Genomic DNA, 57,671 nt, shown 5'->3' on the forward strand with positions numbered 1-57,671 from the left:
TACTTTTGCGTTATAAGCTACGCCTGCAACGCCTTCGCCGTTATTGGTTACCGCAGCAACTGTGCCGGCTACGTGCGTGCCGTGCCAGCTAGAGTTTTGTGCACCGTTAGTACCACATTCATTCGCAGCAACTGCATCACCAGGATCACGTGCATCGCTATCGCGACCACCGCCATCGTTAGCTACCGATAGGTTAGAGATCATATCGTAACCCGGTAAAATGTTAGCATTTAAATCGGCATGTGGGCGGTAACCTGTATCTAGTACGGCTACAACTACACCGCTACCCGTTGCGGTATCCCATGCCGTCGGTAAGTTTAAACCACCGGCTTGCTCGTAGTAATGCCATTGGTCATCAAAGCGAGGGTCGTTAGGAGTTGAAAACGGCTTTAACATTTGATCCACTTCAATGTATTCCACATTGCCTGAATCAACCATTTCTTGCATAAATTCTTGCGCTTCTGCTGTACTTAATTTTTTATCAGCACGCATTACGTGATGGTTATTAAGTGCCATTGCACGAATGTATTTTGCTTTTACTTTGCCTTTTTTAGAAGCGAAGTTTTTAACAAAGCTTTGTGCGCGCTTTTTCATGCTAGACGGGCTTGCGTCTGCAGTTGAGAGGCTCGCCATTTCGTTATTATTTTTATATTTAATAATGAACTGAGTTTCGAAACTGCCTTGGCTTTGTAGTTTAGCAGATGTTTCAGCCATTGAACTTGAAACTGATTGAGCCATGCCAGATGTTGCTGCAAAAAGCGTACTAACTGTAATTGCAATTGCGCATCTTTTAAAAATTTTACTAGTTGTCATAATTATCCCTAGATTTTTATTTATTATTTCGTGATATAAGATCACGATGCGGGAACAAAAGTAAACGATCTGTTAACTAGGTTAAAATATCAATTTATTATGTACCTCTTTCATTTAGTTATAACCCAGGTTTTTAGCGGTTTACTCGTTGTTTAGTATTTGTAATATAAATTAAAAATAAGCATAAAGGATTGTTTTATTGTGAGGGTAATTATTCCCCACTTATTACTGATGCGTTTTTGTTGTGTTATTACTAATAATTCAAATGCTGCGTTGTTAGCTATTAAACTTTGCTATAATCGAGCAAATTTTTTAATGAGATAAATAAATGACCCAAGTAGATGTAATTGTAATAGGTGCGGGAGCAGCAGGATTAATGTGTGCAGCGCAAGCTGGATACCGTGGCCGAAGCGTTACAGTACTTGATATGGGAAAAAAACCAGGTCGTAAAATTTTAATAAGTGGTGGTGGGCGTTGCAATTTTACAAATGAAAATGCAACCCCGGATAACTACTTATGCACAAACTCTCATTTTGTTAAATCATGCTTAAGTCGTTATACACAGCATGACTTTATTGAGCTGGTGGACAGACATGGCTTGGCGTATCACCATAAAACACTAGGCCAGCTTTTTTGCGATAACAATGCACAAGACATTGTTGATATTTTACTAACCGAATGTGAGTGGGCCGGAGTAAATATAAAGCTACGCAGTGAAGTGATCAGCGTATCAAAAACCGAAACCGGCTATAGCGTTACCACAGAGCAAGAAACCTTAACCTGTGAGTCGTTAGTTATAGCATCAGGTGGCTTAACTATGCCAAAACTAGGGGCTACACCAATAGGCTATAAAATTGCAGAGCAGTTTGGCTTAAGCGTGTTACCAACCATGGCAGCACTTGTACCATTTACTTTGCACCAGCACGATAAAGAGCGTTTTGAAGGGCTTTCGGGAATTAGTATTCCATGTGAAGTTTCAAGCGAAGACGGCACCGTATTTAAAGAAAATATCCTCTTTACTCACCGAGGGTTATCGGGCCCTGCAATATTGCAAATAAGCTCATTTTGGCGAGCAGGGCAGGCTGTAACTATAAACCTATTACCTGAAATTGATTTAAGGCAGCAACTTGCTGATTGGCGTGAAACACAAGCCCAAAAGTCGTTAAAAAATAGCCTTGCGACTATTTTACCTAAACGCTTTATAGAAATACTGCACGAAAGCAAAGCGATACCAGATTGTAATATTAATCAGCTTACACATGCCCAAATAGATGAGTTAGTAAATTATATTCATGCGTGGCAAATAAAGCCTAATGGGACCGAGGGCTATCGTACTGCTGAGGTAACATTGGGCGGTGTAGATACCGACGAGTTGAGCTCAAAAACCTTTGAAGCTAAAAAAGCTAAAGGCCTATACTTTATAGGCGAAGTAACTGACGTAACGGGTTGGTTAGGGGGCTACAATTTCCAGTATGCTTGGAGCTGTGGATTTGCTTGTGGGCAGTACGCTTAAGTTTAGGCTATAGACCCATTTAAGTAAGTTGATTGAGCGATAACGGTTGAATCGTTATCGCTAACACATACTTTATTGCGTCCATTATTTTTAGCCTTATATAGCGCTGTATCAGCCCGCTCCAATAGTTTTAGCACTGTATCGTCTTTTTGTATCGTTGCTAACCCAACACTTATAGTAAATGCTATATTTGTAATGGTGTTTTCGGCAATATATTTTCTCAGGTCATCAGCTTTTTTAGCGCTATCATTTAAAGAGGTGTTCGATAAAATAATAGTGAATTCTTCTCCACCCCATCGCGCAATAAGTGCATCATTTCCCATACGCATTTTTAATATTTTAGAAAATTCAGTGAGTACGTTATCGCCAACTAAATGCCCGTAGGTATCGTTTATATTTTTGAAGTGGTCTATATCGCAAATAAGTAAGCAATGCGGGGTTTTAAAAACGTCGTTTTTAGCAATTAACTGTGATAATTCAAAATCAAATTTTTGCCTGTTATAAAGCCCCGTTAACTTATCGGTTTCTGCTAAGTGTTGAATTTCTAAGTTACGGATAGATAATCGAGTGTATGCCGAAAACCGTGTTTTTTCGTAAAATCTAAAAATTAAAATATGAGCAAGACTTACCTCTATGAGATTAAATAAAGAGCCTAAGCCAATTGTTACAGTTTGCTGTTGTTGTAAATACACAAGATACGCACAAATAGTAAAGGCGACTGCACTAAATAGGCTTCCCCAGTTTCTTCCAACTAAAAAAAAGCTAAAAGGCGGGATTAACGTTGCCCAAAATAAAGAATGCGCATGCCCACCTACAGAAACCACAAACATCATTATTAAGCTAACGACCATAAGGGTAACAGCCCACGCTGCTGCATTTACGTTGGCTGTTTTATTAAACCAAGTATAAATACCTAACGATATCGTAAGTCCTAAGGCATCAATTAAAGCAATGTCATAGCTTTCAAAATAAAAAAGATTGAGGAGTGTTAAAGCTAAAAAGTAACATGTAGTTATTAGTAAAGAGTGAGCTATTAAGCGAGTACGCCAAAAATCCTTATGGTCTTTTGGGTATTGTGGAAACTCTTTGTACCAAAAACCTAGCATAATGAACGACTCTTTAACCTCTGAATTTAGTGATTATTACTTATATTAGGCTTTTATTATAGTTTTTTACTTTGATTAAAACGCTTATATACGGTGGTGTTTATAAAAGTTTAAAGATCATTACAGCATTTTTCAAAGGTATGAAGGACTAGGTAGTGACTGATTACTTAAATGTAATATGCCTCGCCTTGATTTAATTGACGCAGAGCTCAACGTTATCGCTTACGTAGAGCTCTGAATAAATGTTATATCTATTCCTCTAGAAATGCCTCGCCTTGTGTCATCCACTTTGCAGCTGGTTTGCCTTTTAAGTAATGATCAAAGTACTGCATCATACGTACTGAAAAATCGACCTGATTAGGAAACTTTTTCAAGTGGTGTGGTTCACCTTCGTATTGTAAAAATGTAGCATCTTTTCCTGCACGGCGCAGAGCTAAGTAGTACTGCACGCTCTCATGCCAAGGTACTGCATCGTCTTTGTCGCCAGACATTATTAAGATAGGCGTATTAACTTTGTCTGCAAAAAATACTGGTGAGTTTTCTATATAAAGTTCTGGTGCTTCAAATAAGTTTTTGCCAATACGGCTTTGTCCTGTTTCGTATTGAAACTGACGAGCAAGACCCGATTTTAAACGTATGCCACTGTAAGCACTTGTCATGTTTGATACTGGCGCGCCAGATACAACCGCTTTAAACATATCTGTTTGGGTTATCATAAACGCACTTTGATAACCTGCCCAAGAGTGACCTTGTAAGCCTATTTTATCTGGGTCGGCTATGCCTAAATCTATTAATTTTTGGGTGGCGTTTATCATGGTTTGCGTTGACGATTTACCAGGGTGACCTATTTCAAAACGAATATCAGGTAAAAATACCGCATAGCCGTTTGAGGTAAACATAGGGAAATTAGGGCGATGGTTTAATTCCATTTTTGGAAAATCAAACATGCGTTGACTCATATAACGATAAAAATACACAACCACAGGTACTTTATCGCCTTTTTTATAGCCCGCTGGTTTTATTAGTACGCCTTGTAAATCTTCGCCATCAAAGCCTTTATAGCTTATTAGTTCTGGCTTTTCTCCCCATGCAAAATTACTAATTTGTGGGTTTAGGGTGGTCACTTGTTTTGGTGCGCTAAAGCTAAAATCTGTTTGGTAGTAATCAGGAAATTGGCTATAAGTTTGCGAGGTGAACAAGTACTTGTCAGCCTTTTTGGCTTTTTTAACTACATCAAAGCGTTTATTACCGCTAAGCACGTTAGTTATTGTGTTAGTGGTTAAGTTGAGCTTTGCCACTTCGCTTTGTTTAGTTTGTAAGTTAATAGCAGAGACAAGTAATGTATCGCCTTTTTTAAAGCCCACTTGGGTTTTATCAAGCTTAATAACACGGTACTGCGTATTGCTTTGCTTACCATTAGTTAGGCGTTTAGCTTGCTTAGTTTTTACATCAAACGCCCAAATATCGTATTTACTATAAGCAAGCACTTGGCTGCTATCGGTCATCCAACCAGCAAAACCATAACCAGGTTGAATAGATGGGTAGTCGTGTTTATCATCAGCAAAGGTTGCCTGAATCGCTTTTGTAAGCGGTGTTACTTTATTGTTTTTTAAATCTTTTAGCTGTATTTGGCTATCGCTAAAATAAGTCGCAAACTCACCATTAGGGGCAAGGCTCGGTCTAAACGGATAGTTACTAATAATTGGAGTTTGTTTACCGGTGTTTATATTTACTGCAAAGTAATCAGCAAAAAAACCGCCGTACATTATTTTTTCTAGGTAGGGGATGTTAGATGAACCAAGTAAAGACACATCTCGCTGAGGGTTTAGTGCAACCTCAGGCATATTAGTGGTACTTAGCTGTACCACTTTTTGCGAGTTAACGTGATACACCGCACTGTAATGGCGATTTTTATTAACTTCGTTCCATTGCTGCTCTTCACGCGGTTTTATTTGCGCATCGTTGTTGTGCCATACATCTAAACCTTTATGTTCACGTATGGTATCAAAGTCGTACAATGAGGCTTCATCAGTATATTCTTTAGCCTTAACTTTAGCAGCAAGCTTTGGATGGTTTTCAAAATATAAACGCTCGCCATTTTCTGACCATTCAAGGGTGGCTGTTTTCCCTAACGTCCATGCTTTATTCGGTGAATCTATAGTTGCAAGCTTCTCGTTTTTATATAGCTGTAAAGTGTAGCTACGACGGCGCGTGTCATCATTTACATAGTTACCCAATGTAAACGCTGCAATATTGTCAGTTGGGTGCCACGCTATTTTATTTGCGATTACGCCTGGTTCATCAATTAATACGCTGCTATTAAAGTCACTTAGCTCAATTAACGCTATTTGGTTGTTATTACCATCGCTGTAACTTTGACTCACTAATAGCTGGCTGTTGGCTGAGTTAATAGCATAGCTAAATACGTTTTCTATTGTATGGGTGCGTTTATCAGATAAATTTACGATAACAAGCGCATAGCTCTTATCTTTTTTATCGGGCGTGATAGCGTTGTCTTCTTCGTTTTTAGTGCTATCGGTTTTATCTTCTACTTTTGCGTCATCGTCTTTTTTATTCAAACGATAAACAAGCCACATACCGTCATCAGATAACGTGTAATCTTTTACATCAGCAAAGCTTTGTTGGGCACCTGATTGTGTGTTTACGAGTACCAGATTGTTTTTAAGGGTATCTTTTTTCTTGGTTGTTTCTTTTTCAAGTAAGGTAGGTACTTGTGTAAAAGCGACCCAGTTAGCGGCTTTATTAATATGAGGTTTAGTGCCGCGCTCTACTTCTGCGATGAGAGTATTGCTTTGTAGTGAGTAAACTTGGCCAGTTGCATTTCCACGATACGGCGTTGCACTAAAAGTGAGTACTTGACCATTGTCAGATAGTTGCGTGCTTTTAGCTGATTTAAAACTAAAAACGTCTTTAAATTGTAGCGATTCTTTGGCGTGTATGCCGGTGCTAGTTAAGCTGGCAACGAGTGCCGTGCTTAATAAGGTGAGTTTTGTTTTCATTATTGATTCTCGTATTATGACATTGTTTCATTGTAACGAGTTTGGTTCATAATTCGAGCGGATCAGTTAAATGGCAGCTACATACGACAAAACGACCCGTAGGTCGTTTTTTGGTATTTAATTTATTAATTTAGCAAACATTACAGCCAAATTTTTTGTAGCTCAAGCCATTGTTTTTCAAATTGAACACTTGGCTTTGCTTTAAAGTCGCTACGTACAAACTGATTCATTTTGCCTTCAACGTAGGCAAGTAAAAAGTTTGCAAGTGTAAGCTCATCACTTTGAAAGTTTTTACCTTCACGTAATTTACGCTCACGAAGTACTTGTTTAAACTGAGTTTCTAATTTTTCAAACAGACTTTGTACCCGCTCGCGTAAACGTTCCTGCTCACCTTGTAATGCGTCGCCAGTTAAAATACGCGTGATACCTGGGTTTTTTTCAGCAAAGGTTAGAAGTAATAATAGAATGTTATAAATGCGCGTTTGGCTTTCTTTTTCGTTTTCAATAATAATATTTATACGAGATAAAAGGGTATCTTCAATAAACTCAATTAAGCCCTCAAACATACGCGCTTTGCTCGGAAAATGACGATACAGCGCGGCTTCAGACACACCCACCTCAGCAGCTAGTTTTGCTGTGGTGATGCGTTGTCCTAAATTAGTTTCTAACATTTGTGCGAGTGCTTGCAGTATTTGCTCTTTGCGATTACTTCTTTTTGTCGCAGGCATGAACATTCCTTTTTATTAGTTATTCTTAGTGGCGCAGTTAAGAACCCTAGTCATTTTTTTGTTCAAATGATTGGCGTATGTTAATGTTTTATTCAGTTTGTTTCCAGCCTTTTTATAGATGTTTAGCCAGCTGTTCGATCACCTTGCGAGCTATTTCTATTTTACTTGTAGTTGGTAATTCTAGTTGTTCATTATGCCAGTACAGTGTTAAAGCATTATGATCGGAATTAAACCCTAAGCCACTTTTTGATACGTCATTAGCGCAAATCATATCTAGATTTTTATTCTTTAGTTTACCTTTAGCATAGCTTTCTACATTTTGAGTTTCGGCGGCAAATCCAACCGTATAGGGGCGGTTTTGTGTAAGGTTTGCAATAGCTGCAATTACGTCAGGGTTTTTAGTTAAAGTAAGGGTGAGTTCGTCGCCTTGTTTTTTCATTTTTTGAGTCGCAATGTTTGCAGCTCGATAATCCGCAACAGCAGCGCAACCTATAAAAGCATCTGATTGTGGTGCATAGGTAAGTGACTCAGTTAATAGCTCCTCAGCGCTTTCTATATTGATAAGGTTTACGCCAGTAGGGGCTTTTATAGTGACTGGACCCGAAATTAAATTAACCGTAGCACCGAGTTGCAAAGCGGCCTCTGCCAGTGCATAACCCATTTTTCCTGAACTGTGATTTGATATAAAACGTACCGGATCGAGAGGCTCACGCGTTGGGCCTGCTGTTATTGTAATTGTTTTTCCTGCAAGTAATTGCGGTTGCTCTTTTGCTATACATAGCGCAACTAGCTCATGTGGCTCTAACATGCGTCCAGCGCCTATATCGCCACAGGCTTGCTCACCTTTACCTGGGCCCCAAATAAGTACGTTACGTGCTTTTAATGTGGCTAAATTAGCTTGTGTTGCTGCGTGTGCATACATTTGCTGGTTCATGGCTGGCGCAACTGCGACTTTTGCAGGCGTTGCTAGTAGTAACGTTGTTAGTAGGTCGTCAGCAATGCCGGCTGCCATTTTAGCAATAATATTACACGTCGCTGGAGCAACTAAAATTAAGTCAGCCCATTTTGCAAATTCAATATGCCCCATTGAAGCTTCAGCAGAAGGGTCTAGTAATGAGTCAGAGACTGTTTCTCCACTAACGGCTTGCATGGTCAGTGGTGTAATAAAGTGTTTAGCTGATTCAGTCATAACTACTTTTACTTCACAACCAGAGTCTTTTAATCGCCTAACGAGTTCTGCACATTTATAAGCTGCAATACCGCCGGTAATACCTAGTACAATTTTTTTGTTTGTTAAGTTAGTCATGGATGTTCATCAGTTTTTATTAAATATTGGGCTTAAAATAACAAATCTTTACCCATACAGCGAAGTTTTTTAATTCGAAATAACAGGCTAAATTTCAAATTTGCATTACATTTATAAGACACTTTCGCCTCTCAAGGATGAATAATGCAACTTACTTCACTACCAAACTCACTTCGACCTCGTGAAAAGCTCATAGCAAAGGGGGCTAAGGCGCTGACTGACGCAGAGCTTCTTGCCATATTTTTACGAACAGGGTTACCGGGAATGAATGTAATTGAGTTGGCTCAGCATTTATTAAACGAGAATAAAACACTTCATAATTTGTTTAATGCTAGCATTGAGGAGTTTTGCTCTCAAAAGGGGTTAGGGACCGCTAAGTATGTTCAGCTACAAGCTGTGTTAGAGCTAAGCCAACGTTATATGCAGGAGCGTTGCCAACGAGACGCCGTGTTTAATTCGCCAAACTCAGTTTACGATTACCTGACCATTCAAATGCGGGGCTTACAACAAGAAGTATTTATGGTGTTATACCTAGATAGCCAAAATAGATTAGTAAAAGATGAAATACTTTTTTATGGCACAATTAATTCTGCCAGTGTTTATCCGCGTGAAGTGGTAAAGGCTGCGCTTAAAAATAATGCAGCCGCTGTTATTTTTGCGCATAATCATCCAAGTGGTATTGCAGAACCGAGCCAAGCAGACAAACTTATTACTAATAAATTGCAGCAAGCACTGCAATTGGTCGACATAAGTGTGCTCGATCACATCATTGTTGGTGGAGAAACGTGTGTTTCGTTTGCCGAGCGAGGCCTGATTTAGCTTTGTTAGATACAGAAGTGTGTTAAAAATGAGCTGTTTAACGTGTTTTGGCAAATTAGTTTAATTTAAATGCAGTTTTTACTTTCCCTAAGGGCATTCGATCTTTATAATTAGCCGCTATCAAATTTACATATATGAGCTGATTGGATAGATCAGTGTTTGATCTTTGCCTGTAAAAGCTGTATAAAGAGCGCCCTTCGATTTATCTCTAGGGCGGAAATACACGGCCTTAGATTAAATTAAGCTCGAGCGAAGTTATTGGAGATATATAGACATGTCTAAAGTATGTCAAGTTACAGGTAAGCGTCCTGCGGTTGGTAATCACCGTTCACACGCGAGAAACGCGACTAGACGTCGTTTCCTACCTAACCTACAAACACACCGTTTTTGGGTTGAAAGTGAAAAACGTTTTGTAACATTACGCACTACTACTAAAGGTATGCGTATTATCGATAAAAAAGGCATCGACACGGTTCTTACAGAAATCCGTGCTCGCGGCGTTAAAGTTTAAGGATCTGAATCATGCGCGATAAAATCCGTTTAGTTTCAACTGCCGGTACTGGTTTTTTCTACACTACTGACAAAAACAAACGTAACATGCCTGAGAAGATGGAAATCAAAAAGTTTGATCCAAAGATTCGTAAACATGTTCTTTTTAAAGAAGCTAAAATTAAGTAATTTTAGTTCTTTTAGAATTTAAAAACCCAGCCTAGGCTGGGTTTTTTGTTTTTAAAAATATGATTAGTGAATTGATATAAAAAACCTCGTTGGCATAACCAACAAGGCTTTTAAATCAAAAAACGTTATACCAATAGCATTAAATTAGTGAGCTATTTAATGCGATAAAATAATCATGTTTTTAATAAAATTGGTATCATTAGATTTTTGTGAATGCATCTTGTAGTGGTGGTACTACTTGCTTTTTACGGCTCAGTACACCATCTAACCATACTTTATCATTCTCTGGTTTTACACCGTAAGCCTGCTCAACTAAGTTTGCATCGTCAGATACAATTAGCATTTCTGAGCCTTCTTTCATTATATCGGTAAGTAGTAAAAATACAGAGTGGCGATTACCCTCAACTTTTAGCTTAGCAATATCGGCTGCAAGGTCTGCTTTAATATCGTCAAAAACAGCAAGGTCGATTACTTCTAGTTGGCCAATGCCTACTAGGTTACCGTTCATGTTGAAATCTTTAAAGTCGCGCATTACTAAATCACGTGCTGGTGTGTCTTCTACCGCAGATTTAACGCGAAACATATCCATACCCAATTCTTTAAAGTCTTCTACGCCTGCAATTTCAGCTAGCGCTTCAACACATTTAATATCGGCAGTGGTACATGTTGGTGATTTAAATATGACTGTGTCGCTTAAAATTGCACACATCATAATACCCGCGATGTCTTTAGGGATTTCTACGCTGTAGAAGTCGTACATCATTTTAATAATGGTGTTTGAACAACCAACAGGACGAATCCAACATTCAAGCGGAGTAGATGATGTTAAGTCACCTAATTTGTGGTGATCTACCACGCCAACAACGCGAGCTTGGTCGATATCATCGGGTGCTTGTGTTTTTTCTGTGTGATCTACAATATACACATCTTCACCCGCGTAGCTTAATTTAAGCTCTGGTGCTTCGAAGCCAAATTTATCAAGGATAAATTGAGTTTCAGGTGATATTTCACCAAGACGAGTTGGAATTGCTGGCTCATCGATTTGGTTTTTTAAATAAGCCAGTGCAATTGCACCACAAATAGAATCTGAATCTGGGATTTTATGGCCCACTACATACATAGACATTGACGGAACTCCTTTAAATTTGCCGATATTCTAACAAAGTCTGCGGCCTTTAACATATAGACAGCGCAATTAAGTTTTAGTTACACTTTAAAATCTTGAATTTACTAGGTGTATTAATATGCGACTGGGCCGTAAAGGTTGGAACAACGTTATAATATTTTCGATGTTGATTATGATCTTCTTCTTAAATGGCTGGCATAAGCAACTTTTGGGAGGGGAGGATAAACCAACATTACAAGCCGTACTCCCCCAGCAAAGTTTTGTACTGACACTGCAATTTGTTGATCAAAAAATTGAGCGAATAGGAACAAGCTGGCGTACAACCCCACTACAAAAAGACATACCGCTTGTGTGGCAAGCCTCTGAGCAGCAACTTAGTGATTTAATTAATCAGTGGCAAAGCGCGCAGTTAATGGGCGTTAACGAATCTGTTGTTTTTAATCCTAATGAGCCTTTATATGTTGCTGCATTTGAGTTGGCTGGCGAGAGTTTACCTTGGGTTTATTTGCTTTATAAAGGCGATGGGCAATATTACTTACTCGAAAAGAGTAGCCAACGAATACTCGCACTCGATTTAAAAACTGCACAGCAGTTATTTCCTAGTTTTGATTTTTCATAAAGTGAGTCTAATTAATGCCTGAATTACCAGAGGTAGAAGTGAGCCGAATGGGCATCACTCCCCACGTACAAAACCAAGTAGTTACTAAGGTAAATATTTACAATGCCAGTATGCGCTGGCCAGTGCCTGATGACGTGTATCAGCTTGAAGGGCTAATTGTTACTAGTATTGAACGACGAGCTAAATACTTACTTTTACACTGTGAGCTTGGGAGCACTATTTTACATTTGGGTATGTCAGGTAATTTACGTGTTGTAGATAAAAGTGAGCCGCTTAAAAAGCATGACCATGTAGAGTTTATTTTTGGCAACGGTAAAGCACTGCGCTTAAACGATCCTCGTCGCTTTGGTTGCTGCTTATGGCAAGAGCCAGGTGAAGTGCATAAGCTACTCTCTAAGCTTGGCCCTGAGCCGCTTACCGATGACTTTTTTGCTAAACGCGTGTACGAACAATCGCGCAATAAAAAAGTACCCGTAAAGCAGTTTATTATGGATAACGCAGTGGTTGTTGGAGTTGGTAATATTTACGCGAATGAATCGTTATTTAAAGCGGGTATACATCCAAAGCGAGAAGCGGGAAAAGTATCGCTCAAACGTTATCAAGCACTTATCCCTATTATAAAGGACACGCTTGCTGCGGCTATAATACAAGGTGGTACAACGCTTAAAGACTTTGCACAAAGTGATGGTAAGCCAGGGTATTTTGCTCAAGAGTTATTAGTATATGGGCGCAAAGGCAAGCCATGTATGACGTGTGAAAACGAATTAGAAGAAATTAGATTGGGGCAGCGCAGTACTATTTTTTGCTCAAATTGCCAAAAGTAGTTATCTAGTTATCTAGTTATTTGAATATTTAGTTATGTAAATTTTATCGATTCTAAATTTAATGAGATTTAAGGGCCAGCTTTAAAAGCGGGCCCTTAATTTTAAAGCTCAAACGGTGCTACACCGACCGCTTTCATTTTATATCCTACCTGCGCGATTTCGCCCGACCACGTTTGTGTACTTATTATTCCAGTTACAACAATTGCGTCGTATAGGCTATCTATTGGTACTCCACCTTTAATTGTTACATGGACTATTTGATTTGGCGGTGGTGGTGGTACGTGTATACAGGCGCCAAAATAAGGAACGAGTAAAAACTCGGTAATTACTTCGCTATCGCCCTCAAGTGGCACAACAAAACCAGGCAAACTCACCGATTGGCCATCAAGTGCCTTTACCACTGGAGCATCTAAATCGGGTTGCACCCAGTTTTGATCACTACCTTCGTGATTAGCTTGTGCTTGAGTGTCTATTTGCACGTGGTTTTTAGGGATTAAGTCTTCCCAAAAAATTTCTTTTGGTGGATTAGCATAACTCGCTACGCTTATAAATAATAAGCTAATAGCAGCAATGTATTGAAAAGCTGTTTTAAAAAATGTCATAAAATACCTAAAAATTATGCTTTTATACTCATGCCATCGCTGAGTGAATAAAAATAAGCGCGAGTAGCGGGTATTAAGCCAATAATAAAACCTGCGGCCATAATAACCCCGATTAAGCCCAGTTCATAGTAAGAGAGCATTGTGATATTTACGCTTATACCGGCATGGCTTTGTAAGTAACCGCCGGCTGAAAAAATAGCTAAATAGTAAAGCACACTACCTGCTAGGCAACCAAGTAAAGTGGTCAGTAGTGACTCAATACTTATAAGTGTAAATAAATGCCAAGGGCGAGCGCCTACCGAGCGCAATATAGCAAGTTCGCGACGTCGCTGACTCAGGTTTGCGAGCAATGTCGTTAACATGCCAAGTAGGCTTACTAACACGACAACAGCTGAGAATAGCAACAGTATTTTTTCTACTATGGCGAGCATTTCCCATAACTCTTTAAGTGTTACGGTTGGCATAATACCAAGCAGGGCTTCTGGCTTATATTGATTTATATTGCGCCTAATTTGTAATGTGTACAAAGGCGAGTTAAATCCCATTAAAAATGCTGTAATTTGCTTTGGGTGACCGACTAGGTTGTTATGTTCGTCATGCTCATGCTCATGCTCATGCTCAAGGCTCGCTTTACCGCCGTGAATTAAATCGATTGCAGCCAAAGGAATATGCAGCGTTTTATCAACTGGCGTGCCTGTTGGGTTTAAAATACCGACGACTTTAAATGGGTTATCGTCATGATGATGAAAACTGGTGTTCCCCATACCGTGCGATATAACAATAGAGTCGTTAAGTTTATAACCTAATTTATTTGCAACTTCACTACCTAGCACCACTTCGTTAATTGCAGCAAAAGGGTGGCCTTTGTTAAAGGTTAAGTTTTGTTTTTTTGCAAAGCGATAATGGCTAAAGTAATCAAGTGTTGTGCCTAGTACCGCTTGGCCTTTATGGCTGTCGCCTAGGCTTATAGGTATGCTCCATTTTACGCCTCGCTGACTTGTTATGTATTCATAACTTTTCCAGCTTACGCCGTTATTAGTATGGCCGATTCTAAATACTGACGAAAGCAGCAACTGTATGTCGCCGGTACGCGCACCAACAATTAAATCAGTGCCCGAAATAGTATTACTAAAACTACTTTTAGCATCAATTCGTACACGTTCAATACTTAAAAGTAGCATTACACTAATTGCGATAGTAAATAATGTAAGCAGTACACTTGCGCGGCGGTTTAATAAGCTTTTGTAAGCAAGTTTAGCGAGAATCATACTTGTTCCTGCAAGCTTATAAGGTCAATGGAGCGGTCAAATAAAGGCTTTAGTGTTTCATCGTGGCTCACAAATACCAGCGTACTATTAGATAACTTTGCTTGTTCAAACAGTAGCTTTATAAAGCTCTCACGGTTATTTGTATCGAGTGCAGATGTGGGCTCATCAGCAATTATTAATTCAGGGCTGCCTATAAATGCGCGAGCTGCAGCAACGCGCTGTTGCTGTCCAATACTCAATGTCGCTACATCTTTATGGTGATACTGCGCAGTAAGGCCTAAAGCATTTAATAACCGCATCGCTTCTTTTTGTAAGGCAGAGCTTTTATTTGATGATTGCTTTAATATTTTTTGTTTTCGGCTTTTTGAAAACTCACACCCAAGCGTTATATTTTCAATGGGAGTTAAATAAGGAAGCAGGTTAAAGTTTTGAAAAATGTAGCCAATGTGATCCGCTCTAAAAACATCACGGGTAGTATTGCTTAATGTAGTTAGGTTTTTGTCTAAAATTGATACCTCACCGCTAGTGGCTGTATTAATGCCAGCAAGAATCGCTAATAAGGTCGATTTACCTGAGCCACTAGGACCGTGTAAAAAAATATGCTCACCTTTTTCGATAACTAGCTCTTTTATGTTGAGCGTGGGTGAGCTATCGCTTTTATGCCACTTAAAAGTTACGTTTTTTAGGTTGATCATTATCTCGTTACCAACCCCAGTAGTTTAGATCTTTGCGCATTTTTAGCTGTCTTATTATATTTAATGGCTTGGGTTTTAGTTTTTCGTTACTTTGTAAAAATTCATTAGCTGCATTTAATACGCGTTGGCTAGATTGACCATCGGTATACGGATGAAGTTCCTGGCAATAGCTTTTAATATTTTGCATTAAATCACTAGGTTTAGTAAGCGCGTGTTCAATAGCTGCTTCTACTTCATCTGCGTCGGTAATATCAAGTAAATGAGGAAGTGGTTTTTGATTACAAAACGTGACTACCGGTTTACGTAGTAGTAAAAACATTAAAAGAACTGACGATGTATCGCACAGCATAACATCGGCAGCTTGCAATAACGGCAAAACGTTATCGGTTTCAATAAATGTTAGACTTTCGTTACTCAGCGCTTTGTATTTATTAACCCATTCGGCAGGCATTTTAGGATGAAACTGCATCAAAATACGCCACTTACCTTGTTCACTAAAATGTTTTATTTGCTCATATAATTTAGGAGCAAGTGATAGCTTTCGTGAGAAAGTAGAGCATATAAGTAAAGTAGGGCGAGGGTCGTCACTTACATAAGGATTATTTGAAGTATTGCTAAAAAGTGGATCGAGTGTTGGCCAGCCAGTTTCAGTTACTTTAAAGAAACCATGCTGCTTAGCTAGCTCTTTAAATCGGGTTGTTGTATTTGGGCCTTGCGTACAATATAAATCGTAACAACCACGAATAGTAAAATGACCACGATTACCTTCAGAGCTACGCTTTTCAGAATTAAAACCATGAAATACAGCTACTTTTTTACCTGGAATAAAGCTAGGTACTATATTACCCGGTATAAATGTAATGTTTGGAATCCAGCTTTTAACATCTTTTATGGTATGTAAACGCTGCTCGTTTGTGGTTAAAAAATCGGGGTTTACTTCGCTACCCGCTAAAAACCAGCGTACTTCACCACCATGTGCCAATATTTGCGCCTGCAAAGGTCTCAAGATAGCGTATGAATAATTCTGAGAAATATACATTAAGTATTTTTTATTTTTAGTGGCAGTTAAGTAGTTCAAGCTATCTCCTCAGGCTGGTTAGCACATTAAGTTTACCCCATTGCGACTCGCTTATAAATATATGCCTTTATTTGTTTTAAGCATCCGATTGAGCTTTGAGGTTGGCTAGATTATTATACAATCCATATAACCCCATACCATACTTTGCTCAAAGAGCATCCCTAACCCCGGAGATAGCATGACTAGCTATAAAGTTTTAGACGTAAACGATGATTTACCCATTCGTACCAAAGGTGAAGTACACAGCGGTAAAGTTCGTTCAGTTTATTGGTTAACTGATGAAGACAGCGCGCGATTAATTAAAGACAAAGGCTACCAAGTACCGACAGGTACTGAGCTTGCTATTATGGTTATTTCAGATCGAATTTCTGCATTTGATTGCATTTGGCAAGGCGAAAATGGTTTAAATGGCGTACCGGGTAAAGGTATAGCTTTAAACTCAGTGGCAGCCCATTGGTTTAAGTTATTTGATAAAGCAGGCCTAGCGGGTAATCATATTGTTGATATTCCGCATCCGTATGTGTGGATTGTACGCAAAGCCAGTACAGTAAAAGTAGAGGCAATTGCTCGCCAATATATTACGGGTAGCATGTGGCGTGACTACGCTAAAGGCATACGTAACTTTTGTGGTATTGACTTGCCAGAAGGTTTAAAAGCGAACCAAAAGCTTGATAACGTTTTAATTACGCCATCAACAAAAGGTATTATTGAAGGCGTTGCTGATATTCCGCCAGTTGATGATGTAAATATTACTCGCGCTAACATTACTAATAACTTAGATGTATTTAACTTTAAATCGGCAGATGACGTAACCAAATACGAAAAACTGTTAGTTGAAGGTTTTAAATTAATTAGTGATGAGCTAGCGAAGCTTAACCAAATTTTTGTAGATACAAAGTTTGAGTTTGGTTATGTAGAGGATTTAAATGGCGCGCAACAGCTTATATATATTGATGAAGTAGGCACGCCTGATTCGTCACGTATTTGGGATGAAGCTGCATACAAAAATGGTAAAATTGTTGAAAATTCTAAAGAAGGTTTTCGCCAATTACTTATTAATAATGTGCCAGAGAGCGACGTATTATTAAATAAAGATCGCATGAGTGAGCGTGAGCAATTAGCAAAAGATTATATTTTACCAGAATCAGTAATGCTTGAAGTGTCAAATACCTATGTTGGCATAGCGAGCAAAATTGTAGGTAAAGATATTGTGATCCCTGAAGATCCTCGTCAAGAAGTCATTACTATTTTAGATAACGATTACGGATTAATTGTTAAATAGCAGTACTTAAGTGCTAACAAAGCCAGTAACTAAGTCTTTATTTTTAGTTACTGGGCTATAATTCTTGCAATTAGTGCTCGTCTCTAATTAACTTAACCTAACATTAATATTTAGGTGTTGTTATGTTTGAGCGGGCATTGCAAAAGTTTGCTAAAAGTCATTACTTTTTAGCTATAGGTTTGTTTTTTAGTCAGTTTGCTTTAAGTGCGAATATTGAATTAGTAATAGAAGATCAACACGGCCAAAAGTTATCAGGTGCAGTGGTTGAGCTTAATATTGCTGACAAACAAGCCACACCATCAAATTTGCCCATTGCTATAATGGATCAAGTCCATAAGCAGTTTTTACCCGAATTATTAGTTGTACAACAGGGTCAAAAAGTTAACTTTCCTAACAGCGATAATATTCGCCATCATGTTTATTCTTTTTCACAAGCTAAGCCTTTTCAACTAAGATTATATTCAGGGCAACCAAAAGAGCCCATTACGTTTGAGCAACAAGGGGTTGTTGTTTTAGGGTGTAATATTCATGACTCTATGGTTGGCTATATCTATGTAGCGAGTAGTGAATCCGTATATAAAACAGATAAAAAAGGCTATGTTAGTTTGCCTATTAATACGCTGCCTGCACAAGTGAGTGTGTGGCACCCTTTACAAACAGCGCCATTGGAGAATAAAAAAATGATAACAATTAATTCTCAAAAACAGTTACAGATAACAGTAAACACATCGACCCCAGCACCTAGAAATACCTTTGGTAGTAAGTTTAAGGCTGGTAATGACTAATAGTTTACGAAATCGCATAACCATTTTATGTGTTGGCTTAGTGTTATTAACCACTATGGTCAGCTTGTTTAGTTTTTGGTGGTCTACGAGTAAGTTTCAAGAAGAAAAAGTAAATCAAGACATTACCGTAGCGCAAAATGTTTATAAGCAATATTTAAAATCAAAAGAAAGCTTACTACTAACCGCAGCAAAAGTACTCACCTCCGACTTTGGTTTTAAGCAAGCTGTAGCAACGCGGGATGCCGGGACAATAAGCAGTGTGTTGTTTAATCATAGCCAACGTATTGATGCCGAATTAATGCTGCTACTTGATTTATCGGGTAGGCTAATTTCCGCCAATACTGACGAAGACGCTTTTGCACATAACTTAAAGCCGTTAATGGAAGAGCTTTTAAGTGCGCCAGAAGAGTCTAGTTTTGTGGTGCTAAATAACGAGCTTTACCAAATTATTTTATTACCCGTAAGAGCGCCACGTACAGTGGCCTATAGTTTGGTGGGTTTTAAAATTGATGACAATGTAGCCCATGAACTAAAAAGCTTAACAGGCATGGATGTGAGCTTTATAGGTAGCGCTGACGATATTGTTATTAGTTCATTAACTAATCGCCCTGAGCAATTTGAACCTGTTAGCTATTTTAGTACCGTAACCACATCGCGTTTTTTTGGTGAGTATTTGGTGTATCGTAACCGAGATATAGATTTACCATCGTTGTTGACCCATCCTATAATTATTTTACTGAGCGCCGATTTAACACAAAGTTATAGTGACTTCGAAAAACTTCTTTTTACACTTATTATTTTAGCTATTTTAACTATGTTTGTAGGTGTTATTACGAGCAGCATATTTGCAAATAACTTAACTACGCCACTTACTCAACTAGCTGTAATAGCAAGGCAATTTGCACAAGGTAATTATGCTTTTGAATTTAAAGGGCGAAGGCAAAGTACCGAAATAGACACGCTAGTCGCAGCGTTTGATAGCATGGGTAATGATATTAATCAGCGCGAGCAACAAATTAGCTTTCAAGCCAGACACGACTCCCTAACAGGCTTTTATAACCGCTCAGCCATGCTTGAGGTGCTTGATGATGAGTTAGATTCATCAGCCGAGTATACGCTCGTTGCAATAGACATAAAAGGTCTTCGCCATATAAACGATAAGCTCGGTCCGCGCATTGGTGATGACTGCCTAAAGGCGGTTGCTTGCAGAATAAGTGAGTTTTCGGATGAGTTAGGGGGCTTTCATGCTCGTATTGGCGGCGATGAGTTTTTAACTGTGTTTCCGACTGCGGCAGCGCGCGAACACAAAAGCGGTATTGTTGGCTTAATGGCACAATTACAAGCGTGCTACACCATTCAAAAACTAAAAATTAACTTACGCTTTAGTGCGGGCATTGTGCAGTATCCTACGCAAGGAATTGCAAGTGATGACTTAATGCGCCGCGTGCTAATTGCTGTTGAAAGTGCTGCAAACACACAAGAGAGCATACATTATTATCAAAATGGTGAAGACGAGGCGCACTTAGAGCGCTTAATAATGCTTGATGAATTAAAGCAGGCTATTAGTGATGACGATGGTCAATTGTTTATGACTTATCAGCCAAAATTACATTTGAAATCGCAAAAAATAGATAAAGTTGAGTCGCTTATTCGCTGGCAGCGAAAAGATGGTAGCTGGGTCAATCCTGAACTGTTTATTGACTTAGCTGAGCAGTCGGGCCTTATTGTTGAGCTTACTGGGTGGGTTGTTAATACGGTTGTAGCACAAGTAGCTGATTGGCAGTTTAAAAATATAAACTTACAGGCTGCAATAAATGTATCTGCGCAAGACATAGCATTTCCGGGCTTTCATGCTGCATTAGTTCGTACGCTTAAAAAGTACAAAGTAGATCCTAAGCTGATCACTATTGAGCTTACTGAGCGCGATATGATCGAAAACGAAGAAAAAGGTATTAAAGCGCTCGAAAACCTAAAGGCAATTGGCGTTAAAATATCATTAGATGATTATGGTGTAGGGCAAACATCACTTGGTCGATTAAAAATGTTACCGATTGATGAGCTTAAGCTAGATAAGTGCTTTATCCTAAAACTTGATGAATCGCAAAAAGATCAATTTATAGTGCAATCATCAATTACGTTGGGGCATCAGCTAGGTTTCTCGGTTGTAGCTGAGGGGGTTGAAACACTTGGCTCATTAAATTTACTTAGAGGCATGCAGTGCGACCATGCACAAGGCTATTACTTAAGTAGGCCTTTAAAAGCAGAACTATTAGAAGAATGGCTGGAGGAATACTATGAAAAAAATTAAATACTTATTAGCAAGTTTGTTTTTAATAATTAGTGTACCGAGCATTGCAAGCAATGGAAAACTGCTAGCTACGCCGGGAGTTTCTCAAATTGAAGGCAGTGGCGGCGGTGGTATTGTACCGTGGGCACAACTTGCTGGGTACGCAAGTGATGATGAATTTTCGATAAATGGCTTTTGTAGCCGCGCAGATGTAACCGACTACACACTTGACGTATGTGGTGCACAACTTAATTTATTTAATCGCGTTGAGCTCAGTTATGCCCAACAGCGCTTTGATGTACCAGCACTTGATGCTGAAATAGAGCAATCAATTACAGGTGCTAAAATACGTTTATATGGCGATATTGTTTACAGTGATTGGCCACAGCTTAGCTTAGGTATTCAGCATAAATCACTGGATGATGGCAGTATTGCAACACTTGTAGGCGCAGGAGATACCAGCGGCACTGACTACTACCTCGCTGCTAGTAAGTTACATTTGGGGGCTATTGCTGGTTATAACTGGTTTTGGAACGTAACCACACGATACAGCGAAGCTAATCAACTTGGTTTGCTTGGCTACGGTGGAGAAAATGGTAGTGGTAAAGTGCTATTTGAAGGCAGCACAGCACTATTTTTTAGTCGTGAAGTAGCCGTAGGTGTTGAGTATCGTCAAAAATCAAATAACTTAAACTTAGGCGAACAAGATTGGAAAGACTTATTTGTAGCATGGATGCCTAATAAGCACGTAAGTGTGACAGCGGCTTACCTTGATTTAGGAAGCATTGCAGGGGCTGACGATCAAACAGGTTGGTATTTATCGGTAACAGGGTATTGGTAATGAAAAGCGTTGGTATTTTTATAGTATGCGTAGGATTGCTTTGTAGTTGTGCTAGCTCAACACAATTATCGCTTTATCAAAAGCTCGATGGTAAAGCGGGGATAGGCAGAATTGTTGATAGCTTTATCTATCAAATAGGTAATGACGAGCAGATAATTCATTACTTTGAACACAGCAATATAGCGTACTTTCGCCAAGGGTTTATTACTCATATGTGTATGTTAGTAGAAGGCCCATGTACATACGATGGCGACTCTATGGTAGCAATCCATACAGGTATGCATATTACAGAGAAAGACTTTAATCATGTGGTTGATTTACTTATAAATGCAATGAATGAGCAGAACATTAGCCATAGTTTGCAAAACGATATTCTCTCTAGAATGGCACCACTTCGTGGTGAAATTATAAAAATGTAGCCATAAAGGCTTTAAAGTAATTATTAAGTAAAGGGAACCTTGCTTTGATGTCATTGTCCACTTAGAATTATTTCATAAAAACAATAATTGGCAAATATAGCTTGTATGGCTTACCTATTTATCTCTCGCAAAAATGTACACGCAAAATACTATAGAAAAATAATCAAAAAATTGTCGATGGATTGCCAATTACATATCATGGGAGCCCCTAAGCTTTCTGCTGTTAAGTATTTAAAAGATGCGTTTCAAGTTAATTTTACTGATGTAGTTAACTCTCAGCTAAAACGCAAAAGAGCACGTAATGCTATCTGGAATAGTCCTATTATTACTGCTGTTTACAGTGCTGGGTTAGTTTTATTTGAACGATTACGATACGCTAAGTATTTAGCCTTATTAACCGAGACTAATCCTGACTGCATTGTTATTTGGAACGGCAATAAACTTCCAAATACGACCGTTGCTATGGCTGCAAAAGCATTAGGTGTTAAGCAGTTTTATTATGAAAATGGTTTACTACCCGGTACAAGCAGTTTAGACCCTAATGGTATTAACTATAATGCGTCGTTAAGCCGTGACCCTTCTTTTTACCTAAATTTTGACCCACAAAATAAGCTAAATTTTTGTGCGCCGGATTTAATTCCAAGAGCTGATCATAAAAAGCGCTGTGAATTTGAATGCGCCGATGTGCCAGAACGCTATATATTTGCGCCTTTTCAAGTACCTCATGATACTCAATTAGCTAGCTTTTCTCCGTGGATAAACTCTATGGACATGTTTTACGACGAGGTGATTAAAGCGGTCAAAAGCTTAAACGATCCAAGTTTAAAAGTGGTTTTTAAAGAGCATCCGTCGTGGCATAAACATTACGCTCATCTTTATGAAAAAGATCCGATTGCAATTTTTGCTAATGGAAATCAAACAAGTGATTTGATTAAGTGCGCTGAAGCCGTATTAACGATTAATTCAACGGTCGGCTTAGAAGCATTGCTGCTCAATAAACGAGTTTTAACTCTTGGACAAGCCTGTTACAACATTGAGGGTTTGGTAAAGCATGCAAGCACTGCAGAGCAGCTAGCAGAGAATATGAACGAAGTAGTGCAGGGCTGGCAACCAAATACATTATTAAAGGATAAGTTTTTTAGCTTTATTGAACATGTATATTGTATTCCTGGCGTTTGGAAACACACTGAAGATAAACACATTAAAGCGATTGAAGCGCGTTTTACGGGTAATGACGAGTTTGCTAAGTATCATGGTGATAAGGAATCGTAGTGAAAAACCTAATTAGCTGTCAGCAATTACACGAGCAACTTAATAATCCTGCATTAGTGATATTTGATGCAGGTATGCTGCGCCCAGGTGTTTTGGGTACTTATTCGCCGCAAGCAATGCTGCCTAACGCTAAACGTTTTGACATAAAAAACGAATTGGCCGATAGATCAAATCCCTTACCAAGTATGGTATGCAGCGAGCAGCAGTTTACCCACATGATGCAAAATGCAGGTGTAAATAACGACTCGTTTATAGTTGTATACGAAGATGGCGGTTTATTTAGCGCAGCAAGAGCGTGGTGGATGTTTAAAGCTATGGGGCATCACAATGTTAAAGTACTCAGTGGTGGCCTTAAAAAGTGGTTAGAGAGCGATTACGCCACACAACAAGGTTATAGCAAAGCGTCAGGTAAAGGTGATTTTACAGCAAACTATAATTCTGAGTATTTTATTAATAGCCAACAAGTGGTTGACGCAATCGATGAGCCTAACACTGTATTGCTAGATGCACGTGCTTATAAACGTTTTACAGGCGAAGAAAGTGAACCCCGAAAAGGTATGCGTAGTGGGCATATCCCAAATAGTCGCTCGTTGCCTTTTATGAATTTACTTAATAAAGGTGAAGCAAAACCACTTACTGAAATTAAAGCGATATTTAATGACGTGGTCGGTGATGCGCAGCAGTTACAATTTAGCTGTGGCTCAGGTATTACAGCCTGTATTTTAGCGTTATTTGCTACCGAATGTGGTTACAGTAATTTAAGCGTTTATGATGGCTCGTGGAGTGAGTGGGGCGCAAGTAACTCGCTGCCTATTACCAAACGTGAATAAGTTGAAATAGTACAGCAGCAAATTTATTGTAGGCGCTTTGCTTGCTAGCGCGCTTAATTTACACATGGTTATATTAACAATCTTTTGCGTGAGCAAGCTTCACGCCTACGTGGAGGTAATTTTAAACATTGATTACCACTGAGAACACCGAGGCGCTTTGCGCTACACAGAGGGAAATAATAATATTTGTAAGTCGCTTCTGCTGAATTTTTACTTACCTTATCTGTGGTGAAATAATACGAAAGCGCATTAAAACTTTTTACAGTTTGTATCCATAAGGGCAGTTTTTACAACCATTTTTGCAGCACGAACCACGCTTTAAAAAAAACCACTTACTAAATATCATGTAACCACTTTGCATGGTGTAGTCGAGCCCTTCAATTAAATTGTCGTTACCTCTAAATTGTTTTGCAAAGTCTATTTGAGTTTTAATAGGCTGTGTATAAACACCCTTTAAAAAAGTATTTATTTTATTAAGCGTGCACTTGCGGCATAAACAACTTGTTGCTGTGATATCTAGCGGTAAAATAGCCGGCAGCTCATTGCACCAACACGCTGATATATCGTCTACATTACACGTTAGAGTACGGTGGCATTTAGCGCAGTTAAGTTGAGTCATTATAATTCTTTTTAGTAACAGTGAGCCAAGAATAACAAATATTATGAATACACAAAAAGCATTAGCTGAATTTATTACATTTGGTGAGCAAAGGGACGAAGCTATATCGGTTATCGTTTCAAGCCCTGCTGATAGCAATAAAACTCATTATACTCTCTCAACCGAGGTTTTAATTGATGTGCTTAAGCGCTGTTTAAGTAACGAAATAGACTTAGATGATTTAGAGCTTTGGGCAAACGTAATTGAATCGCGAGATGACATTGATTGTGCAGAGCATGAAGGTTTTATTTATGCGCTCAGTAATAGCGAGCAAATGGGAGAGCTTAATCATCAAAAGCTTGCTCAAATAGTTGCGTTAGTAAAAATTTGATTTGTTTAAAAAGCGAGGTGTAAAAGCTCACCTACAATATGTGCAACCCTGTAGGTGCGAATTTACTTCGCGCTCATGTAACATGGCTTTGGTGTTTAAAAAGTGAGGTGTAAAACCTCACCTACAATATATGCAACCCTGTAGGTGCGAATTTACTTCGCGCTCATGTAACGTGGCTTTGGTGTTTAAAAAGCGAGGTATAAAACCTCACCTACAATATATGCAACCCTGTAGGTGCGAATTTACTTCGCGCTCATGTAACGTGGTTTTAGTGGTTAAAAAGTGAGGTGTAAAACCTCACCTACAAAAAAACCGCACTTCAATTGAATGCGGTTTTTTAAATTGAAGACAATCGTTTTAAGCGATTATTTATGATATCCCAAGCACGTTTCGACTTCGTTTTTAGAACCTAAAATAACGGCTACACGCTGGTGGATTGCATCAGGCTGAATATCCATAATACGCTCGGTACCGGTTGATGCGATACCGCCAGCTTGCTCTACTAACATAGCCATTGGATTTGCTTCGTAAAGTAGGCGTAATTTATTTGGCTTTTTAGGATCTTTGGTGTCGGTAGGGTAAGTAAATAAACCGCCACGGCTAAGCACGCGATGTACATCGCCCACCATTGCTGCAATCCAGCGCATATTAAAGTTTTTAGCGCGAGGGCCTGTATCGCCTGCTAGCAAATCATCGATGTAGTTTTGCATAGCTGGTTGCCAATGGCGTTGGTTAGACGTATTAATGGCAAATTCGTTTGTATCAGCAGGGATTTCGGCAAAATCTTGTGTAAGTAAAAAGCTGCCTTGTGTTTTATCAAGGGTAAACATGCGCGTGCCTTTACCTGTAGTCAGCGCAAGCATTGTTGACGGGCCGTAAAGTACGTAACCTGCAGCAACTTGCTTATGGCCGGGCTGCATAAATATGCTTTCGTCAGCGGCGTCAGAACCTTCAGGCGCTTCCATAATAGAAAATATAGTACCCACAAGTGAGTTAATATCCGTATTTGACGAGCCATCGAGTGGGTCAAATGCCACTATAAATTTAGCGTCTGGGTTACCTGCTACTGTGTAGTCTTCTTCTTCAGACGCAATTGCTTTAACAGTACCTGATTCCAGTAAAATATCTTTTAACAGCTGATTAGATAATACATCGAGCTTTTTTTGAGTTTCGCCTTGAATGTTTTCATCAAGGGTTGAGCCTAATACGCCAGAAAGCGCGCCTTGACCAACGCGAAACGAAATTTCTTTACATGCTGCTAAAATTGTTCGAATTAATGATAAAAGTTCTCTTGAACAACCATCTTCAAGTAATACTGGAGGGAGTCTACGCATTCTATTTTCCTGATAACGTGTTAAAACCAATCATAATGTGAGAGAGATTAGCTTAGAGCGCTGAAATTCGTCTTAAATAACTGTATTGTTTAAATAGCACCCTATAATGGGACCACCTAATCGTACTTAAAACACAAATAACAAAGATAAGATTATGAAAAAAATACCACTACTAAGTTACATATTCTTTACTGTGCTGTGCTCTATCATAACTCAAGCGCACGCAGCAATTAAGTCAATTGATGAATTTACTACGCAAATGAATCATTTTCCGGGCTATTATTCGTTTTTTTACGATACCCAAAACGGGAAAGTATATTTAAAAGTTGATAAGTTTGAACAGCAATTTTTACTGCAGCAAAGCTTGCCTTACGGTATTGGCTCTAACGACATAGGTCTTGATAGAGGTCAGCTTGGTAATACTCACCTTGTGCAGTTTGAGCGTTTTGGCGACAAAGTAATGTTACGCGCTGTAAATACTTACTATCGTGCCAACACAAGTAACAAGGCCGAACAGCAAAGTATTAAAGAAGCGTTTGCATCAAGTATACTTGCTGGTTTTAAAGTAGTCGCAGAAGATAAAGTCACAGCACTTATTGATTACACGCCTTACTTATTAAGTGATGTACACGGCGTAAGCCGGACGCTTGCTGCACGAAAGCAAGGCAACTTTAGCCTTGATGAATCACGTAGCGCCGTTTATATGAATCGCTCAAAAGCATTTGTAAAAAACACCGAGCTTGAAGCTGTACTTACATTTAAAGGCACAAAACCAGGTGAATTTGTTCGCCAAGTAAGTGCTGACCCTTATGCGCTTACTGTTCATATGCATCATTCACTTATTCAATTACCAGATGATAACTACACGCCGCGCAAGTTTAATCCGCAATCAGGTTTTTGGAGTATAGAACATAAAGATTACGCAGCGCCGCTTGGTGAGTCACTGTACGTGCGTTATATACCGCGCCATCGTTTAACTAAAAAGGACTCAAGTTTACCTATTAGTGAGCCTGTTAAACCAATTGTTTATTACCTTGATCCTGGCGTTCCAGAGCCCGTTAAAAGCGCTTTGCTTGAAGGTGGAAAGTGGTGGAACGACGCATTTACGGCGGCAGGATATAAAAATGCATTTATAGTAAAAGTGCTGCCAAGTAGCGCCGACCCTATGGATATTCGTTACAACGTCATTCAATGGGTACACCGTGCAACGCGTGGTTGGTCATACGGTAGTTCGGTAATCGACCCACGTACAGGTGAAATACTTAAAGGGCACGTAACACTTGGCTCATTGCGTGTTCGCCAAGATATTTTAATAGCCGAAGCACTCGCTGCTCCTTATTTAAAAGGCAATGAAGTTGCTAAAAACTTGCAAGCAATGGCGCTTGATCGTATTCGCCAATTAAGCGCACATGAAATTGGCCACACGTTAGGTATTTCTCATAACTTTGCAGCATCGGTAGGGGATAGAGCCTCAGTAATGGATTACCCACATCCGCTACTTAGTTTTAATGAACAAGGTAAGCTTGATGTAACGCGCGGCTATGCAACAGGCATGGGCGTGTGGGATACCCAAGTAATTAAATATGGCTATAGCGATTTTACTAACCAAGATGAAAGCGCAGAACTTGCTGCTATTTTAAAAGAGAACAAAGCCAAAGGCCTTGAGTTTATATCAGATAGTGATGCTCGTGCTAAAGGTGGCGCGCATCCAACAGCTCATTTATGGGATAACGGCACTAATCCTTCGCAGGAACTTTTAAGAGTACTCGACGTACGTAAAAAAGCGCTTTCGCAGTTTGGTATTAATAATATTAAAACGGGTGATTCATTATCGCAATTAGAGGAAAAACTAGTTCCGCTTTATCTGTTTCACCGTTTTCAGGTTGAGGCTGCAGTGAAACTTATAGCTGGTGTTGATTATGAATACGAAACACGCGGTGACTCACCCGTAAAAGGCGCACAAGTCGTTAATAAAAAAACACAGCAAGAAGCGGTAAACGCTATTTTTGCAACACTTAAGCCAAGTAACTTATTACTTCCTGAATCTGTGTTATCGCTAATTCCGCCAAAAGCATATGGCGAGTCTAAATCGCGCGAAAGCATAGTTGGGCGCACAGGGTTAACGCTCGATGCAATGGCATTACCCGAGGTTGCAGTGCAGCACAGCTTGTCGCTTTTATTAAATGCACAGCGTTTAAATCGCTTAGCGCAACAACAAGCGCGTAGTAATGACTTTTATAGTTTAGATGAGTTACTTGAGGAGCTATATAGCCAAGTGTTTAACGTGTCATCACCTAATACAATGACAGGTAAAATCACTCAGCGCGTGCAATTTTTAACAGCGAAAGCTATGGCTGATATAGTAGCAAGCGATAGTGCAAGCCCTGAAGTGCAAGCGCAGTTACGTTACTACTTAGTTAAGTTGAGTGAAGACTTTAACCAAAACTCAATGCTGAGCCATACAAGTACTGGCGAGAGTGCGTTTAAGCAATATTTAGCTGAGCAAGTAAATCAGTTTTTAATTAAAGGGCAATGGCCAAACAACTTTAAAGTGCTACCAATCCCACCGGGCTCACCAATTTAGAATAAAAAGTAGAAGCGCTTATTTTTAATCAATCATTTAATCAATCATAAAGCAAAACACCGAGTATATTTATACTCGGTGTTATTTTATTCTAAAAACGAATACGTACACTAAGACTTTATTTGCACTAAATCGTAATCGGCCATACCCGGTACTATTGCTTGTAAGCGAGACTCGGTTACATCGAGTGCATTTAAACATTCGCAATACTCAGAAGCTTTAAGCTCTAATTGATGCGCCTTTTTTTGTAGCGACTTATCAATTTCTCTTGAGATAATATCCATGCGTTGCCCCATGTCGTTAATACGATCTTCTATATTACCTTCGCGCGATTTAAACGCATCTCCGAGTGATACCAAAATAGCACCTAACGATCCATGCACTGCAGAGTGAATTTGCTGGCTGATCTCTTTAGTAAAAAAATCATCTATTTGCGAAAGTGATTGAGGGGCTATAAAAAAGAAGTCATCGCCGCGCTTAAACTTATCCATTAGCGCGCGCTCTACATACTTTAGTTGTGTTTTTAGTACTTCAGGCTCTTTATCTGACATACCTTCAACTACGTGTTCAATAGCGCTTAAACCTAAGTTAACACCATCGGTAGCAAGGTTTACTAATTCGGGGACTGTGTGGCGAATACCATTACTAAACTGTTCGAGTACTTTGCTTTCGTCATCGCTTAAATCAACCCAATAACCGCGAATAAATAGTTGGTTATTGTTATTAATTTGTACACGAGTCTGGCCTTTATCTAATATGCGAATCGCATCGTCAGTAATAATTAAACCATGACGTAATTCAACATCGCATTGGGCTTGAGCAAAGACACTGCTGCTTGAGAGCGCTATGGACAACGCCAATATCGAACGAGATAGAAACGCCATAAACACCTCAAAAAGACTAAAATGGAAGGCGAGTAGGTTAACAAAAAAACAACTTTATGCAAGGGAAAATAAACCTATCAACTATCTCAAACAATAGCTGTATAGGGCGTAGCTTGAGTTTTTAGCTACGGTGATGTTAAGAAAAATAGATAGCACAATAAAGGACTTGGTATAAAGCTAAATAGGTAGTGTTAGCTCATATCTAAATAAGAACACGTGGTTTTAAAAATGAAGTTTAAAAAGATGACTCCAAATTTACTCTGGAGTCAGCTTAAAAGGCTAGCGGTTAAAAGCCAAAATCTCTAGTGTGAAACCACTATTAATCGAATTGCATCAAGTTGTAGCTGCGTTTTTTCAATATATGTAGCTAGGTCGCTGCGTTGCTTATCGTAGAAGGTAATTTCTTCTTGGCGAATATTCGGGTTAATCTGCTTAAGGGCTACCAGTCGCTCTTGCTCTTCACTGAGTGACGTTTGCATTTTAACAAGCGACGCTGCACGAATAACTTCAAGTTTTTCTTGTGCCATATCTTTAGCGGTAGTAATCATAGGGTGAACAGCACTTTGCAATGCACCTGCAAGTTTACTTGCTGTTTGGCGGCCAACGGCTGATAACTGCTGATTAAAGCCTTCAAATGCCACATTCTCACCTAAATTATTACCTGCTTTATCTAGCAATATACGAATTGGTGTAGGCGGTAAAAAGCGACCAACTTGTAATACTTTTGGTGCCATTGCTTCTGCAACAAAAATAAGCTCAACAAAAAAGGTGCCAGGCGGTAACTTTTTGTTTTTAAGCAATGCAACCGATGCGCTACCAAAGTCGTCGTCACAAATCATATCCATGGTGCCTTGCACCATTGGGTGATCCCAACTAACAAAGTGCACGTCTTCTTGCGAAAGCGCCGTGTCGCGATCAAAGGTAACGGTCATGCCATCTTCTTTAAGCGATGGGAATGAAGGGTTTAACATATGCTCAGTTGGCTTTAAGATAATGGTATTTTCGCCTTTATCTTCTTGGCTTACGCCAAATGTGTCGAACACGTTGATCATGTAGCTTGGTAATTCAAACTGATTGTCGAGTTTTTCGATTTCAGCTACAAGTGAATCTGCAGCACCTTGACCCGATGAATGTAGCTCTAGTAAACGATCTCGTCCGCTTTCCATTTTTTTACGCAGTACTGCATTTTGCTGTGCTACTTGCTCAAGTAATGGATCGAGTTCGTCTTCATCGCAGTTATGCGCAGAAATATATTCAAGTAGATCATCACGGAACTCTTTATAAAGCATTTGGCCTGTTGACGAGGTAGATTCGAATGCATCTAGACCTTCGTTGTACCAACGTAGCAATACTTCTTGAGCGGTGTTTTCAAAATATGGCACATGAATGTTCACATCTTGCGTTTGACCTATACGGTCTAATCGACCAATACGCTGCTCTAGTAAATCTGGGTTCAATGGTAAATCAAACAACACTAAGTGATGCGAGAACTGGAAGTTACGACCTTCTGAGCCAATTTCTGAACACAATAATATTTGTGCATTATCGTACTCGTCTGCAAAAAATGCAGCAGCGCGGTCACGTTCAATAATAGACATACCTTCGTGGAATACCGATGCTTTAATTGCTTCGCGTTCACGCAGTATTTGCTCAAGACTGATAGCTGTTTCAGCTTTAGCACATATAAGTAGTACTTTTTCGCGCTTAAGCGTTTTAAGTGTTTCGATTAACCAATCTACACGTGGGTCAAATAAACCCCAGCTTGCGCTTTCGCCTTCAAACTCTTGAAATATTTTTTCAGGGAAAAGAGCACGGTGTGCACTTAGTTCAGGGTTTTGAATGCCGCCCATATTGCCTAGTACCGACATAGCCGTTTTATACTGTTTTGGCAGTGCCATAGGGTAGGCGTGTAATTTACGACTTGGGTAGCCATCAATGCCGCTGCGGCTGTTTCTAAATAATATACGACCTGTGCCGTGGCGATCGAGCAGCATGTTAAGTATTTCTTTACGTGCTGGTAAATCACCTTGCTGTGCTTTTTCAAGAATATCAGTAATATCGGTTTCTTTTAATAGCTCAATTAGTGTGGCTTTGGCTGTGTCGTCTAGCCCTTGCTCTTGCAGTAATTGATTTGCAGCTTCAGCAACGTCTTTATAATTTGCTTCTTCTTCTTTAAACACGTCGTAGTCGTAAAAACGGTCAGGATCGAGTAACTGTAAACGTGCAAAGTGGCTGCTGTGACCAAGTTGATCAGGCGTTGCGGTAAGTAAAATAAGGCCAGGAATATCTTGGCTAAGCTCTGCCATACGTTGGTACTCTGAGCTTGGCTTGCCGTTATTTATACTTAGGTGATGGGCTTCATCTATAACTAGTAAGTCCCAATCAGCAAGTGTTGCTTGTTCAAACCAGCGTTTTTTCTTGGTTAAAAACTCAAGACTGGTAAGTACCAATTGCTCTGTATCAAACACGTTTGGTGAATCTGCAAACGCTTCGTCGCAGCGTTCTTCATCAAAAATAGAAAAATGTAAGTTAAAGCGGCGTAGCATTTCTACTAACCATTGGTGCTGTAGATTTTCTGGTACAACAATAAGTACGCGGCTCGCACGACCACTAATAATTTGTTGGTGTAAAATCATGCCCGCTTCAATTGTTTTACCAAGGCCTACTTCATCTGATAAAAGTACGCGTGGTGCAAAACGTTTACCCACTTCTTGGGCAATATAAAGCTGGTGCGGAATAAGATTAGCACGCTGACCAATTAAGCCCTTAATAGGCGATTGTTCACGTTCAAATTTATGTAACCACGTTTGGTAGCGAAGTGTATAGCGATCAAAACGATCGACTTGGCCCGCAAACAAACGATCTTGTGGTTTATTAAACTTAATAAAATGATCTAAAAAGGTTTCTTTAAGTTTGGCAGTTTCGCCGTTATCAACACGGGTGCCGTGATAACACAGTAACTCACCTTGTACTTCAATAGACTCTACTTCTAATTCCCATTCTTCAACGCTTTTGATCACATCGCCAGGATTAAATGCCACACGGGTAACAGGTGCTTCTGCCGAAGAATAAACACGGCTCTCACCACTGGCAGGAAATAATATGCTGACCTGACGGCCTTCAATGGCAACAACGGTGCCTAATCCTAAATCTGACTCTGTATCACTGATCCAACGCTGACCTAAGGAAAAATTCATGTATGTCTCGTCTATGATGAAAAAGGCGGCTATGTTACCTGTAAGCTAACACCACTGCAAGGCGCTATTTGGCTCACTTTTAATTAATTTTGTAAGTGTTAATTATTACTATTAAAACAACTTGTTTATGACTCTTTTTTAGGTAAATCAAAACTAATTACAGTTTGTAATAAAACGGACTTTTATGACAAATAGACTAAACTTACATTATGCCTTGGCAATTAAGTATTGCTGGTTTAAGTTTTGCCCGTTTTACTTAGTTATTTTGGTATAGCATAAAAATCATAAAACGTAAGGAAAGTGCTATGGAAAAAGCTTCGAACCTTGAAAGTAAAATGTATGTGCTAGATACCAACGTACTACTTCACGAACCCCTCGCTTATTTGTCTTTTCAAGAACATGACGTTGTAATTCCGATGACAGTGCTTGAAGAGCTTGACCACATAAAAGACAGAAAACACGACGTAAGCCGCGATGCGCGCGTCGCTATTCGTGGATTAGATGAAGTACTTAAAAATGCAACGCCCGAGCAAATGCTACAAGGCGTGGCGCTGCCGAGTAACAAAAAGGCAAAAGCGAGCTCTGCAGGTACCCTCATTATTGTAAACGACCATTTATTTGCCGACTCCATTTCTGGTTTGCCTGGTAACGAAAACGACCATCGTATTATTAATTGCGCCGTGTATTTACAAAAGCAGCACAGTGATTCAAAAGTTATATTAGTAACAAAAGACATAAACATGCGTTTAAAGGCCAAAGGCGCAGGGCTTAAATATGTTGAGGATTACCGTACCGATCAACTTATTGACGATATAAGCTTACTCACCAGCGGCTACAAAAAAATTGAAGGTGATTTTTGGGACCATGTAGGGGAATGTAATACGCAGCAACACGGACGAGATACGTTTCATCATGTGCCTAAAAACTTAATACCTGATGTATTTTGTAATGAATATTTACTTGATGGAGGGGATCAGTTTGCGGCGCGTGTTAAATCGTACGATGACGAGCACATAACGCTAAAAGATATTGGTGTTGAGCGTTTAATGCATCAACAAGCATGGGGCGTTAAGCCCAAAAATATTTATCAGGGAATGGCGCTTGATGCGCTGCTAGATACAAGTATTGAACTTGTTATTTTAACCGGCCCTGCGGGGTGTGGTAAAACCTTGTTAGCGCTTGCCAGCGCCCTTGAAATGGTCATCGAAAAAGGTATTTACGATAAAGTAATAGTTACCCGTAATACGCCAGAAATAGCAGAGTCCATTGGCTTTTTACCAGGCACCGAAGAGGAAAAAATGGCGCCATGGCTCGCAGCCATTACCGATACGCTGGAGGTATTGCACAAAGGCGACGAAAATCCGATATCAAGCCGAAACTACATTATGGAGAAGGCTAATGTTCAGTTTAAATCGGTTAACTTTATGCGTGGGCGTAGCATTCAAAATGCGGTGGTCATTTTAGATGAGAGCCAAAATTTAACGGCATCTCAACTTAAAACGATTATTACCCGCTGCGGCGAAGGTACTAAATTAATTTGTACGGGTAACTTGGCGCAAATAGATAGTAACTATTTAACGCCAGTAACATCGGGCTTAACGTACATAGTAGAGCGCTTTAAAAACTTTGAAGGCAGCGCAACTATAAACCTCAACGGTGTTGTACGTAGTCGCTTAGCGTCATTTGCAGAAGAAAATTTATAACTTGCGCTTAACAAATTGGCTCGATAGTCTATCGATTGATTTTCGAGCCAAATGGCAGGCAGTACATTGAATTTTTTACCTCTGAAGCATTATTATCGTTCATTATTTATTGCGCTTTTAGTGCCATTGATTGTCGCTTTTTTACTGTGCTTGCACTTATATAATATAAAGCTTGAGCGGGCGGTTGAAAAACGCGAAGCCGATTTTACGAATGTTTCAGCACAGGTTACTCACGGGATGGAGTCGGTGAGCAATCTACTCACCACCATGTTTAGCTTATACGAACAAACGACCTATCCAAAAGTAAACCAAAGCTTACTTGAGGGCATAAATCAATATGATGGTTACTATTACCGTCACTTTAGTGAGCAAGGCACTGAAATTGTAGGTAAGGGGGAGTTTGCGTTATCTACTAAGGCATTAGTACAGTGGCAACAGGCGATTGCATTAGGGCCTTCGTTTAATACAACGCTTGCATTAATGCAGTCGTTGTCTGGTGTAGCATATGTTGATAATAATGGCTTTGCTTATGTAAGCAGGCGTAACAAAAGCCAAAGTTTAATGCTTACTGAAATCCTAAATGGAAAATTTAAGCCAAAATTTGCACCAAACAAACTTACTTCAAGTCCCATTGTTAAAGTGAATGATAAATCGTATTTTGCTATTGGCCGACAACGAAGCACTGGCTCAGCCGATTACATTATTTTGATTTATGATGTTCAGGCAATTTCTGGGTGGTTAAAAAAGGTTTCACCGAACAGTGGTGAATACGTTTTTATGAACCAATCACATCAAGTTATCGCCAGCTCTAAACAGTTAATAGAGCAAGCAACAGCATTAAAAAATTATTGGCCTGATTTGGCCCAGCACCATAGTAAAAAAACAGTCTTAACTAGTGATAGTAATTACTTTATGCAGCCAATGGATGAGTTACCTATTCACGCAGTATTTTACGAGCACAAACCCCAACTAATAAGCCCAATTAAGTATGAAATACTATTAGAGTTTGCATTTTTAACGCTATTTTTAAGTATTATGTTTGGCGTGTTTTTTTGGTTAAGTCAGCGCATTTTTATTAAGCCAATGACTCACTTAATGTCGTACCTAGAGAGTAACGGTACACAGCAAGAAGTGCAGCTCGATTATAAAGTACCGCTGAGCTGGCAGCCTTGGTTTTCTAAAGTGAAGCGTGTATTTACTAAAAACAAACAGTTAGTTGATTCATTACAAAGTGCAAATAAAGCTCTGGACGACCAGGTTCAGTTGCAATCAGAAAAACTAAGCCGCAGTTACGAAGCAAAAGAGCGCCACTTGGCTTTGCTCAACACTATGCTAAACAGTGTGCCAGATCTTATTTATTTTAAAAATATTGATGGATCATTCTTAGGATGCAATAAAGCATTTGAGGCGTACATCGGTAAAGATCAAACTGCATTAGTCGGTAAATATGTAGATGATTTAGGTGATAACGATCAACAAATAAATGCGCTTGAAAAACAAGTATTACAAAATAGAAACAGTGTTGAACAGCGAATAGAAACCGATAAAAAAACGTACCAACTTACTATTGCACCTTTTTATAACGAGCACCAACATCTGTTGGGGACTATGGGTATTGGTCGCGATATTACCGAACAGCAACAAGCATTATTAGCCTTAAAAGCATCAGAATCTAAATTTAGAAGTGCGATTGAATTTGCGGCTAACTGTGTGGTTTTACTCTCGCTTGAGCACACAATATTACAAGTAAATAAAGCGGCAAGAAAGCAGTTTTCTGAACAGCCAGTACTGGTTGGTGAGCAGTTAAAAGCATTGTTTGACGATACTCAATGGCAGCAAATAAAAAGCACTTTAGCGCAATTGCTAGATGACAAAAAACGCGTATACCACTTAACGCTTGCTCAAGGGCGTTTAACAAGTTGGTTGCAACTGAGTGTATCGCTTGTATGGGATGAAAACCGCGACCCAGCTTATTATGTTATTCACATTCAGGATGTGAGCGCATTAACTAAATCAAAACTAGATGCCGAACGAGCAACCCTTGCTAAAAGTCGCTTTATAGCCAATTTAAGTCATGAAATACGCACTCCTCTTAATGCTGTTTTAGGGCTGCTTGATATGCTTATTGAGCAAGGATTAACGCAAAAACAATTACAACAAACGGATCAAGCTAAGCATGCAGCACAAAGCTTGTTGCTAATGCTCAATAGAATGCTTGATTTTGCACGCATAGAAAGTTCGCAAACCGATTTAAAACAAGCATCTTTTAGCATGGTTGAGCTGGTGGATATCTGCGAAAGTTTAACGGCTCCATTGTGCGAAGGAAAAGGTATTGAATTTGTTATTGATATTGACCCGTTAATAGCGACTGATTTGATATGCGACAGTATACGTTTACAGCAAATATTAGGTAACTTATTAACAAATGCTGTTAAGTTTACGAAAACAGGTTCTATCACTTTAAAAATGGAACTTATTGAAAGCGATAGCCTAGAGCAGCAACATATTTGCTTTAAAGTAATTGATACCGGTATGGGCATAGATGAAGCCGATCAGAGGCGTTTATTTGACGCCTTTACGCAAGGTGATGAGTCTTCAACACGTATACATCATGGTGTTGGGTTAGGTTTAGCGATTGTTAAACATGCGGTGTCATTAATGGGAGGGGAGATTGCTTTAAAGAGTAAAAAAGGTCATGGCTGTGAGTTTTACTTCAGCGTTAGTTTTTTGGTTGATACCACTAAAAATACGATGTTACCGACTAATACATTGGCTATTTTATCGGATCAAAGCAAAGAGCTTAAGCAAGTAACAAATGCTTATACAGAGCTTGCTAATATTAATTTAGATGAAGTACTCAAATACCCAATTAAGCTCTCCAATACTCAGCAAATAATAATCGATGCGGCCGATTTACCTGCACTTTTAAATGTTGAAGCAATTAATGATTCGTTATCAGCTAAAGAAACATCGGTAATTATTATTAATCATCAGCACACACTTAATTTACCAACAAGTGAGCATTTAGCTGCGCATCACGTTAAAGCATCGGCATTGGGACAAAGGCTATTTAGCTTGAACTCTCAGCAACAGCCTACAGCTAGTACCAATGCCGTAATATATAATACTGCTGAAACTAAAGTTGATATATCGGGTCTACTTGTATTAGCCATTGATGATAATCAACTTAATTTAGAAATAATTAGCAGTGTATTACGTCAAGCAAACGTAAGTGTTGTTACCGCTTTAAGCGCATCTATCGGCATGGAATTATTGCAAGTTTTAAAGCCTGACTTAATATTGATGGATGTGCAAATGCCGCAAATAGATGGCTGCCAAGCTACGGCATTAATTCGTCAACAGTTTGACGCAAAGCAACTGCCTATTTTTGCTTTAACGGCTCATTGTGAGCCCGCTGATATTGAACGTTCTTTAAAGTGCGGTATGAATAAGCATTTAACTAAACCGGTTGTTGCTAAGGTACTTATTGATGCAATTGCCGATTTAAACTTAGTTAAACCAAGCTTTTTTGAAAAATCATTCGCATTAACGCAGTTTAGTATGGATGAAAAGCTCCTCAATACAATGATTGATAAATTTGCTAATTTATGCGAAACCCAGCTATTGCAAATAGAAGAAACAACCAATAAGGATGATTTGGTACGCTTAGTGCATAGTATAAAAGGTGTAGCAGGTAATTTAGGTTTTAGACGATTGTCTCACTGCGCTTTATTGTGTGAAAGAACACTTAAAACAACTAACAAGCCTGTTGAAATAACACTGAAAGAGCTTATTATGCAGTTAGAACAGGTAATTGTTTTTATAAAAGGGGTAGGGGCTAGGGATGTCGAAAAGAGCTAAAGTACTTATTGTAGATGATGATCCAATCAACAGATTAGTACTTGAAAAAACACTTAAAGTAGAACACGACGTATTCTTAGTTGAAAGTGGTGAAAAAGCACTGACCTTTGTAAAAACTGCGCAAGTTGATTTAATTATCCTTGATGTGATTATGCCAGGAATTGACGGCTATGAAGTGCTTGTGCAACTTAAAGAAAATCCGATAACTCAATCGATCCCCGTTATATTTATATCAGCTAATCGTAGCCATGACGACGAAGCTAAGGGCCTAGAGCTCGGTGCTATGGATTATATCACCAAGCCATTTAGCCCTTCTATTGTGCGTGTTAGGGTTCGTAACCAATTACTTATAAAGCAAAAAAATGATCTGCTAGAGATGCTAGCCTCAATCGACGGCTTAACTGAAATCCCAAATAGACGCTACCTAGACGAAAACTTAGCTCGTGAATGGCGCCGAAGTAAACGCAGTGGAACCCCGCTATCGGTGTTACTTATGGATATAGATCACTTTAAGCGTTACAACGATTGCTACGGACATCGTGCTGGCGATGAGTGTTTAAAGGATGTTGCACAAGCACTCGCAGCTCAATGTGAACGTGGTAGTGACTTTATAGCTCGTTATGGTGGTGAAGAATTTGCAGCTGTATTACCTGGAATGAATAGGCATGAAGCTATGGAGTTTGCTAATAAATTACGCAATGCTGTAAATGCTTTGAATATAGAACATAAAGGCTCATTAAATGCAGACCACATCACTATTAGTATAGGTATTGCCACTACTCAAAGTGGAAAAGTGTACGCTGAGCAAGCGTTATTAGAAGAGGCCGATTTAGGCCTATATGCCGCTAAAGATGCAGGACGAGATAGAATAGTTGCACTCTAAAAGCTTAATATACAAAAACGCCAATATTCATATATTGGCGTTTTTGTATCAAACATTTTTTATTGGTTACTGCGTGATCATACCTAAAGCGGTTTCACCAATGCCCACTAACTTATCATTTTTGAATACAAGTGGCGTACATTCATCTTTCGTGGTTTTAGAATCTGAATGCTTGCTATGAGTTACATAAAAAAGTACTTGATATACATCGTCATCTTTTTTTAATAGCTCTGTGAAATTAGGCGTTTTTAATTGCGTTAAAACAGATTGATAACTGCTATCCATTTTTAGCTCTGATATAGCTTCACGATTATTTTTATGTTGTGCTTGCCAGCTTGATGAGTTTTTCCCTGCCCAATGAGTCTCAGCTTCACCATCTGATACGGCAATAACACAGCCTGTTAAAAATGGAGCGATTAAAGCGGCTGCTAAAAGTGATTTTTTCATTTTTATTTACCTTAATAAGATTTTTAATTGGTTATTAGCTGTATTAAAGCAAAGAGTAGACCATATTTATAAGTTGTTATTAATCAGTTTGTTAAGTGGGTTAAGCTGTTTTTATCTAATAAAATATTAAATGTATTAGTAAAAACAGCCATTTTTTAGCTTATTTGATTACTACAATAAAATCACTACACCAAGCGGTTGCGTGATTCGCCTTTATTAAATGCAGCAATATTTAAACTTACTTCATTAATTAAACGCACAATAGATTCGGTGCTTGCCCATGCTATATGTGGAGTAAGTAAAAGGTTATTACCTTTGTAATTAGCAAGTGGGTTTGAAAGCTCAGCAGGTTCTTTAGTTAGTACATCAACACCGGCTCCAGCAATTAGGTTTTGCTCAAGCGCTGTAGCTAAGTCGGATTCGTTAATAATTCCACCACGTGCTGTATTAATAATTATAGCGCTTGGCTTCATCATTTTAAGCTCATTAAGTGCAATTAAATCACGTGTTTCATCTGTTAGCGGACAGTGTACGCTGATTATATCGGCTGTTTTAATGACGTCTTCAAAAGGCGTACGACCGTCGCGACATTTAACACCTTTGCGCTCTGCAACAATAACATTTGCGCCAAATGCCTCAGCCACTTTAGCAACGCCTTTACCTAGCGTACCACCGCCTATAATGGCAAATGTTTTACCTTGTAAGTCGTTAAAGCTGTAATCGAGTATGCAAAACATTTCACTTTTTTGCCACGCGCCTTGCTGGCAATCCGCCTGATAGCGGTGGGTGTTACCCAGTAAGTTAGTAATTAAAGAAAACGTATGTTGAACAACAGAAGGTGTTGAATAGCCAGCTACATTAGTTACGGCAATACCAAATTCTTTAGCGGCTTCTAGATCAACATTATTAGTACCAGTTGCACTTACACAAATTAATTTAAGCTGTGTAAGTTTGCTAATAGTGTCGCGATTTAAAACGGCTTTATTAGTGATTAATACATCAGCACCTTGGCAATGTTCAATAACTTGCTCTGGGCTAGTAAGTTCATAAGTCGTTAATTTACCAAGTTGTTCAATACCAGTAAGAGACGTTTTAGCTAACGTTGCGTTATCAAGAATAGTAATGTTCATTATGAGCCCTAAAATAAGTGGATCTGAAAGAGTTAAAATCGTAAAAAGATGCCTACGATCCATCAAAAATCTAAAATACGAGCTTAAGGTACTACGAAAGAAAGGCTTTGTTAATGGTATTACTACCAAATGATTAGAGGGCTTTGTATTAGTGGTCTGCCCACTAGCAGATTGAGAACATGGTATTTTGCTAGACTGATCAGATTTTTGCACTTTTAAGCAAGCTCATGGTCATAGAAGGTAATTAAACTCGGCTTTAAAGCAAGTTGCTAAAAATAAAAATCGTTTTTTGGTTATTTCGCATTTTAGATTGGCTGAGTTATAATCGGATATAGACATAAACGGTGCGCTTTGGCGTACCGTTTTTTAACATTGTAGATGTAGTAATGAGTGAATTAGAAGATAAATACGCAGATATACGCCCATACAACGACGACGAAGTTGCGGCGTCGCTTACACGTTTAATTAACGATGATGCGTTTATTGATGTAATAGCAAAGTATAATTTACCGCGCTTTTTATCGGCAGTGCCTTTTATTGCGCGTCCAATGGTAAGAAGTCAGTTACGTAAAAAATGGGGCAAAGTAAGCACCGTTGAAGATGTGCAAAATGAAGTGGCACAATACTTAGATAAACTAGTGAAACGCACCACATCAAAGGTTACCTTTTCTGGGTTAGAACAGTTAGATGCTAACCAGGCCTATTTATTTATTTCAAACCACAGAGACATAGTGCTTGATCCTGCATTAGTTAACTGGGGTTTATACCAACATAAAATGAAAACAGTGCGTATTGCTATTGGCGATAATTTATTGCAAATACCTTACATTACTGAGCTTATGCGTCTAAATAAAAGCTTTATAGTTAAGCGCTCTGCTAAAGCACCAAAAGAGATGTTAAAAGCACTGACTCAATTATCGTCATACATTTACGATTCTGTGGTCGGTGGAAATTCTATTTGGATTGCGCAAAAAGAAGGGCGTGCAAAAGACGGTTTTGATCAAACTGATCCTGCGCTTTTAAAGATGCTGCAATTAAATGGGCGTAAACAAAAGAAAGAGTTTGGCGATTATATTAAAGAGTTAAAAATAGTGCCTGTTTCTATTTCTTATCAATATGAGCCGTGTGCAATTGCTAAAGCCAAAGAGCTTTACCACAAGCAACATCATGGTGAGTACGTTAAATCGGCTGGTGAAGATATTGCGAGCATTGTTGAAGGCTTTAGTACTGCTAAAGGGCACGTGCATTTAGCATTTGGGCAACCAATTGAATCTAAATGTGATAGTGCTGAAGAGCTTGCTAAAACAATTGATAGGCAAATTGTTGATTCGTTTTATTTACACCCAGGCAATTACATCGCTGGTGGTTGTAAAGATGCGGTAATAGACTCTCCTGATACAGCGACATTTGAACAACGTTTAGCTTGTGTACCTGAAGAGTTAAAACCATTAGTGCTAGCTATGTACGCTAAGCCATTTCACCGTAAAACAGAGATAAATACTAATAGCTGTGAACATTAATACTCACAGCTCAATGAAATTAAGCAGCAATTAAATTGCTGCTTTTTTTTTGCTCAAAAATAACGCTATACTAATACCTCCTCTTCAACTGGGCGGTACTTATGCATGCAACAAATTGAAATATTTGATATTCCAAGTCCTTGCAAGAGTATTTGCTTAGTTAATAACAGAGGGTATTGCAAAGGGTGTTATCGTAGTCGGGATGAACGCTTTTCGTGGAATACCTTAACTAACGACCAAAAAAAGAAGGTGCTTAGTTTGTGCCAGCAGCGCTACAAACGTTATCTTCAAAAAAAGCAGCAAAATGCAGTGCCAAGCACACAGGCGCAGCAGCAAGGGTTCGACTTTTAAAAGCTTAATCCATACTTGGCTCTTAGTGCGTACACAGTGCCATTGTTAGTTAAGTTAATTAATGACATTTTAAGCTTTTCTACCAAGTTTACATTACGCTTATTTAAATAATGATAAAGCGGATAAGTATTCAGCACTTCTTTTACAAAGCAACCTTGAGGTGAAGGTAGCTCATTGTTTTGCATTATAAAATTAATCATTAAAGCTCCCTGTACTTTTTTCTGAGCAAGCAAATTAAGTTGGGTATTCATGCTTTTAACTTTAATAATATTCCCTGCAAACTGTGTGCTTGCTAAATAATGCTCTTGGACAGGGTAGCCATCAACAATTGCGACGCTATCGAGCTGTTCTAAACTGCTAGGTAAACAGTTTTTATATAATACTAAGTCAAACTTAAAGAGCTCATAATCGACCCTAATTAAGTTTTCGTAATTTTCTTCAACGCTTGCATCTCTTCCTAACTGCCCATCAAGTACGCCATTATTTGCAGCTAGCAAAGCATTTTGGTGGCTAAAATCGATTATATGTATTTTAAAACCGATATCTGCGTATGCTAACTTTAATAACTCTAAGGCATAATCAGCTTGTGGTGTACTTTGCGGACGATTAAAAGTGAGGTTGTATTGATGACTAAAACAAGAGGCACTAAAAAATAAATTTACCAATAATAACAAGATACTAAAATGTCTATTCATTATCAGTTCCAATTACTACAGAAATAAATAAAATAAGACGCGTATAATAACAAGGAGATTACCTCTTGCCCAGTTTCGGGGTTAATCAAATAATTTTAAAAGCGGATGAGGAAGTATTGTGAGTTTTAATTTATGCCTATTGCCACGTGAAGAAAAATACCAAATTCAGTTAGATTATGAAGCGTCTTTTTGGGCGTATCAAATTAAGCGAAATAAAAAAACGAGAGAGCAAGTTTATAATACAATCCATAGCCGTCCAATGGCTGAACAAATGGTTTTGAAGCAAAAGTTTGAGCAATATTTAGCGCTAATGCTTAGCTAAGTGTTGATATAAAAATGTATATAGTTAAGTTGCTGGATGGGCTAAAAGTTCCACTCGTTAATAAATTTTATAAAAAACATAATGTAAGAGGGCGGGCTAATAAACAAGATAAGGTATGGGTTACTTACTATAATAATGAAATAGTTGCAGCATGTAGGCTGCAAGATAAAACAGAGTTCTTATTTTTATCTACCATGTTTGTTGTGCTGGAACATCGCGGTAAAGGTGTTGCTAAACAGCTATTATCAACACTCTTAAAGTCGCAAGATAAGATGATTAATACCTTCGCATATAAAAACGTAGTTGATTTATATTGTGCTATTGGTTTTAACCAGGTGTTAACATATACTCTTGCTTTACAAGTACTTTTTGATACTTACAAACATCGAAATATAGTCGCTCTAGAGTACCCATAATAATAAATAATAATATGGAATAAGCATGAGTAAATGCGTTAATGGGATCATTAGTTGCTTTGTAGTTTTAATAACTATCCTAAGTTGCCAAGTAGGCGCACAAGTAAAACGTTTATCTCCAAGCGAAGGCTTATCGCAAAGCTACGTTAATACAATGCTTATCGACACTAATGGTTACCTTTGGCTTTCTACTGAGGCTGGGCTTAATCGTTATGATGGCTATCAAGTTATTCCAATAAACGGCCCTAATGGTGAATTAGAAGAAGCGATCATTGATCGTATTTACCAAGACCCTCAAGGGCACATTTGGATAGCCTCTTTACTTGCAGGCCTATTTAGATACGACCCCGTAACAGATTCATATCAGCAATTTCTAGAAAAACCTACCAGTGAAGAAGAAATTATCAATCAGTCTGTTTTTAGTATGGTGGCCGTTGATAAAAAAACACTTTGGATTGGCCGAGGCCGCGACTTTGCAAAGCTTGATATAGCAACCGGAAAAATCACAACTATTTTTGAGCTTCCGGCTAAATATAAAAACACCCTTGTGAGAAAGCTCTTTGCCTACAATGGTTATATATTTATAGGTACAAGCCATGGCGCATATGTATTTGATATTGCAACAGAGCAAGTTAGGCCCCTACAGCACTTAAAAGGTGAAGCTGAGCATATTTACCAAAATAATGTTAAGTCGTTCGCATTAGGTGAAAATAAACAGTTGTTAGTAGGGGCGGTCCAAGGTTTATACGAAGTTGATATTAGTAACTTATCAAAAATGTTTGAACGCCCCGATTTACCTTTTGAAAGTAAGGTATTACTAAGTGACCTAAATGTTTGGAGCATAGTAAACGAACACGGAAAAATAGATTTAGCTACCGATAAAGGCTTGTTTAAATTTGATTTAAACACCGGGGAGATGATTAAAAATACTCGAATAGCCCAAAGTAAGTACACACTTGCCGATACCAGTATTATTGATATGGCTAAAGATAAATCGGGTGGTACATGGGTTGCGACTAAGACTGATGGTGCGTTTTATTTATCTCATGACAGCTATCATTTTAATAATGTCGATGGCACTTTGCTCGGGGGGGATGGTTTATCGCATCACTCTATCTGGGGGATTACCGAATATAAAGACAAGCTTTGGCTTGCAACGCATAACGGTATTACCGAGGTTGATTTAAAAACAAATATTGGTAAAGCTTATTTAAAAGATTACAAAGTCGACTTACTCACCACTGAGTTTACCGTATATGAAATAACGCCTTATAAAAATAATTTATGGCTTTATACAAATCGTGGTTTGTTTATTTTTGACCCTGTAACGCATCAAGTTAGCGAACCTAAAGTACATAACCCTGCTAATCAGGAGTTAATTACCGGTAGGGTACATGGCGTTACATTAATGCCAAATGGCGATCTATACTTTGTGCACTCAGATCATGGGGTATTTATATACAATATAGATTCTCAAGTAATAACGCGTTTGGGTGGTCAGTTTGATCAATTTGAACCCTTTTTAGCCCATGGCTTTTTACCTGCGCTGAGCAATAAACCAGATTCACCATTATTTTTTAATGCCGGTATTTTATACCAAGTAAACCCAAGTGATTTAGCACTTAAAATGATTTATAAAGTGCCAAAACAGCATGAAAACGTAGCCATTAGTGTGCTTTCTTACTTAATTGATAACAACAATATATTGTGGATATCACTTTCTAATTTCGGCTTAATAGGCCTTGACGCATCTACTTATCAATTAGTCCATACAATCGATTTAGAGAGGAATAAATTAGGCACTCTGCTATACGATATGGTGCTAGATGATGATGGCATGATCTGGATGAGTAGCCATAAAGGCATTTGGCGATTAAACCCAGAAACACTTCATTTTCAGCAATTTTCTACATCAGAAGGGCTACTCTCTGCTGAGTTCAATAGCAACGCCATGGCACAGCTTAAAGATGGCCATATTGCGTATGGTAGCTTAAAAGGTTTTACTTATTTTCATCCAATGGAAAACCAAAACTATCAGTCGCTTATTGATCACGTAAATATTACGCGAGTTGATTTAATGTCACGAGATTTATCGCTTGATTTAAAACAACCGCTCAACGAGGTTGTGTTAAACCATGATGATATAGGGCTTGAAGTTGCATTTTCGGCCATGGCATTTAGTAATCAAGAACGCATCATTTATGAGTATCAACTCGATAACGGACAAAAAAGTTATACCCGAAATAACAACCGTGTATTGTTTCCAAAATTGAATCCAGGTAATTATCAATTAAAAGTTTGGGCTAAAGACCCCCTGACTGGCGAATATACCTCGCCTGCTATTTTAAAAATAAAAGTAAAGTATCCACTTTGGCGTGCACCTTATTTTATGGTGCTTTATGGCATGCTGTTTATTGGCTTTGTTGCTATGTGGGTTATGCGCCGTAATAAAATTCAGCGTATTTTATTGGCAGCAAATAAAGAAAGTAAAGAAAGCGAAGCGCGTTTAAAGCTAGCGCTTGAAGGCAGCGAATCGGGTGTTTGGGATTGGGAATCAAGCAATCCAAGTATTTACCAACCTCGCTTAGCGAGTGAGTTAGGTTACGAAAATGAAACCGTGAGCCTTGATGAATATTTATCTAAAATTCATCCGCAAGACAAACAGCTATTTCGCTTAGAGTGGCTTGAGTTTTTATCTACCGATAAAGGTTACTTTAATTGCACCTACCGCCTGCGCCATGCAAAAGGCTATTGGCGCTGGTATAAGGATTTTGGAAAAGTCGTTGAGTGGGATGATAAAACGCCACAAAAAGTAGCGGGTACCTACACAAATATGACCCGTGAGATGGTGTTTGAAGAACACGCTTTACTATTTACGGCAGCATTTGAGCAAACACGTGATTGGGTGTTTATCCTCGATAAAAATTTAAATATTCGGGCTTCTAATAAATCACTGCAAACCGCCTTTAATTTCTCTGCTGAGTCGTTATCTAGTCGAGCATTAAATTTAGGTATATCGCGCAGCAATCGTTTTGATTATTTACGCATAATGCAAAAGCTATCCATTGGAGAGCACTTTTCGTGTGAAGACAGTGTAGTTTTAGCAAGTGGTGAGCCACGCCATGTACTTGTGAAAATAAGTGCAGTGGCCGATAACGAACAGCGCCTTAATAGCTATGTCATTATTTTAACCGATATAAATGCACAAAAATCAGCCGAAAATGAGCTGCACTTATTGGCCAACTACGATGCCTTAACAGGGTTGCCAAATCGTACATTATTTAATGACCGCGTTGAACACGCCCTTGAGCAAGCAAAATTGCACGAATGTAAAGTTGCTTTATTACATATAAATATTAAGCGTTTTAAATACTTTAATGACTCTTTGGGGCATGCAGTTGCTGATGAGCTAATTAAAGAGGTTGCTGAGCGTTTAAAATGCTCCTTGCGTCCATCGGATAGTGTTGCTCGATTTGGTGGCGATGAATTTGTAGTACTGGTGGAAGATATTCAGCAAATCGAACAAGTACTCATTATATGCACTAAGTTGATGGATTGTGTGAATCAAAATATTACGATTAATGGCCAAGTTGTAAACGTTAATTTAAGTATTGGTGTGTCTATATCACCAGATGATGCACAGCAAGGCTCTGCGCTTTTAAAAGCTGCGAGCATAGCGTTATATCATGCAAAAGACTCTTTAGAGGGGCGTTATCAGTTTTATAAGCAAGAGATGAATCAGCATGTTCAAAGAGCGCTGCATCTTGAGTCTCAGCTAACTAAAGCGTATCAAGAAGAAGAATTTTGTAATTACTACCAGCCTATTATTAACGCTGAAAGTCAAAAAACAGAAGGCTTTGAAGTACTGCTGCGTTGGCCTGAAAATAAGCTTGTGCAAACTCAAGAGTTTTCGGTGGCAGCAGAAGGTATAGGCCTAATTACAAAAATTATGCTGCAGACTTTTGCGCGCGCTTTATTAGAGCTAAAAGAGTGGCGAAAAGCCTCACCTAGCCTGTATTTATCTATTAATTTATCGGCTCTTGATTTTGAGTTTAAAGACCTTGTTCCTGAAATTAAAAAAGCGTTAAGTAATTCAGGAGTGTCGTCTGAGGCAATTGTTTTTGAAATAACCGAATCAATATTAATGCGTGATTTAAAAGAAGCGCTACACAGCATGGAACAACTTAAAAAGTTGGGCTGTAGATTGTATATGGATGATTTTGGTACGGGTTACGCATCGCTTACTTATTTAAAGCGTTTTCCTATTGATGTATTAAAAATAGATAGAAGCTTTGTACAAGACATAGGCATAGATTCTGACGATGAAGCTATTATTCAATCAATACTCGCGCTTGCTGATAGTTTAGGTAAAGAATGTGTAGCTGAAGGCGTAGAAAGCTCGCACCAACTCGCCTTTTTAAAGGCGCGAGGATGCATGCATTTCCAAGGGTACTTATTTAGTAAACCGGTACCTAATACCGAAGTACTCCCGCTTATTAATCGCAATTGGAGTGACATATTTAATTAATAATAGCAGTACTTATTTAAGGCCTTTTACCGCAGTGCCTGCAAAACAAATGGCTATTATGCTCATTCAACTGCGTTTTAATGGCCTTATTAGCTTCTAGTTTACTCAAGCCTAATTTATAGCGTAGTTCTTCTAGGTGTTCTTGTTGAGTATCATTAAGAGTGCCATCTTGAATTTGTTCATGTACGGCATCTTCAAAAAATTGGCGGCGTTTACGTATTTGTTCTGAAAAACTAGACGCCAGTAAACCGGTAGGTATCGCAACCATTCCCATGCTCAGTAGTGTTATAACACCGCCGAAAAACTTACCCAATGGCGTTATAGGTACTACATCGCCATAACCAACGGTTGTTAATGTTGCCATTGCCCACCACATAGCCGCAGGAATAGAGCCAAATTTATCGGGTTGTATGTCGTGCTCAATTAAGTAAATTCCGCATGAAGCTAAAATAAGCACGACGGCCATAATAAAAAAAGCAGCCATTAATGAACTACCTTCATCGTTAAAGGCTTTTAAAAGTAGCTGCATGGCGCGTGAGTAGCGAGTGAGTTTAAATACCCTTAATAGTCGGAGCACGCGTAAAAAACGTAAATCGAGAGGAAATAAAAACATCATTAAGCTTGGTAAAATCGCAATTAAATCAACAATTGCCAAAGGGGAGAAAAAATAGCTAAGCCGACGTTTGGTATGAGACCCTTCCATTGCTGCATATTGTGTTTTATCTACGCAAGCCCAAAGTCTGGCTAAGTACTCAATAGCAAAAATAGCGACCGAGACAATTTCTAAAACTAAGAATTCGTTGTAATACTGCTCTGCCACACTTGGAATTGATTCAATAACAATGGCTACAACGTTAATCATTATTAAGCTAATGAGTGCAATATCAAGAATATGTCCTGCTCGATGGTACTGGCCTGTGCCTTCAAACAGGCAAGCCATTTTTTGTCTTAAAGTGTGTGGTTCATTCATTATTTAAGTTTAAGTACCATATTAATACTGCCTTCTTCAAAGTCGCGACTAATTTTAAAGCCTAACTTACGGGCAAGCTCAATCATCCCCGTATTCTCTGGTAAAGTTATGCCTTCAATCGACTCAACACCTTGGCGTTTACAGTGGTTAATTGCAGCACTCATTAGTATGCGACCAAGCCCTAAGCCTTGGCAATCTGAGCGTACTACAATGGCAAACTCAGCATGCAGGTTATCGGGGTCCATAATGACGCGAGATACACCTAATGTACGTGTTTTACCTTCAAAGCGCTGGCAAACAATAAACGCCATTTCACGGTCGTAATCAATTTGCGTCATTTTAGCGAGTTGATCGTGGTTAAATTGTGGTAGTTCGCCAAAAAAGCGTTTATATCTGTCTTCTTTATTAAGTGACTCGTCAAATGCTTTATGAGCTTGTTCATCTTCTGGCTTTATTGGCCTGAGCGTAGCCTGGGTGTTGTTTTTAAGTGTTACCACTTCAACAAGTTCAATAGGGTAGGGACGAATAGATAAGCGCTTACGATTGCTCTGAGTTTGATAGCGGCTAAGTGTCATGGTGGCATCGAGCACTAAAAACTGTCCATTACTGGCAAGAATAGGATTAAGTTCCATTGAGCTTATGTCAGGTTGATCAATAACTAACTGAGAAATACGCGTTAGCAGTGCACACAAACGATACTTATCAACTTTTTCGGGTAATATGCGCTCCTTTAGTACGCCTTTATCGTGCGCTGCCGCAATTAAATACTTTGCTAAGTTCATATTTAGTGGAGGCAGAGCAACGGCGGCTTGCGCATATTCAAGGCCGGTTCCTGCTTCACCTAATAATATAACAGGACCAAAATTAGGCTCGGTTTTAATTGCAATTCGCAGCTCATTTGCGCCTGCTCGCGGCGCCATTTTTTGTAATGAAAACCCTTCAATAACAGCATCCGGATAAGTGTTTTTAATACGGATAAGCATTGCAAAAGCGGTTTGTTCAACCTCGTTGGCGTCGTTTAAGTTAAGCACCACACCACCTACTTCAGACTTTGAAGCAATACTTGGGCTAATAAGTTTTAACGCGACCGGAAAACCAAGTTCTATGGCTTGCTCTCTGGCTTCTGTTGGGGTGTAAGCCACCTCAGTTTGAATGCATGTAATACCATAGTGATTTAATACTTGGCTTGCCTGATGGGTAGGTAAGTAGCTTTGTCCGTCATCTAAAAACTCATTAATAAGCGCTTTAGCTGCTACTTTATTTATTTTTGCGTCATCAGTATTCGACTCAGGTGTTTGCGTTAAATGCTTTTGGTTACGGCGATACGTTACCAAGTGCATAAACGCGCCAACAGCACCCTCTGGTGTTCTATAAGTTGGTATTGCGTTGTTTGAGCACACTTTTCTGGCGGCGTAAGATGCGTCTTCACCCATAAAATTAGTTATAACGTAAGGGCGTGCCATTTTGGGTAATGTTTGTAAGGTTTCTACAATAATGTTGGCGTAGTCTTCGCTGGGCGCAAGCGCTGAGGGAGTATGGATAATCAGTAAGTTTTTAACTTCTTTTGCGTGCAGTAAAATTTCTAATGCTTGCTTATAACGCGCAGGTGCTGAGTCGCCAAAAATATCCACAGGGTTTGAGGTGGTTTCTGATTGCGGAATAACTTTATTTAGCGCATTTCGGGTTTCAATGCTTAGTTCTGCTAATTTACCGGAGCTTTGAATTAGCTCATCAACGGCCATAACACCCGGGCCGCCACCATTAGTTAAAATTGTCAGTTGCTCTACTTTTAATAATTTTGGATGCATGGCGAGTGTTTGTGTCGCTGCAAATAGCTCTCGTAAATCATTTACGCGCAGCATACCCGCTCGTTGAAATAACGCATCGTAAACAGCATCAGAGCTTTGCTTTCCACCGGTGTGAATTTCGGCTGCAAGTGCGCCTGCACTTGTTTTACCTGTTTTAATTGCAATTACAGGTTTACTAAAGGCCGCGGCTCTTGCTGCTGATATAAAGCCACGAATATCTTCAATGTTATCAATGTAGAGTAAAATAGCTTTGGTTTTAGCATCACGACCTAAAAAGTCGAGTAGTTCATTAAAGTTTATATCAAGGCAATCACCTACCGATACAAAATATGAAAAGCCAATTTCTTTGTTTTTAGCCCAATCTAAAATGGTTGAGCATACAGCTGCTGATTGCGATACAAATGCAATTTTACCTGGGCTCGCCACGGTATGTGAAAAGCTCGCATTTAAACCAATATGAGGGATCAGCAAGCCCAAACAATTGGGTCCAAGCAAAGTAACCTGTTTGGCTTGAGCGCATGCTTTAAGTGCGCTTTTTTGCTCTCCAGAAAGCCCATCTGCAATAACAATAGCCGTTTTACAGCCAAGCTCTCCAAGCTGCTCAATAATATCAATTAAGGTATTTTTGTTAGTACAAATAACAGCAAGGTCGGGTACTTTTGGTAAGTCAGCAATAGAGGGGTAAGCAAGTACGCCATGTACTGCGCTATGGCTTGGAGTAACGGGCATTATCGGCCCTTTAAAACCGCCTTGAAGTAAGTTGCGCATAACCACAAAACCAGCACGAGTTGATATATTAGAGGCACCAATAACGGCCACTGAGCTTGGGTTAAAAAACTGGGTAATGCGCTTAAGGCTCATGGTTTTTCCTAGGCTGATTAAATTTTGCGTTATTTATAGTCTCAATGTACCCTGTTTACTGTGTTATTTCGAGCGTCTAGATGCTTATTATTGATATCAATCAAGGAGATTATTGTGAATAAAACCCCCGGTTTTTACATTGTTATAGCGGCTATTTGTTTAAGTATAGGCTTAATTAGCTTAGGGTTTATTTTAAAGAGCACAGCTCTCAGTGTAAAAGAGATGGAACGTACTGTGCAGGTTAAGGGATTGGCCGAGCGAGAAGTTATAGCCGATACGGTAATTTGGCCTCTGCAATTTAGTGATGCCGACAATAATCTTGAAAAATTAGTCAGCCGAGTTGAGAAAAAAAATGATGCTGTAACTGCTTTTTTAAAACTGCATGGTTTTGACGACGATGAAATAACAATAGGCAGCCAGTCAGTTATTGATAAGCAAGCACGTGAATACAGTAATGAAAATCAGCAATTTAGATACATAGTGCGCTCAAATATTATTGTTTATTCTGATGCGCCAGATAAAGTGCAAAACGCGCTGAGCAAAGTGAGCCAACTTGCTAAACAAGATATCGCAATAGTGCAGGACAGCTACGAAACAAAAGTTGAATATATTTTTACTGGCCTCAATGATGTAAAACCTGCGATGGTGCAAGAAGCAACTGAAAAAGCGCGTGAAGTCGCTAATAAATTTGCTAAAGACTCTAATTCAAAATTAGGCAAAATAAAAACAGCTTGCCAAGGGCAATTTAGTATCAGTAATCGAGATTCAAACACACCGCAAATAAAAAATATAAGAGTGGTAACCAGTGTTGAATATTATTTAAATGACTAGGAAATAATATGTCAGAGTCTAAATATGGTCAGTTTGTACTGGCGCCCCGTTCGTATTTTTTTACTGCTATAGCGAGCGTGGTGTTTGCGTTTATTGGCTTTAGTTATAATGCATGGCGAATGGAGGCAAGTGAAGAGAACAATAATACACGCATTGCTAGCTTTCAAATATTACAAGAACTAGCCGAGCTTGAGCTTATTGTATTTGCGGCACATTACGATAATAACAAAATAGATGGCAGCCCTAGAAAAGGCTGGGTTAAAGTTAACTTAATTCATGACTTAAGCTACTTAGCCGTTGATAAAGTACATTTAAAAACAAAAGACTTACAAAAGGTCTGGCAAACAAATTGGCCAAATATGATTGATCAGCAAAGTGCTGCGCAATCTATTACACATGCCATAGACAGTGTGCGTACAGAAGTTGTGAGTGAATTAAAGCGCCTTGATTAAGTGAGTAACTTGCGCCGTTGAGCGTTGCAAGTAAGCGGCGCTAAGTAAAATTGTGGTCTCGTTAACTTTTTGCCCTTTTAGTACGTTGGCAAGCTGCTGTTTTACGTTAGGGTTTTGTTTTTGCTCTATTTCCATTAATGCTAACAAAGCTGAAAATTCATGCTTTACCGGTGTGCTCGGTTTATTTGCATAGGCAATGTAGCAGGCAGCTGGTGTTAATCCGTGAGAGTTGGGCTGCGCGAGTGCTTTAACTAAGTCATCATTTGATTCAAACAACATTAAAGAGCGTACATAGTTAAATGGCAGCTTTGTAGCATCGGCATGCTTAAACACATTGTGCAGTACGTTATTTCCTTGAGTATCTTGTACTAAAAAGCCTTTATTTACTCTCAGCGCTGGGGTGAAAAAGCTCAATGCGTCAATATTAGTGAGTTGATTAATAAATAGAGAAGGTGCTGTATTAGTACTTAATATACGGATTGCTATGTTTTGCATAAAGTCATACTTAACACTCAACCGTTGGGCGCTGTCATATAAATGGTTAAGCTGCAAAGTTTGCTGAGCAGGGCTTAACTGCCTAAAGTCGTTATCGAGCTCATTTAACTGCTGCTTTGAAATACGCGCATTAAGTAGTTGTATGCTTAAATCCATTATTATTTCCAAAATCTTTTTTACTACTATAAAACAAAAAAGGTCGCAAATGCGACCTTTTCATATTTAAAGCAATTGTTTAAATTGGTTTTAAGCCTTTTTGCTTGCTACCCATTCATTAACAAAGTTTTCTAGTACATTAAGTGGTACAGGACCATTTTTAAGCACTACGTCGTGGAACTGGCGAATATCAAATTTATCACCAAGTTGCTTTTTAGCTTCTTCACGAAGCTCTAAAATCTTAAGCATACCCACTTTATAAGCTGTTGCTTGTGAAGGCATTACAATGTGACGCTCAACCATTTTAACACCGTCAGATGTTGCATTAGGCGTGTTATTTACGTAGTAATCAATACCTTCTTGGCGAGTCCACTTCATTGCGTGAATCCCCGTATCAACAACTAAGCGACATGCGCGCCATAATTCCATTGAAAGACGACCAAAATCTGAGTAAGGGTCTGAGTACATGCCCATTTCTTTAGGAATGAACTCTGAGTATAAACCCCAGCCTTCAATATACGCTGTGTAGCCACCAAACTTACGGAACTTAGGAATACCTTCTAGTTCTTGCGAAATAGCTATTTGCATGTGGTGTCCCGGAATACCTTCGTGGTATGCCAGCGCTTCCATTTGATACGTTGGCATTGCTTCCATATCGTAAAGGTTAGCGTAGTAAACACCTGGGCGTGAACCATCAGGAGCTGGCTGTTGGTAAAATGCTTTACCTGCTGCTTTTTCACGGAATGCTTCAACCGCTTTTACTTTTAAACCTGCTTTTGGTTTAACAATGAATAACTCATCTAAACGCGTTTTCATTGTATCAATAAGCCCAGTGGCTTCATCAAGGTAGCGTTGTTTACCTTGTGCATCATTAGGGTAGTAAAATTGCTTGTCAGTTTTCATAAACTGCATAAACGCTTTTAAGTCGCCTTTAAAGCCAACTTTGTCTTTAATTTCACGCATTTCATCATGAATACGTGCCACTTCAGATAGGCCAATTGCATGGATTTCTTTAGCAGTTAAATCTGTTGTAGTTGTGCGCTTAAGTGCGTTGTTATAAAACGCTTCGCCATCAGGTAATTTCCATGCGCCATCGCGATCATCTGCGCGTTTTTCAAGCTGTGCAAGGTAATTAATTAACTTAGAGTAAGATGGTTTAACAGCTGATTTTAATGCATCTGATGCATCGCTGATTAACGAGTCTTTTTCGTCTTGGCTAATTTCAAGCGCTGTTACTTTACGTTTAAAGTCAGCAAGCAATGTAGAATCATCGCCTTTTTCAAACGGTGCACCGTGAATAATGTTTTTGCTTGAATCAATAACATGCGGGAATACAAATTTAGGGGCTATGATGCCTTTTTCTGCACGTACAGTTAAATCAACGATAAGCTGATCAATAACACCAGTTACACCATTTAAACGTGAAATGTAGTCTTTAGCTTCTTTTACATTACTAATTGAGTGCTGATTAATTAAAAATGCAGGGATCATAGAATGCGTACCAAACATTTGGTTCACAGGGTAATTATGGTAGCGCCATTTAAAGTCAGCAATTGAGCTTTCAAGATCTTGTTTTTTTAAGTCGTAGCTAACTTTTGTTGCATCATCTAATAAATCACGGCTGATTGCTTTTAGTGCAACTAGGTCAGCTTTTGTTTGCGCTAAATCTTTAAGCTGTCTTTCTTCGCTGCCATCATCCCACTTATCGTAATCTTGCTTAATACCCATGTATGTTTGATATACAGGACTGCTCATTACGTCGCGGTTAAATGTATCTTCAAAAAATGCATTGGCTTTGTCTATTTCACTTTGTTGTGATTGAACTGCTTGTGCAATAGGAGCTGAAGTCGCTTGTTGTGTTGTTTGCTGGCAACCAGCAAGTAGTGCAACGCTTACTGCGGCCGCAATAAAAGTAAGTTTACGCATTGTTTTCCCTTTTGTTGTTAGAAACCCATTAGGGTATTTTATATTTATTTTTTGTGTAGCGCTGGGGGCTACACAAATAATTCTAGCAGGTCATTTAAAAAGCGATGACCTTTTAAGCTTACCTGCCAATGGCTGTCTGTTTGAGTCAATAAACCTTTATTAATTGCTTGGTTTAATGCACTTTGCTGACTTTGCAGTGGCAGTGTTGTAAGTTTATTAAAATCATTAATTGGGCAAGGCTCAACAAGGCGAAAGCGATTCATAAAAAATTCAAACGCTAAATCGTCTTGCTCTACATGCCAGCTTTTATACATATACGGTTTAATTAAATCCATATAGCCGCGTGGGTGTTTAACCTTTTCAGTACGCGTAATAAGCCCTGTATTTGCATCAGTAACCTTACCATGCGCGCCGCAGCCAATACCGAGATAATCGCCAAAACGCCAATAATTCAAGTTATGTTGGCACTGATAACCTGGTTTTGCATAGCCCGATATTTCGTATTGTATGTAACCTGCTTGAGCTAGTAACTCGACCCCTTGCTCTTGAATGTCCCACAGTATTTCGTCTTGTGGCAAGGTAGGTGGTTTTGAAGCAAACTGAGTATTGGGTTCAATAGTTAATTGATACCAAGATATATGCGGTGGATCGAGCGCTATTATTTGTTTTAAATCACTCAGTGCATCATCAAGTGTTTGCCCAGGTAAGCCATGCATTAAATCAAGGTTAAAGCTATTTAAACCGGCTTCTTTAGCTTGTTGCGCGGCATAGTTTGCCTCGTCGCTGCCATGAATCCGACCAAGTGCTTTTAACTTGTCGTTTTGCATGCTTTGCACACCGATAGAAATACGGTTAATGCCTGCTTTTACGTAATCTTTAAAACGACCTGTTTCTACTGTACCTGGGTTGGCTTCAAGGGTAACTTCGCAGTGTTCTTCAAGACCAATTAGGTTGTCGACTTCATTTAATAAACGGGTATAAGCTGCACCAGTTAATAGGCTCGGAGTGCCGCCGCCAATAAAAATACTATGAATTTTACGCCCTTGCACTAGGTGCAAATCAGCTTTTAAGTCATCAATTAAGTGTTGAACATATTCAGCTTCAGGTATTTCACCTTTTTGTCCGTGGCTATTAAAATCGCAGTACGGGCATTTTTGCACGCACCAAGGTACGTGCACATATAAGCTCAGTGGTGGAAGGTTCACAGGCCGCCTTTTTGCTGTAGCTCTAGCAATAGTTTTTGTAGTGCTTGGCCGCGATGACTCACTGCATTTTTTTGCTCTTTTGTAAGCTCAGCACTGGTACAATTTTTCTCTGGTACAAAAAATACAGGGTCGTAACCAAAGCCACCGTTGCCATTTTGAGTGAGCGTAATTTTGCCTTCCCAGCTTGCACTGCAAATAAGGGGGGTAGGGTC

48 protein-coding genes (2 of these 48 running past the window's edge) are annotated in these 57,671 nt (G+C 39.0%); 25 read left to right on the forward strand and 23 right to left on the reverse strand.

Going from position 1 to position 57,671, the window contains the following annotated elements:
- Positions 1–813, reverse strand: partial view of a S8 family peptidase gene (locus I6F47_RS09070; protein ID WP_197183718.1) — the 5' portion only. 1,314 nt of this gene lie to the left of the window's left edge; 813 of the gene's 2,127 nt are visible here — the first part of the coding sequence; it begins with the start codon at positions 811–813; its stop codon lies off the left edge, out of view.
- Between the two features lie 328 nt (positions 814–1,141).
- Here I6F47_RS09070 and I6F47_RS09075 point away from each other — a divergent pair, with 328 nt between their 5' ends.
- Complete coding sequence (locus I6F47_RS09075; RefSeq protein WP_197118505.1) at positions 1,142–2,326, forward strand: NAD(P)/FAD-dependent oxidoreductase; 1,185 nt, start codon at positions 1,142–1,144, stop codon at positions 2,324–2,326.
- 2 nt (positions 2,327–2,328) lie between these two features.
- Here I6F47_RS09075 and I6F47_RS09080 read toward each other — a convergent pair whose 3' ends face one another.
- The 4 genes from I6F47_RS09080 to coaBC form a co-directional block, all read right to left on the reverse strand.
- Positions 2,329–3,432 carry a GGDEF domain-containing protein gene (locus I6F47_RS09080; protein WP_197183719.1) on the reverse strand — a complete coding sequence of 368 codons (1,104 nt, stop codon included), beginning with the start codon at positions 3,430–3,432 and terminating at the stop codon, positions 2,329–2,331.
- A gap of 251 nt (positions 3,433–3,683) precedes the next feature.
- The gene (locus tag I6F47_RS09085) at positions 3,684–6,452 is read right to left on the reverse strand and encodes a S9 family peptidase (RefSeq protein WP_197183720.1); all 2,769 of its coding nucleotides are present in this window, start codon (positions 6,450–6,452) and stop codon (positions 3,684–3,686) included.
- A 140-nt stretch (positions 6,453–6,592) separates the two neighbouring features.
- Positions 6,593–7,180 (reverse strand): nucleoid occlusion factor SlmA, encoded by a 588-nt coding sequence (slmA, locus tag I6F47_RS09090; RefSeq protein ID WP_007581932.1) that lies wholly within the window; start codon positions 7,178–7,180, stop codon positions 6,593–6,595.
- Positions 7,181–7,292: 112 nt separating this feature from the next.
- Positions 7,293–8,486: a bifunctional phosphopantothenoylcysteine decarboxylase/phosphopantothenate--cysteine ligase CoaBC gene (gene coaBC, locus I6F47_RS09095; RefSeq protein ID WP_197118525.1), complete on the reverse strand. Its 1,194-nt coding sequence runs from the start codon at positions 8,484–8,486 to the stop codon at positions 7,293–7,295.
- Positions 8,487–8,630: 144 nt separating this feature from the next.
- Here coaBC and radC point away from each other — a divergent pair, with 144 nt between their 5' ends.
- From radC to rpmG, 3 genes are all read left to right on the forward strand, one after another.
- A complete protein-coding gene (gene radC / locus I6F47_RS09100) occupies positions 8,631–9,305 on the forward strand; it encodes a RadC family protein (RefSeq protein ID WP_007581936.1) in 675 nt (224 codons plus the stop codon).
- Positions 9,306–9,579: 274 nt separating this feature from the next.
- A complete protein-coding gene (rpmB, locus tag I6F47_RS09105) occupies positions 9,580–9,816 on the forward strand; it encodes a 50S ribosomal protein L28 (RefSeq protein ID WP_004335549.1) in 237 nt (78 codons plus the stop codon).
- 11 nt (positions 9,817–9,827) lie between these two features.
- Positions 9,828–9,983 (forward strand): 50S ribosomal protein L33, encoded by a 156-nt coding sequence (gene rpmG / locus I6F47_RS09110; protein ID WP_004335545.1) that lies wholly within the window; start codon positions 9,828–9,830, stop codon positions 9,981–9,983.
- A 199-nt stretch (positions 9,984–10,182) separates the two neighbouring features.
- Here the strand turns inward: rpmG and I6F47_RS09115 are convergent, their stop codons facing one another.
- Entirely contained in the window at positions 10,183–11,109 is a 927-nt protein-coding gene (locus I6F47_RS09115; RefSeq protein ID WP_007581938.1) for a manganese-dependent inorganic pyrophosphatase, read from the reverse strand.
- A gap of 118 nt (positions 11,110–11,227) precedes the next feature.
- Between I6F47_RS09115 and I6F47_RS09120 the strand changes: the two genes are divergently transcribed.
- The gene (locus I6F47_RS09120) at positions 11,228–11,728 is read left to right on the forward strand and encodes a hypothetical protein (RefSeq protein WP_121954796.1); all 501 of its coding nucleotides are present in this window, start codon (positions 11,228–11,230) and stop codon (positions 11,726–11,728) included.
- Positions 11,729–11,742: 14 nt separating this feature from the next.
- Positions 11,743–12,552 carry a bifunctional DNA-formamidopyrimidine glycosylase/DNA-(apurinic or apyrimidinic site) lyase gene (gene mutM / locus I6F47_RS09125; RefSeq protein ID WP_121954795.1) on the forward strand — a complete coding sequence of 270 codons (810 nt, stop codon included), beginning with the start codon at positions 11,743–11,745 and terminating at the stop codon, positions 12,550–12,552.
- A gap of 101 nt (positions 12,553–12,653) precedes the next feature.
- Here mutM and I6F47_RS09130 read toward each other — a convergent pair whose 3' ends face one another.
- The 4 genes from I6F47_RS09130 to I6F47_RS09145 are packed head-to-tail and all read right to left on the reverse strand — an operon-like array spanning position 12,654 to position 16,195.
- Positions 12,654–13,154 (reverse strand): DUF3299 domain-containing protein, encoded by a 501-nt coding sequence (locus I6F47_RS09130; protein WP_197183721.1) that lies wholly within the window; start codon positions 13,152–13,154, stop codon positions 12,654–12,656.
- Positions 13,155–13,168: 14 nt separating this feature from the next.
- The gene (locus I6F47_RS09135) at positions 13,169–14,422 is read right to left on the reverse strand and encodes an ABC transporter permease (protein ID WP_197183722.1); all 1,254 of its coding nucleotides are present in this window, start codon (positions 14,420–14,422) and stop codon (positions 13,169–13,171) included.
- Positions 14,419–15,117 (reverse strand): ABC transporter ATP-binding protein, encoded by a 699-nt coding sequence (locus tag I6F47_RS09140; RefSeq protein WP_007581947.1) that lies wholly within the window; start codon positions 15,115–15,117, stop codon positions 14,419–14,421. Before I6F47_RS09140 ends, I6F47_RS09135 begins: the two co-directional genes overlap by 4 nt.
- Positions 15,118–15,124: 7 nt before the next feature.
- Complete coding sequence (locus I6F47_RS09145) at positions 15,125–16,195, reverse strand: CDP-glycerol glycerophosphotransferase family protein (RefSeq protein ID WP_007581950.1); 1,071 nt, start codon at positions 16,193–16,195, stop codon at positions 15,125–15,127.
- A 178-nt stretch (positions 16,196–16,373) separates the two neighbouring features.
- Here I6F47_RS09145 and I6F47_RS09150 point away from each other — a divergent pair, with 178 nt between their 5' ends.
- The 7 genes from I6F47_RS09150 to I6F47_RS09180 all read left to right on the forward strand — a co-directional run bounded on the left by I6F47_RS09150 (position 16,374) and on the right by I6F47_RS09180 (position 23,911).
- Entirely contained in the window at positions 16,374–17,477 is a 1,104-nt protein-coding gene (locus I6F47_RS09150) for a phosphoribosylaminoimidazolesuccinocarboxamide synthase (RefSeq protein WP_024606992.1), read from the forward strand.
- Positions 17,478–17,599: 122 nt separating this feature from the next.
- Entirely contained in the window at positions 17,600–18,262 is a 663-nt protein-coding gene (locus tag I6F47_RS09155; protein ID WP_007581955.1) for a methylamine utilization protein, read from the forward strand.
- On the forward strand, positions 18,255–20,570 hold the full coding sequence (locus I6F47_RS09160; protein ID WP_197183723.1) for a bifunctional diguanylate cyclase/phosphodiesterase: 2,316 nt from the start codon (positions 18,255–18,257) through the stop codon (positions 20,568–20,570). The genes I6F47_RS09155 and I6F47_RS09160 overlap by 8 nt, the downstream gene beginning before the upstream one ends.
- Entirely contained in the window at positions 20,557–21,390 is an 834-nt protein-coding gene (locus I6F47_RS09165; protein WP_197183724.1) for a DUF3034 family protein, read from the forward strand. The genes I6F47_RS09160 and I6F47_RS09165 overlap by 14 nt, the downstream gene beginning before the upstream one ends.
- Positions 21,390–21,809 carry a group I truncated hemoglobin gene (locus I6F47_RS09170; RefSeq protein ID WP_007581961.1) on the forward strand — a complete coding sequence of 140 codons (420 nt, stop codon included), beginning with the start codon at positions 21,390–21,392 and terminating at the stop codon, positions 21,807–21,809. The genes I6F47_RS09165 and I6F47_RS09170 overlap by 1 nt, the downstream gene beginning before the upstream one ends.
- Positions 21,810–21,986: 177 nt before the next feature.
- On the forward strand, positions 21,987–23,081 hold the full coding sequence (locus I6F47_RS09175; RefSeq protein ID WP_007581963.1) for a capsular polysaccharide export protein, LipB/KpsS family: 1,095 nt from the start codon (positions 21,987–21,989) through the stop codon (positions 23,079–23,081).
- Positions 23,081–23,911 (forward strand): sulfurtransferase, encoded by an 831-nt coding sequence (locus I6F47_RS09180; protein ID WP_197183725.1) that lies wholly within the window; start codon positions 23,081–23,083, stop codon positions 23,909–23,911. The genes I6F47_RS09175 and I6F47_RS09180 overlap by 1 nt, the downstream gene beginning before the upstream one ends.
- A 259-nt stretch (positions 23,912–24,170) precedes the next feature.
- On the opposite strand, the gene I6F47_RS09185 is transcribed toward I6F47_RS09180, so the two are convergent.
- Positions 24,171–24,530: a DUF5522 domain-containing protein gene (locus tag I6F47_RS09185; protein ID WP_197183726.1), complete on the reverse strand. Its 360-nt coding sequence runs from the start codon at positions 24,528–24,530 to the stop codon at positions 24,171–24,173.
- A 43-nt stretch (positions 24,531–24,573) separates the two neighbouring features.
- Between I6F47_RS09185 and I6F47_RS09190 the strand changes: the two genes are divergently transcribed.
- On the forward strand, positions 24,574–24,900 hold the full coding sequence (locus I6F47_RS09190) for a hypothetical protein (protein WP_007581969.1): 327 nt from the start codon (positions 24,574–24,576) through the stop codon (positions 24,898–24,900).
- A gap of 365 nt (positions 24,901–25,265) precedes the next feature.
- Here the strand turns inward: I6F47_RS09190 and I6F47_RS09195 are convergent, their stop codons facing one another.
- Positions 25,266–26,234, reverse strand: a complete 969-nt coding sequence (locus I6F47_RS09195) for a class 1 fructose-bisphosphatase (RefSeq protein ID WP_007376783.1) — start codon at positions 26,232–26,234, stop codon at positions 25,266–25,268.
- Positions 26,235–26,388: 154 nt separating this feature from the next.
- Here I6F47_RS09195 and I6F47_RS09200 point away from each other — a divergent pair, with 154 nt between their 5' ends.
- On the forward strand, positions 26,389–28,818 hold the full coding sequence (locus I6F47_RS09200; protein WP_197183727.1) for a zinc-dependent metalloprotease: 2,430 nt from the start codon (positions 26,389–26,391) through the stop codon (positions 28,816–28,818).
- A gap of 110 nt (positions 28,819–28,928) precedes the next feature.
- On the opposite strand, the gene I6F47_RS09205 is transcribed toward I6F47_RS09200, so the two are convergent.
- Both I6F47_RS09205 and rapA read right to left on the reverse strand, forming a co-directional pair.
- Positions 28,929–29,702: a YggN family protein gene (locus I6F47_RS09205; RefSeq protein WP_007581974.1), complete on the reverse strand. Its 774-nt coding sequence runs from the start codon at positions 29,700–29,702 to the stop codon at positions 28,929–28,931.
- Between the two features lie 302 nt (positions 29,703–30,004).
- Positions 30,005–32,899, reverse strand: a complete 2,895-nt coding sequence (gene rapA / locus I6F47_RS09210; RefSeq protein ID WP_166376457.1) for an RNA polymerase-associated protein RapA — start codon at positions 32,897–32,899, stop codon at positions 30,005–30,007.
- A gap of 305 nt (positions 32,900–33,204) precedes the next feature.
- On the opposite strand from rapA, the gene I6F47_RS09215 reads away from it, so the two are divergent.
- From I6F47_RS09215 to I6F47_RS09225, 3 genes are read left to right on the forward strand one after another with little or no spacing between them, the layout of a single operon-like run.
- Positions 33,205–34,602: a PhoH family protein gene (locus I6F47_RS09215; RefSeq protein WP_101216016.1), complete on the forward strand. Its 1,398-nt coding sequence runs from the start codon at positions 33,205–33,207 to the stop codon at positions 34,600–34,602.
- A gap of 51 nt (positions 34,603–34,653) precedes the next feature.
- Positions 34,654–38,463 carry a PAS domain-containing hybrid sensor histidine kinase/response regulator gene (locus tag I6F47_RS09220; protein WP_197183728.1) on the forward strand — a complete coding sequence of 1,270 codons (3,810 nt, stop codon included), beginning with the start codon at positions 34,654–34,656 and terminating at the stop codon, positions 38,461–38,463.
- Complete coding sequence (locus tag I6F47_RS09225) at positions 38,447–39,346, forward strand: diguanylate cyclase (RefSeq protein ID WP_007581985.1); 900 nt, start codon at positions 38,447–38,449, stop codon at positions 39,344–39,346. The genes I6F47_RS09220 and I6F47_RS09225 overlap by 17 nt, the downstream gene beginning before the upstream one ends.
- Positions 39,347–39,412: 66 nt before the next feature.
- Here I6F47_RS09225 and I6F47_RS09230 read toward each other — a convergent pair whose 3' ends face one another.
- Together I6F47_RS09230 and I6F47_RS09235 are read right to left on the reverse strand one after the other, a co-directional pair.
- A complete protein-coding gene (locus I6F47_RS09230; RefSeq protein ID WP_024590666.1) occupies positions 39,413–39,793 on the reverse strand; it encodes a DUF3192 domain-containing protein in 381 nt (126 codons plus the stop codon).
- A gap of 185 nt (positions 39,794–39,978) precedes the next feature.
- Positions 39,979–40,923, reverse strand: coding sequence for a D-2-hydroxyacid dehydrogenase (locus I6F47_RS09235; RefSeq protein WP_007586942.1), 945 nt, complete (start codon positions 40,921–40,923; stop codon positions 39,979–39,981).
- A 386-nt stretch (positions 40,924–41,309) separates the two neighbouring features.
- On the opposite strand from I6F47_RS09235, the gene I6F47_RS09240 reads away from it, so the two are divergent.
- Positions 41,310–42,443 carry a 1-acyl-sn-glycerol-3-phosphate acyltransferase gene (locus I6F47_RS09240; protein ID WP_024590668.1) on the forward strand — a complete coding sequence of 378 codons (1,134 nt, stop codon included), beginning with the start codon at positions 41,310–41,312 and terminating at the stop codon, positions 42,441–42,443.
- Positions 42,444–42,548: 105 nt separating this feature from the next.
- Positions 42,549–42,794 (forward strand): DUF1289 domain-containing protein, encoded by a 246-nt coding sequence (locus I6F47_RS09245; protein ID WP_007586940.1) that lies wholly within the window; start codon positions 42,549–42,551, stop codon positions 42,792–42,794.
- Here I6F47_RS09245 and I6F47_RS09250 read toward each other — a convergent pair.
- Entirely contained in the window at positions 42,791–43,489 is a 699-nt protein-coding gene (locus I6F47_RS09250) for a transporter substrate-binding domain-containing protein (RefSeq protein WP_024609045.1), read from the reverse strand. The two genes, I6F47_RS09245 and I6F47_RS09250, sit on opposite strands and share 4 nt — an antisense overlap.
- 118 nt (positions 43,490–43,607) lie before the next feature.
- On the opposite strand from I6F47_RS09250, the gene I6F47_RS09255 reads away from it, so the two are divergent.
- The 3 genes from I6F47_RS09255 to I6F47_RS09265 are packed head-to-tail and all read left to right on the forward strand — an operon-like array spanning position 43,608 to position 48,755.
- Positions 43,608–43,811 (forward strand): DUF3283 family protein, encoded by a 204-nt coding sequence (locus I6F47_RS09255; protein ID WP_002962585.1) that lies wholly within the window; start codon positions 43,608–43,610, stop codon positions 43,809–43,811.
- Between the two features lie 14 nt (positions 43,812–43,825).
- The gene (locus I6F47_RS09260) at positions 43,826–44,227 is read left to right on the forward strand and encodes a GNAT family N-acetyltransferase (protein ID WP_024590670.1); all 402 of its coding nucleotides are present in this window, start codon (positions 43,826–43,828) and stop codon (positions 44,225–44,227) included.
- A 25-nt stretch (positions 44,228–44,252) separates the two neighbouring features.
- Positions 44,253–48,755 carry an EAL domain-containing protein gene (locus I6F47_RS09265; protein WP_197183729.1) on the forward strand — a complete coding sequence of 1,501 codons (4,503 nt, stop codon included), beginning with the start codon at positions 44,253–44,255 and terminating at the stop codon, positions 48,753–48,755.
- A 16-nt stretch (positions 48,756–48,771) separates the two neighbouring features.
- Here the strand turns inward: I6F47_RS09265 and I6F47_RS09270 are convergent, their stop codons facing one another.
- Positions 48,772–49,725: an ion transporter gene (locus I6F47_RS09270; protein ID WP_024590672.1), complete on the reverse strand. Its 954-nt coding sequence runs from the start codon at positions 49,723–49,725 to the stop codon at positions 48,772–48,774.
- On the reverse strand, positions 49,725–52,394 hold the full coding sequence (locus tag I6F47_RS09275) for a bifunctional acetate--CoA ligase family protein/GNAT family N-acetyltransferase (protein WP_007586928.1): 2,670 nt from the start codon (positions 52,392–52,394) through the stop codon (positions 49,725–49,727). The genes I6F47_RS09270 and I6F47_RS09275 overlap by 1 nt, the downstream gene beginning before the upstream one ends.
- A gap of 114 nt (positions 52,395–52,508) precedes the next feature.
- On the opposite strand from I6F47_RS09275, the gene I6F47_RS09280 reads away from it, so the two are divergent.
- Together I6F47_RS09280 and I6F47_RS09285 are read left to right on the forward strand one after the other, a co-directional pair.
- Positions 52,509–53,225 (forward strand): SIMPL domain-containing protein, encoded by a 717-nt coding sequence (locus tag I6F47_RS09280; protein ID WP_197183730.1) that lies wholly within the window; start codon positions 52,509–52,511, stop codon positions 53,223–53,225.
- A gap of 8 nt (positions 53,226–53,233) precedes the next feature.
- Positions 53,234–53,677, forward strand: coding sequence for a hypothetical protein (locus I6F47_RS09285; protein WP_197102160.1), 444 nt, complete (start codon positions 53,234–53,236; stop codon positions 53,675–53,677).
- Here I6F47_RS09285 and I6F47_RS09290 read toward each other — a convergent pair.
- From I6F47_RS09290 to I6F47_RS09305, 4 genes are all read right to left on the reverse strand, one after another.
- Positions 53,660–54,328 (reverse strand): hypothetical protein, encoded by a 669-nt coding sequence (locus I6F47_RS09290; RefSeq protein WP_197102162.1) that lies wholly within the window; start codon positions 54,326–54,328, stop codon positions 53,660–53,662. The genes I6F47_RS09285 and I6F47_RS09290 overlap by 18 nt on opposite strands.
- A 90-nt stretch (positions 54,329–54,418) precedes the next feature.
- Complete coding sequence (locus tag I6F47_RS09295) at positions 54,419–56,254, reverse strand: DUF885 domain-containing protein (RefSeq protein ID WP_165735494.1); 1,836 nt, start codon at positions 56,252–56,254, stop codon at positions 54,419–54,421.
- A gap of 68 nt (positions 56,255–56,322) precedes the next feature.
- Positions 56,323–57,459 carry a radical SAM family heme chaperone HemW gene (gene hemW / locus I6F47_RS09300; protein ID WP_197102164.1) on the reverse strand — a complete coding sequence of 379 codons (1,137 nt, stop codon included), beginning with the start codon at positions 57,457–57,459 and terminating at the stop codon, positions 56,323–56,325.
- Positions 57,456–57,671, reverse strand: the final stretch of a protein-coding gene (locus tag I6F47_RS09305) for an XTP/dITP diphosphatase (protein WP_197102166.1). The gene runs 384 nt beyond the window's last position; the window shows 216 of its 600 coding nt (coding positions 385–600); its start codon lies off the right edge, out of view; the stop codon is at positions 57,456–57,458. Before I6F47_RS09305 ends, hemW begins: the two co-directional genes overlap by 4 nt.

The organism is Pseudoalteromonas sp. NZS37 (genome assembly GCF_015864265.1).
Lineage (GTDB): Bacteria > Pseudomonadota > Gammaproteobacteria > Enterobacterales > Alteromonadaceae > Pseudoalteromonas > Pseudoalteromonas arctica.

Excerpts from the sequence above, each read along its gene's own strand:
- I6F47_RS09075 (WP_197118505.1), top strand. The coding sequence starts at position 1,142 with ATGACCCAAGTAGATGTAATTGTAATAGGTGCGGGAGCAGCAGGATTA.
- I6F47_RS09080 (WP_197183719.1), bottom strand. The coding sequence starts at position 3,432 with ATGCTAGGTTTTTGGTACAAAGAGTTTCCACAATACCCAAAAGACCAT.
- I6F47_RS09085 (WP_197183720.1), bottom strand. The coding sequence starts at position 6,452 with ATGAAAACAAAACTCACCTTATTAAGCACGGCACTCGTTGCCAGCTTA.
- slmA (WP_007581932.1), bottom strand. The coding sequence starts at position 7,180 with ATGCCTGCGACAAAAAGAAGTAATCGCAAAGAGCAAATACTGCAAGCA.
- coaBC (WP_197118525.1), bottom strand. The coding sequence starts at position 8,486 with ATGACTAACTTAACAAACAAAAAAATTGTACTAGGTATTACCGGCGGT.
- radC (WP_007581936.1), top strand. The coding sequence starts at position 8,631 with ATGCAACTTACTTCACTACCAAACTCACTTCGACCTCGTGAAAAGCTC.
- rpmB (WP_004335549.1), top strand. The coding sequence starts at position 9,580 with ATGTCTAAAGTATGTCAAGTTACAGGTAAGCGTCCTGCGGTTGGTAAT.
- rpmG (WP_004335545.1), top strand. The coding sequence starts at position 9,828 with ATGCGCGATAAAATCCGTTTAGTTTCAACTGCCGGTACTGGTTTTTTC.
- I6F47_RS09115 (WP_007581938.1), bottom strand. The coding sequence starts at position 11,109 with ATGTCTATGTATGTAGTGGGCCATAAAATCCCAGATTCAGATTCTATT.
- I6F47_RS09120 (WP_121954796.1), top strand. The coding sequence starts at position 11,228 with ATGCGACTGGGCCGTAAAGGTTGGAACAACGTTATAATATTTTCGATG.
- mutM (WP_121954795.1), top strand. The coding sequence starts at position 11,743 with ATGCCTGAATTACCAGAGGTAGAAGTGAGCCGAATGGGCATCACTCCC.
- I6F47_RS09130 (WP_197183721.1), bottom strand. The coding sequence starts at position 13,154 with ATGACATTTTTTAAAACAGCTTTTCAATACATTGCTGCTATTAGCTTA.
- I6F47_RS09135 (WP_197183722.1), bottom strand. The coding sequence starts at position 14,422 with ATGATTCTCGCTAAACTTGCTTACAAAAGCTTATTAAACCGCCGCGCA.
- I6F47_RS09140 (WP_007581947.1), bottom strand. The coding sequence starts at position 15,117 with ATGATCAACCTAAAAAACGTAACTTTTAAGTGGCATAAAAGCGATAGC.
- I6F47_RS09150 (WP_024606992.1), top strand. The coding sequence starts at position 16,374 with ATGACTAGCTATAAAGTTTTAGACGTAAACGATGATTTACCCATTCGT.
- I6F47_RS09155 (WP_007581955.1), top strand. The coding sequence starts at position 17,600 with ATGTTTGAGCGGGCATTGCAAAAGTTTGCTAAAAGTCATTACTTTTTA.
- I6F47_RS09160 (WP_197183723.1), top strand. The coding sequence starts at position 18,255 with ATGACTAATAGTTTACGAAATCGCATAACCATTTTATGTGTTGGCTTA.
- I6F47_RS09165 (WP_197183724.1), top strand. The coding sequence starts at position 20,557 with ATGAAAAAAATTAAATACTTATTAGCAAGTTTGTTTTTAATAATTAGT.
- I6F47_RS09170 (WP_007581961.1), top strand. The coding sequence starts at position 21,390 with ATGAAAAGCGTTGGTATTTTTATAGTATGCGTAGGATTGCTTTGTAGT.
- I6F47_RS09175 (WP_007581963.1), top strand. The coding sequence starts at position 21,987 with ATGGATTGCCAATTACATATCATGGGAGCCCCTAAGCTTTCTGCTGTT.
- I6F47_RS09185 (WP_197183726.1), bottom strand. The coding sequence starts at position 24,530 with ATGACTCAACTTAACTGCGCTAAATGCCACCGTACTCTAACGTGTAAT.
- I6F47_RS09190 (WP_007581969.1), top strand. The coding sequence starts at position 24,574 with ATGAATACACAAAAAGCATTAGCTGAATTTATTACATTTGGTGAGCAA.
- I6F47_RS09195 (WP_007376783.1), bottom strand. The coding sequence starts at position 26,234 with ATGCGTAGACTCCCTCCAGTATTACTTGAAGATGGTTGTTCAAGAGAA.
- I6F47_RS09200 (WP_197183727.1), top strand. The coding sequence starts at position 26,389 with ATGAAAAAAATACCACTACTAAGTTACATATTCTTTACTGTGCTGTGC.
- I6F47_RS09205 (WP_007581974.1), bottom strand. The coding sequence starts at position 29,702 with ATGGCGTTTCTATCTCGTTCGATATTGGCGTTGTCCATAGCGCTCTCA.
- rapA (WP_166376457.1), bottom strand. The coding sequence starts at position 32,899 with ATGAATTTTTCCTTAGGTCAGCGTTGGATCAGTGATACAGAGTCAGAT.
- I6F47_RS09215 (WP_101216016.1), top strand. The coding sequence starts at position 33,205 with ATGGAAAAAGCTTCGAACCTTGAAAGTAAAATGTATGTGCTAGATACC.
- I6F47_RS09220 (WP_197183728.1), top strand. The coding sequence starts at position 34,654 with ATGGCAGGCAGTACATTGAATTTTTTACCTCTGAAGCATTATTATCGT.
- I6F47_RS09225 (WP_007581985.1), top strand. The coding sequence starts at position 38,447 with ATGTCGAAAAGAGCTAAAGTACTTATTGTAGATGATGATCCAATCAAC.
- I6F47_RS09230 (WP_024590666.1), bottom strand. The coding sequence starts at position 39,793 with ATGAAAAAATCACTTTTAGCAGCCGCTTTAATCGCTCCATTTTTAACA.
- I6F47_RS09235 (WP_007586942.1), bottom strand. The coding sequence starts at position 40,923 with ATGAACATTACTATTCTTGATAACGCAACGTTAGCTAAAACGTCTCTT.
- I6F47_RS09240 (WP_024590668.1), top strand. The coding sequence starts at position 41,310 with ATGAGTGAATTAGAAGATAAATACGCAGATATACGCCCATACAACGAC.
- I6F47_RS09245 (WP_007586940.1), top strand. The coding sequence starts at position 42,549 with ATGCAACAAATTGAAATATTTGATATTCCAAGTCCTTGCAAGAGTATT.
- I6F47_RS09250 (WP_024609045.1), bottom strand. The coding sequence starts at position 43,489 with ATGAATAGACATTTTAGTATCTTGTTATTATTGGTAAATTTATTTTTT.
- I6F47_RS09260 (WP_024590670.1), top strand. The coding sequence starts at position 43,826 with ATGTATATAGTTAAGTTGCTGGATGGGCTAAAAGTTCCACTCGTTAAT.
- I6F47_RS09265 (WP_197183729.1), top strand. The coding sequence starts at position 44,253 with ATGAGTAAATGCGTTAATGGGATCATTAGTTGCTTTGTAGTTTTAATA.
- I6F47_RS09270 (WP_024590672.1), bottom strand. The coding sequence starts at position 49,725 with ATGAATGAACCACACACTTTAAGACAAAAAATGGCTTGCCTGTTTGAA.
- I6F47_RS09275 (WP_007586928.1), bottom strand. The coding sequence starts at position 52,394 with ATGAGCCTTAAGCGCATTACCCAGTTTTTTAACCCAAGCTCAGTGGCC.
- I6F47_RS09285 (WP_197102160.1), top strand. The coding sequence starts at position 53,234 with ATGTCAGAGTCTAAATATGGTCAGTTTGTACTGGCGCCCCGTTCGTAT.
- I6F47_RS09290 (WP_197102162.1), bottom strand. The coding sequence starts at position 54,328 with ATGGATTTAAGCATACAACTACTTAATGCGCGTATTTCAAAGCAGCAG.
- I6F47_RS09295 (WP_165735494.1), bottom strand. The coding sequence starts at position 56,254 with ATGCGTAAACTTACTTTTATTGCGGCCGCAGTAAGCGTTGCACTACTT.